This window comes from Bradyrhizobium sp. Ken01, assembly GCF_055807355.1.
Window position 1 is genome coordinate 1 of sequence record NZ_JBVVPC010000016.1, and the last position, 57671, is coordinate 57671.

40 protein-coding genes, 8 pseudogenes and 1 riboswitch (1 of these 49 running past the window's edge) are annotated in these 57671 nt (G+C 59.2%); of the genes and pseudogenes, 16 read left to right on the forward strand and 32 right to left on the reverse strand.

Annotated features, from left to right (window positions below; translation table 11 throughout):
• Positions 1-843: 843 nt before the first annotated feature.
• A complete protein-coding gene (locus AC0L3S_RS17195) occupies positions 844-2004 on the reverse strand; it encodes a TlpA disulfide reductase family protein (RefSeq protein WP_219682838.1) in 1161 nt (386 codons plus the stop codon).
• Between the two features lie 691 nt (positions 2005-2695).
• Positions 2696-3795, reverse strand: a pseudogene (gene istA / locus AC0L3S_RS17200) (IS21 family transposase); the annotation flags it as partial.
• Between the two features lie 375 nt (positions 3796-4170).
• On the opposite strand from istA, the pseudogene AC0L3S_RS17205 reads away from it, so the two are divergent.
• Positions 4171-5173: pseudogene (locus AC0L3S_RS17205) on the forward strand (IS256 family transposase); the annotation flags it as partial.
• A 230-nt stretch (positions 5174-5403) separates the two neighbouring features.
• On the opposite strand, the gene AC0L3S_RS17210 reads toward AC0L3S_RS17205, so the two are convergent.
• Positions 5404-6069, reverse strand: coding sequence for a transposase (locus AC0L3S_RS17210; protein ID WP_473280152.1), 666 nt, complete (start codon positions 6067-6069; stop codon positions 5404-5406).
• A gap of 144 nt (positions 6070-6213) precedes the next feature.
• A complete protein-coding gene (locus AC0L3S_RS17215; RefSeq protein WP_259217579.1) occupies positions 6214-6618 on the reverse strand; it encodes an IS110 family transposase in 405 nt (134 codons plus the stop codon).
• Between the two features lie 210 nt (positions 6619-6828).
• Here AC0L3S_RS17215 and AC0L3S_RS17220 point away from each other — a divergent pair.
• Positions 6829-7048 (forward strand): annotated as a pseudogene (locus tag AC0L3S_RS17220) (transposase); the annotation flags it as partial.
• 1043 nt (positions 7049-8091) lie between these two features.
• Here the strand turns inward: AC0L3S_RS17220 and AC0L3S_RS17225 are convergent.
• The 11 genes and pseudogenes from AC0L3S_RS17225 to nifD form a co-directional block, all read right to left on the reverse strand.
• Positions 8092-8844, reverse strand: a complete 753-nt coding sequence (locus AC0L3S_RS17225; RefSeq protein WP_259217580.1) for a 4Fe4S-binding leucine-rich repeat protein — start codon at positions 8842-8844, stop codon at positions 8092-8094.
• Positions 8837-9106 (reverse strand): type 2 periplasmic-binding domain-containing protein, encoded by a 270-nt coding sequence (locus AC0L3S_RS17230; protein ID WP_374762365.1) that lies wholly within the window; start codon positions 9104-9106, stop codon positions 8837-8839. The genes AC0L3S_RS17225 and AC0L3S_RS17230 overlap by 8 nt, the downstream gene beginning before the upstream one ends.
• A gap of 151 nt (positions 9107-9257) precedes the next feature.
• A pseudogene (locus AC0L3S_RS17235) lies at positions 9258-9724 on the reverse strand (ABC transporter permease); the annotation flags it as partial.
• A 164-nt stretch (positions 9725-9888) separates the two neighbouring features.
• The gene (gene fdxB / locus AC0L3S_RS17240) at positions 9889-10173 is read right to left on the reverse strand and encodes a ferredoxin III, nif-specific (protein ID WP_219682841.1); all 285 of its coding nucleotides are present in this window, start codon (positions 10171-10173) and stop codon (positions 9889-9891) included.
• Positions 10174-10186: 13 nt separating this feature from the next.
• Complete coding sequence (locus AC0L3S_RS17245) at positions 10187-10387, reverse strand: CCE_0567 family metalloprotein (RefSeq protein ID WP_219682842.1); 201 nt, start codon at positions 10385-10387, stop codon at positions 10187-10189.
• Positions 10388-10394: 7 nt separating this feature from the next.
• Positions 10395-10862: a NifX-associated nitrogen fixation protein gene (locus AC0L3S_RS17250; RefSeq protein WP_219682843.1), complete on the reverse strand. Its 468-nt coding sequence runs from the start codon at positions 10860-10862 to the stop codon at positions 10395-10397.
• Positions 10863-10872: 10 nt separating this feature from the next.
• A complete protein-coding gene (gene nifX, locus AC0L3S_RS17255; protein ID WP_259217585.1) occupies positions 10873-11268 on the reverse strand; it encodes a nitrogen fixation protein NifX in 396 nt (131 codons plus the stop codon).
• Between the two features lie 22 nt (positions 11269-11290).
• Positions 11291-12673, reverse strand: coding sequence for a nitrogenase iron-molybdenum cofactor biosynthesis protein NifN (gene nifN / locus AC0L3S_RS17260; protein ID WP_259217586.1), 1383 nt, complete (start codon positions 12671-12673; stop codon positions 11291-11293).
• A gap of 9 nt (positions 12674-12682) precedes the next feature.
• The gene (gene nifE, locus AC0L3S_RS17265) at positions 12683-14326 is read right to left on the reverse strand and encodes a nitrogenase iron-molybdenum cofactor biosynthesis protein NifE (RefSeq protein WP_259217587.1); all 1644 of its coding nucleotides are present in this window, start codon (positions 14324-14326) and stop codon (positions 12683-12685) included.
• A 115-nt stretch (positions 14327-14441) separates the two neighbouring features.
• Positions 14442-16001 carry a nitrogenase molybdenum-iron protein subunit beta gene (gene nifK / locus AC0L3S_RS17270; RefSeq protein ID WP_219682981.1) on the reverse strand — a complete coding sequence of 520 codons (1560 nt, stop codon included), beginning with the start codon at positions 15999-16001 and terminating at the stop codon, positions 14442-14444.
• 81 nt (positions 16002-16082) lie between these two features.
• Complete coding sequence (gene nifD, locus AC0L3S_RS17275; RefSeq protein ID WP_007600010.1) at positions 16083-17585, reverse strand: nitrogenase molybdenum-iron protein alpha chain; 1503 nt, start codon at positions 17583-17585, stop codon at positions 16083-16085.
• A 1311-nt stretch (positions 17586-18896) separates the two neighbouring features.
• On the opposite strand from nifD, the gene AC0L3S_RS17280 reads away from it, so the two are divergent.
• The gene (locus AC0L3S_RS17280) at positions 18897-19208 is read left to right on the forward strand and encodes a hypothetical protein (RefSeq protein ID WP_219682845.1); all 312 of its coding nucleotides are present in this window, start codon (positions 18897-18899) and stop codon (positions 19206-19208) included.
• 14 nt (positions 19209-19222) lie between these two features.
• Here the strand turns inward: AC0L3S_RS17280 and AC0L3S_RS17285 are convergent, their stop codons facing one another.
• The 4 genes from AC0L3S_RS17285 to AC0L3S_RS17300 all read right to left on the reverse strand — a co-directional run bounded on the left by AC0L3S_RS17285 (position 19223) and on the right by AC0L3S_RS17300 (position 21203).
• Positions 19223-19576 carry a hypothetical protein gene (locus AC0L3S_RS17285; RefSeq protein WP_219682846.1) on the reverse strand — a complete coding sequence of 118 codons (354 nt, stop codon included), beginning with the start codon at positions 19574-19576 and terminating at the stop codon, positions 19223-19225.
• Positions 19577-19921: 345 nt separating this feature from the next.
• The gene (locus AC0L3S_RS17290; protein WP_219682847.1) at positions 19922-20059 is read right to left on the reverse strand and encodes a hypothetical protein; all 138 of its coding nucleotides are present in this window, start codon (positions 20057-20059) and stop codon (positions 19922-19924) included.
• Between the two features lie 97 nt (positions 20060-20156).
• Positions 20157-20555, reverse strand: coding sequence for a helix-turn-helix domain-containing protein (locus AC0L3S_RS17295; RefSeq protein ID WP_246648982.1), 399 nt, complete (start codon positions 20553-20555; stop codon positions 20157-20159).
• A 201-nt stretch (positions 20556-20756) separates the two neighbouring features.
• A complete protein-coding gene (locus AC0L3S_RS17300) occupies positions 20757-21203 on the reverse strand; it encodes a hypothetical protein (protein WP_157158625.1) in 447 nt (148 codons plus the stop codon).
• 1786 nt (positions 21204-22989) lie between these two features.
• On the opposite strand from AC0L3S_RS17300, the gene AC0L3S_RS17305 reads away from it, so the two are divergent.
• Positions 22990-24057, forward strand: a complete 1068-nt coding sequence (locus AC0L3S_RS17305; protein ID WP_219682848.1) for a cytochrome-c peroxidase — start codon at positions 22990-22992, stop codon at positions 24055-24057.
• An 820-nt stretch (positions 24058-24877) separates the two neighbouring features.
• Here AC0L3S_RS17305 and metE read toward each other — a convergent pair.
• Positions 24878-27193 carry a 5-methyltetrahydropteroyltriglutamate--homocysteine S-methyltransferase gene (gene metE / locus AC0L3S_RS17310; RefSeq protein ID WP_259217598.1) on the reverse strand — a complete coding sequence of 772 codons (2316 nt, stop codon included), beginning with the start codon at positions 27191-27193 and terminating at the stop codon, positions 24878-24880.
• 99 nt (positions 27194-27292) lie between these two features.
• Positions 27293-27492, reverse strand: a riboswitch (cobalamin riboswitch).
• A gap of 167 nt (positions 27493-27659) precedes the next feature.
• Between metE and AC0L3S_RS17315 the strand changes: the two genes are divergently transcribed.
• The gene (locus AC0L3S_RS17315; RefSeq protein ID WP_259217599.1) at positions 27660-27950 is read left to right on the forward strand and encodes a hypothetical protein; all 291 of its coding nucleotides are present in this window, start codon (positions 27660-27662) and stop codon (positions 27948-27950) included.
• Positions 27951-28277: 327 nt separating this feature from the next.
• On the opposite strand, the gene AC0L3S_RS17320 is transcribed toward AC0L3S_RS17315, so the two are convergent.
• Complete coding sequence (locus AC0L3S_RS17320; RefSeq protein WP_007600001.1) at positions 28278-28481, reverse strand: 4Fe-4S binding protein; 204 nt, start codon at positions 28479-28481, stop codon at positions 28278-28280.
• A gap of 576 nt (positions 28482-29057) precedes the next feature.
• Positions 29058-30272, reverse strand: a complete 1215-nt coding sequence (locus tag AC0L3S_RS17325; RefSeq protein ID WP_259217602.1) for an EAL domain-containing response regulator — start codon at positions 30270-30272, stop codon at positions 29058-29060.
• Positions 30273-30896: 624 nt separating this feature from the next.
• Between AC0L3S_RS17325 and AC0L3S_RS17330 the strand changes: the two genes are divergently transcribed.
• Positions 30897-31355 (forward strand): GNAT family N-acetyltransferase, encoded by a 459-nt coding sequence (locus AC0L3S_RS17330; RefSeq protein WP_259217603.1) that lies wholly within the window; start codon positions 30897-30899, stop codon positions 31353-31355.
• A 920-nt stretch (positions 31356-32275) separates the two neighbouring features.
• Here AC0L3S_RS17330 and AC0L3S_RS17335 read toward each other — a convergent pair.
• The 6 genes from AC0L3S_RS17335 to AC0L3S_RS17360 all read right to left on the reverse strand — a co-directional run bounded on the left by AC0L3S_RS17335 (position 32276) and on the right by AC0L3S_RS17360 (position 37580).
• On the reverse strand, positions 32276-32614 hold the full coding sequence (locus tag AC0L3S_RS17335; protein WP_456652772.1) for an SMP-30/gluconolactonase/LRE family protein: 339 nt from the start codon (positions 32612-32614) through the stop codon (positions 32276-32278).
• A gap of 167 nt (positions 32615-32781) precedes the next feature.
• A complete protein-coding gene (locus AC0L3S_RS17340; protein WP_259217604.1) occupies positions 32782-33609 on the reverse strand; it encodes a citryl-CoA lyase in 828 nt (275 codons plus the stop codon).
• 55 nt (positions 33610-33664) lie between these two features.
• Positions 33665-34930: a CaiB/BaiF CoA transferase family protein gene (locus AC0L3S_RS17345; RefSeq protein WP_259217605.1), complete on the reverse strand. Its 1266-nt coding sequence runs from the start codon at positions 34928-34930 to the stop codon at positions 33665-33667.
• Positions 34931-34980: 50 nt separating this feature from the next.
• Positions 34981-36003, reverse strand: a complete 1023-nt coding sequence (locus AC0L3S_RS17350; RefSeq protein ID WP_259217606.1) for an ABC transporter substrate-binding protein — start codon at positions 36001-36003, stop codon at positions 34981-34983.
• A gap of 31 nt (positions 36004-36034) precedes the next feature.
• Positions 36035-36805 (reverse strand): ABC transporter permease, encoded by a 771-nt coding sequence (locus AC0L3S_RS17355; RefSeq protein WP_259217608.1) that lies wholly within the window; start codon positions 36803-36805, stop codon positions 36035-36037.
• Positions 36792-37580 carry an ABC transporter ATP-binding protein gene (locus AC0L3S_RS17360; protein WP_259217610.1) on the reverse strand — a complete coding sequence of 263 codons (789 nt, stop codon included), beginning with the start codon at positions 37578-37580 and terminating at the stop codon, positions 36792-36794. Before AC0L3S_RS17360 ends, AC0L3S_RS17355 begins: the two co-directional genes overlap by 14 nt.
• A gap of 164 nt (positions 37581-37744) precedes the next feature.
• Here AC0L3S_RS17360 and AC0L3S_RS17365 point away from each other — a divergent pair, with 164 nt between their 5' ends.
• The 3 genes and pseudogenes from AC0L3S_RS17365 to AC0L3S_RS17375 all read left to right on the forward strand — a co-directional run bounded on the left by AC0L3S_RS17365 (position 37745) and on the right by AC0L3S_RS17375 (position 40769).
• Entirely contained in the window at positions 37745-38434 is a 690-nt protein-coding gene (locus tag AC0L3S_RS17365; RefSeq protein ID WP_259217612.1) for an IclR family transcriptional regulator, read from the forward strand.
• Between the two features lie 258 nt (positions 38435-38692).
• Positions 38693-39526, forward strand: a pseudogene (locus tag AC0L3S_RS17370) (tyrosine-type recombinase/integrase).
• Positions 39527-39548: 22 nt separating this feature from the next.
• Positions 39549-40769, forward strand: a pseudogene (locus AC0L3S_RS17375) (IS91 family transposase).
• Positions 40770-41384: 615 nt separating this feature from the next.
• Here AC0L3S_RS17375 and AC0L3S_RS17380 read toward each other — a convergent pair.
• Positions 41385-41690, reverse strand: coding sequence for a hypothetical protein (locus tag AC0L3S_RS17380; protein ID WP_259217614.1), 306 nt, complete (start codon positions 41688-41690; stop codon positions 41385-41387).
• A 414-nt stretch (positions 41691-42104) separates the two neighbouring features.
• Between AC0L3S_RS17380 and AC0L3S_RS17385 the strand changes: the two genes are divergently transcribed.
• From AC0L3S_RS17385 to AC0L3S_RS17405, 5 genes and pseudogenes are all read left to right on the forward strand, one after another.
• Positions 42105-42311, forward strand: coding sequence for a cold-shock protein (locus AC0L3S_RS17385; RefSeq protein ID WP_219682983.1), 207 nt, complete (start codon positions 42105-42107; stop codon positions 42309-42311).
• A gap of 1200 nt (positions 42312-43511) precedes the next feature.
• A pseudogene (locus AC0L3S_RS17390) lies at positions 43512-43821 on the forward strand (transposase); the annotation flags it as partial.
• Between the two features lie 880 nt (positions 43822-44701).
• Positions 44702-45907 (forward strand): MFS transporter, encoded by a 1206-nt coding sequence (locus tag AC0L3S_RS17395; protein WP_259217615.1) that lies wholly within the window; start codon positions 44702-44704, stop codon positions 45905-45907.
• A gap of 1058 nt (positions 45908-46965) precedes the next feature.
• On the forward strand, positions 46966-48021 hold the full coding sequence (locus tag AC0L3S_RS17400) for a LysR family transcriptional regulator (protein ID WP_259217616.1): 1056 nt from the start codon (positions 46966-46968) through the stop codon (positions 48019-48021).
• A 99-nt stretch (positions 48022-48120) separates the two neighbouring features.
• A complete protein-coding gene (locus AC0L3S_RS17405) occupies positions 48121-49521 on the forward strand; it encodes an aspartate ammonia-lyase (RefSeq protein WP_259217617.1) in 1401 nt (466 codons plus the stop codon).
• A gap of 839 nt (positions 49522-50360) precedes the next feature.
• Here the strand turns inward: AC0L3S_RS17405 and AC0L3S_RS17410 are convergent.
• Positions 50361-50630, reverse strand: a complete 270-nt coding sequence (locus AC0L3S_RS17410; protein ID WP_157233980.1) for a hypothetical protein — start codon at positions 50628-50630, stop codon at positions 50361-50363.
• On the opposite strand from AC0L3S_RS17410, the pseudogene AC0L3S_RS17415 reads away from it, so the two are divergent.
• Positions 50595-50998 (forward strand): annotated as a pseudogene (locus tag AC0L3S_RS17415) (IS630 family transposase); the annotation flags it as partial. The gene AC0L3S_RS17410 and the pseudogene AC0L3S_RS17415 overlap by 36 nt on opposite strands.
• An 86-nt stretch (positions 50999-51084) precedes the next feature.
• Here AC0L3S_RS17415 and AC0L3S_RS17420 read toward each other — a convergent pair.
• A complete protein-coding gene (locus AC0L3S_RS17420; protein WP_157234121.1) occupies positions 51085-52503 on the reverse strand; it encodes an MATE family efflux transporter in 1419 nt (472 codons plus the stop codon).
• Between the two features lie 706 nt (positions 52504-53209).
• Between AC0L3S_RS17420 and queD the strand changes: the two genes are divergently transcribed.
• Positions 53210-53572, forward strand: coding sequence for a 6-carboxytetrahydropterin synthase QueD (gene queD, locus AC0L3S_RS17425; RefSeq protein WP_259218648.1), 363 nt, complete (start codon positions 53210-53212; stop codon positions 53570-53572).
• Positions 53573-54944: 1372 nt separating this feature from the next.
• Here queD and AC0L3S_RS17430 read toward each other — a convergent pair.
• Positions 54945-57671: the 3' portion of an efflux RND transporter permease subunit gene (locus tag AC0L3S_RS17430; RefSeq protein WP_259217619.1), read on the reverse strand. 378 nt of this gene lie beyond the right edge of the window; 2727 of the gene's 3105 nt are visible here — the last part of the coding sequence; the start codon falls outside the window, past its right edge; its stop codon occupies positions 54945-54947.

The window sequence follows — 57671 nt, forward strand, 5'->3', positions numbered from 1 at the left end:
TTGTCCATGGTGGCGATGAATTCGGCGCCCACCGCACCGGTGACGCCGACAATCGCGACGACGGGATCGTTACTCACATTCTCCTCCATTCAAGTTGAGCATGATCTTGTCGGAAAACCGGATTCCACTTTTCCGGATCATGCTGTGAGCTGAAGACAACAAAAACGCCCCGGACCAACGAGGGCGGGGCTTCGGTAGAGTGGATTGCGTTCTAGTCGACGACTACACGCGCACGCCTCCCCGGGCCCCGAAGGCCGTGGTGGTTTTGGTCATGCGTTTGGTGGTCGCGAACATGGCGGCGACTTATGCGGGAGAGTTGTCCCAAAACTTGATGTTGAAGAGCCACGGATGGTTTGAAGCATTCGAGATCGGACATTCTCAAGTCGCCTTCAGCATTGTCTGAACCCGGCCACCTTCTTTAAGGGACAACAAGTTCTGTTCAGGTCTATCGTAGCCTAACTGGATCAACATCTGCGGCGGCGCAACCGCAATAAGACTGTCAGATCGAACCTCGATCCTGCTTGCATTTAAGTTCTTCGGGGCTGTTTGTGCTGGCAAGGCGAACATAACTGCGTGAGTAATGCTCGATGTGAGTTGCCGATTGATAGTTTCGAGCCACCAAACCGAGCATGTAAAACGGCCAGCGACACCCCTGAATACAAGCAGTAACCAGACACCCAGCGAAGACGGGCCGCAGGGCGTCGCATCACTCGTTGTGGGCTAGGTTTTCCTTGTGACCTGCGTGTCGCAATCGCCCAAATGATCCTAGACGTTCTGCCGGTCGCGAGCGCTTCGAAGGCGCTTAGATAGCCCCGATCGTGCACCTCCGATTAACGTCTCTCTTCATGTCTCCTCCTGCGGCTGCACTTTGGGAGCTCCAGGAGACTTTTCCTGCGAAATCGAACAAGACCCGCTGCAACAAACCTTCTCGCCCCTGTAGTTGGCCAAGGTCTGGAGCAACTGCGGCATATAATACTTTTTCGCACCTTCCCTCATATCGTCCGGCATTGCTTTCGGATGGTCTAGCCATGTCATTGCCCGCTCGATCAGCTCGATCGCGCGTTGGTTGTCACCACTCTCGTAGTAATACTGAGCGACCACCCTATAAGAAGAGAAGTTGAGGCCGCCGCTGGCTTGCGCTGAATTAAGGATATGTTCCGACACATCCCTGCCGATCGCGAAGCGTTCCGCACGCGGAAGGTGGGCCTTATCGTTCTCCGGATCAAAGAGTTGCGTCATCACGACAATCAGCCCACGCACAGCCTCTGACTGTTTCTCAATCGCATCTCGGACCAGTTGGCGTAAGACCTGGAACCCGGTCGCCGTGTCGCGCATTTTGTGAAGCAACAGATCCGCATGAATCTCGCGGAGATTGAGATTGTCCGGCATCGCGGCAATGCCCTCTTCGATCGCTGATAGCGCTGTCGGCCAATCATTTGCTTCCATCGCCGGTCGAATTGTCCGGCGCATTGACAATTCGCGCGCTAGGCGTTGGTCTTTCGCAATTCGTTTCGCATCAGCGGCTTTAGCTTGATAGCTGCCGCGCCAAGTGCCGTTGATAATTTTCGGCAAGACGTCGTCGATTTGGATCGGATGACCGATAAAGGCAATGTGGCCGTCGCGGTCGACGACGAACGATGTCGGAACCCCAAGAGAAGAGCTGGCATCCATCCAAAGCTTGTTCATTTCGCCTGTACTGTCGAACCCGATTCGATAGTTCAGATTTGAGAATTTTTCAGTCAACCATGCGTCCAACTTGGTGCGAGCCTCATCCGCCGTTGGTGCTTGTTCGCTAGCTGCGACTCCGACGACCTCAAGCCCCTCGTCTTGGTATTTTGCTTGCAGCTCTATCAGATGTGGCATCGCCCTCACACATGGGCCGCACCAACTTGCCCAAAATTCGACAATGTACACTTTCCCTGGCTGGAAGTTCGTGAGGGGCTCGCCACGCAGCCAGTTCTCGACTTTGAGCGAAGGAGCCGGGGACGCCATGCACAGCACCATGATTTTCTCCAAAGTTACTTGCTGCGCGACCTTGTCGCTTCACCTGAGTTAGCAATCACCGTGCCAGGCTGTCCGCGCCCACTGAGTACATGATAAAGCTTTGAAAAACATCCACACGACCAGTAGGGTCCCCTGTATGTAACCTGACATGCTTTGCGTCGGTGTCAGATTTCGGGCACACATCGCGCCCTTCGTGCCGCCAAAACATTGTCATGCGAATGCGCATCCGTGAGCCGCGCTGCGCCAATAGGCGGCGCGTGAGAAACCGGATGATGCCCGCTGACCGACAAATTGCAAGCGTGCGGACGTGGGGTCGCAAAGAACAACAGCGGTCAGCATCGGACACGGCACCAGCTTTCCGAACCGGGCTGCAAAGCTGCCTGTTCGGCGCGGTCCAGATGACCACGGAAGCCGATGACCTCGTGCGCGAGCTGCTCCGTCGGAATCGCAGGCGCGAAAGCCGGTGCGAGCCCTGCTTGAACATAGGAAGCCAAGTCTACCTCGCCAAAGCGGCGCAGTTACTCCCGTCGCCATGTTGATTTCCCCGCATTCCGGTTTCAACCAGTCGCGGGAGATGGTACTGACAGCCTCGGGGCCACCTCCGCACATCCGCTGCACGATTGTGTGGCCAGGACAACTTGCGAGCGACGTCCTTCGCATTGGTGTCGGCAATACCGCTGGGGCAAAGGCGTGGCATCTTGCGATGGCGCGGCGCGATCCGTCGCTGCCTGCGGCCATCAAGGATCGGATGGGTGGCGATCAGGGTGCCGTCTTCGAAGATCTGCATCTCGTTGGCGAGCGTGTGCACCTCGACGATCCGCTTCCGGGTGGCGTCGGGAACGCTATAGAGATTGCCGCCGACGCTCACCATCCCTTCATGGGAGACCCGCCGCTCCAATTTGAGCACCGAGCGGAATGATGCCAGCGGCAAGGGGCCTAGGTGTGGCTTCTCCGTCGCAAAGGCTTCGTTGACTACGCATTGGGTGGTGGCGTGCACGCGCGGATTAGCGACCGTATCGAGCCAATGCCGCAGCTAGGCGTTCAGATCGTCGAGATTGCGGAACGAGCGGGCGAGGAAGAAGTCCTCGCGGATATACCGGAACGGCCGCTCGACCTTGCCTTTGGTCTTGGCCCGGTAAGGGCGGCAGGCCCTGGGCTGGAAGCCGTAATGCCGGGCAAAATCGATGAGCGCGCGATTGTAGACAATGCTGCCACCTCCTTCGCCGATCACCGCCGTCTTCATGCGGTCGTAGAGGATCTCCTTGGGAACGCCGCGCCTCAAAGGCTGCCATGTGACAGCGCAGGACCGTCTGCATGTCCTGGTGGAGGACGAACCGGGCCCAGATCAACCGGCTATGTCCGAGCACGAAGGAGAACAACCACACGATCCGCGTCACCGAGGGCTCGTCGGTAAAGACGACCTGGAAGTGAGCAAAGTCGACCTGAGCCTGGTCTCCTGGCGGCGTCTCGAAGCGAACCTCGAATACCGGCAATGGCGTTGGCTGCAGTTCACGAAGCAAATCCGTGACGGCGGTATAACGCCGGCGTAACCGCGCTCGCGCAGCTCCCGCCACAGTCGCTGGCCGGTCAGGCCGGGGTAGGCCGTGACGCGCTCTCGCAATACGGCACGAACGGTTCAATCAGTCGCGAACGCGGCTTGCGAGGTCCGTACACTGGAGGCTCCAGGCCGCGGGCGATCGTTCGGCGAACCGTCTTCCGGTCGAGGCCCAATTCGCGGGCGATCACCGGTGATCCGGCCATCGACCCCGACGGAGCGGCATCGTCTCGCATAACGACGATGCTCATGCTGCCTTCGTGTTTAGGGAACACACTCGGCCTCCGCGAACATCCACCTTTCGAGGCTCATTCCCGCACCCCGCATGGCTCCTACATTTCAGACCCCGCGTTGCCGCGACGCCCGCAAGACTCGGTCCCGGCCTGCCTGCTTCGGTCTTGGCCGGATGGGACTTCCACCCACAAGCATTCATTAGCTTGGCATGATGTACTCCCCGGTGGTGGTGTAGCTCGGTAGAGCAAAGCCGCCCGGACGCGCGCCCCCAATAGCGCCGTAGCGGGCGGGCGGCTTTGCGGTGGTCACCGGCAGTTCTCCGGTAGGACCGGGTTGCGACACCCCAACCGAGGAACCAGTCCCGGACTTGATCCGGGATGACCGATGATATGATGAACCTGCGCACGCTCGTGGAGAAGACCCCTGATGCCGATCTGTTGCGTGAGATGATCGGCTTTGCGGCCCAGCGCCTGATGGAGCTGGAAGTCGAAAGCCAGACCGGGGCAGCTTACGGCGAGAAGAGCCCCGAGCCCCTGGCCCAGCGCAACGGTTACCGCGACCGGATTTGGGAAACCCGCGCCGGCGCGGTCGAACTGCGCATTCCCAAGCTGCGCAAGGGCTCCTACTTCCCGGGCTTCCTGGAGCCGCGCCGCGTGGCCGAGAAGGCGCTCACCGCCGTGGTGCAGGAGGCTTATGTGCAGGGCGTCTCGACCCGTTCGGTGGACGATTTGGTGCAGGCCATGGGCATGACCGGCATCTCCAAGAGCCAGGTGAGCCCGGCTCTGTGGCGAGATCGACGACAAAGTGAAGGCCTTCCGCGCCCGCCCGATCGAGGGCGACTGGCCGTATCTGTGGATCGACGCCACCTCTGTGAAGGTGCGGCAGAATGGCCGCATTGTGTCTGTCGCGGTGATTGTCGCAGTCGGCGTCAACGGCGACGGCCGGCGCGAGGTGCTCGGCATGGACATCGGGCCGTCCGAGGCCGCGACGTTCTGGACGGCGTTCCTGCGCAAGCTCGGCCGCCGCGGCCTGCGCGGCGTCAAGCTCGTCGTGTCCGATGCCCACGAGGGTATCAAGGCCAGCATGGCCAAGGTGCTCAACGCCAGCTGGCAGCGCTGCCGCGTCCACTTCATGCGCAACGCATTGGCGCATGCCGGCAACGGCGGGCGGCGCGTCGTCTCAGCCTTCATCGCCACTGCGTTTGCCCAGGACGATGCCGAGGCCGCAACTGCGCAATGGCGCAAGCTCGCCGATCAACTCCGCCCCAAGCGGCCAAAGCTTGCCGGCTTCCTCGACGAGGCTGAGACCGATGTGCTTGCCTACATGACGTTCCCGCCGCAGCATCGGACCAAGCTGCACTCCACGGATGAGATGGACAAGCGATTTTTTCCTGCCGAGCCGAGGATTGCGAAAATCCTGCAAGTCCATTCTTTTGTTCGGCCGCGCGGCGGGTCATTCTTCCGTCCCGGCCACCGATCTCGCAGCCGGCGCGCGCAGGGGCGGTCAAGGCTGGCCGCATTTGCGGCCACCGCAAGGCTTGGCCTTGACCGGCCCGAGCACGGTGGCAGGCTGCGTGGAACGGGACTGGCCAGCTCGGCTGGAAGTTGCTGTCAGCCGCGATTATGTTTGTGGGGCGCGGGCGACCTCGTGGCGAAGCGTGACGTGTCGGCTGCAAGCGTCACCGGACTGCCTATTTTGTCTTGCCGAACTGAGGCGCCCGCGCCCCGGCCTTTGGCCGCCCGCGGTTTCCATTGCGACACGAATCGCTCGTAGCTTTGCTCCGCCTGGGCGGCAATCAACATCTCTTGGTCGCGCAGCGCCTTGATGTTGTAGGCATAGGCTGGTCCACGCCGGCTGCCTTTCTGTTGCGGATGTCCGGCCTGAAGTAGCATCGCGCGGGTCTTGTTGGCGACCAGCGCTGGGCGCGCCCACAGGTAATCTTCGCCGAAATGCCAGCAGAGCACAGCGAGTTTGCGAGCCACGGCCACCGCGGCGATCTGATGGCCGCGCCGCGCGCGAATGCGCACGAAAAACGCATGCAGTGGACCGGCCGCCTTGGCCGCTGCCCAGGCCGCCTCGACCAGCATGGCGCGCGCGTGACTGCGGCCGATCTTGCTGATGCGGCCGTGGTGGGCCGCTCCCAGTCCCGACTGCCGCACCCGCGGGTTCAGCCCGAAATAGCTCACCAGCTTCTGCGGGCTGTCGAACCGGCTGATGTCGCCGATCGCCGCCATGATGCCGGCGGCGACCGCCAGATTGACGCCGGTGATCGTCATCAATCGGTTGACCGCGGAATCCTCGATTGCGTCCTGCGCGATCTCGCGGTCGAGCAGGGCCAGGTCTTCCGCCAGCCGGTCGAACTCACGGACGTGCCGATCGATGGCCGCGCGCTCATCGTCCGGCAGCTGTTGAGTAGCCAACTACGCCCGGCCGCGGGCGTTGAAAAGATCGGCATGCGGGCACTTCCGGATCAGGTGTGCGTGCAGGATCGAATGCACCTCGTTCTTGAGCCGCGTACGATGTCGAACGACCTGGTAGCGCCGCGCCACCAGTCTGCGCTTGCGTTCGGTCTCCGCGTCAGGCGTCCAGATCTGCGGCAGGTATCCCGCCGCCTGCAGACTGGCGAGCGTGCCGGCATCGATCTTATCGGTCTTGACGTGAGCCTGGGCGATCGCCTTCACTTGCAATGGATTGGCGATAATCACCCGCGCCGCGAACGGTGCCAGAACCCGCGATACCGCCATGCTGTTGCCGGTCGCTTCGACCACCACCTCATCACTGGCCAGCAGGGTCTTGCTAAATCCCTCCAACGCAGTCCGCGTCATATCAATGCGGCCGACAACTACGGATTCGCGCTCTCAGCGCAACCGGGCGAGTCGCAGAGGCGGCCAGCTACTAACTCGAGCTCGCGGCTCATCGTATGCATCGGCCTGCCCGCACCTTCGTGCTCCCGGTGCCTCTGTCCCGATGGTCGCACCATACGCCACGGTGTAGAATACCGCAGCCGAACGTTGGCACCGAGAGATCTCATACCGGTTACCAATCCCATTGAACGCCTCAACGGCGAGATCAAGCGGCGCACCGAGGTGGTCGGCATCTTCCCCAACGAGGATGCCATCGTCCGCCTCATCGGCGCGATCCTGCTCGAACAGAACGATGAGTGGGCGGTCCAGCGCGCCCCGCTGCATGACACTGGAAACCATCGCGCCGTTGAGCGATGATCCGACCGTCAGCCTTCCGGCTATCGCCAGCTGACCTGCCCGGCTCCGGCCGGTGAACCCGGTGCCCCGCCGCCAGCTACACCACGCCACGGGACACGATCGAACGCACGACTTTCAGGGTCTCGAATCTGCTGTTTCGTGCACTGCGCTCGGGAGCCACAACGTGTCGGATGGAAGCACGTCGACGCCGCTCATTTCCAGACGACTACAACCGGCAAACCGTCGATCTGGTCGCATCGAGCGGCCGCTCGATCGCATCGGAGGAGGGAACTTGGCCTGCGCGATTCCGCGCTACGGCGCTGGGTGGAACGACGTGGGCCGGGCTGGAGCTGACCGCGGCGGCGCGGTGCCCCACAACGCAGGCGACGCTGCCGTCGACAGACCACGCAGCGGAGATTGCTTGTTTGCAGCGAGAGACCGAGCGGTTGCGCATGGAGCGCGACATTTTAACAGGTCAATGTGCTGGGCGCCGAGCGTCGACGGCGATGAAGTTACGATGAGAAGGCTCGCCTTGTCGAAGAGACCTTGCAGGCTGGCCAGACGGTCTGCGGCATCGCGCGCTGGCACGGGTGGCTCACAGCCTGTTGTTCACTTGAAGCCGACAAGCGCGCCAGGGTCGGCTGGACGGCGATTCCGTGCCAGCTCTCGTTCCCTTCGAGATCACGCCGGTGGCGGCTCCGATCTCGATCGACGCGCCACAATCGGCCTCTTCCCTGCCTGCGCAGCGTGCAAGAGCTGGAATCATCGAGATCGAGCTTGGCGGCGGCTGTCGCGTCGCGTTGCCCGTGACGGGGACGTTGAGGCGCTGTAGTGAGTTCTTGAGCTGCTGCGGCGACGATGATCCAGATTCCGAGCCGCGTCAGGGTTTGGATCGCCACTAGCCACACCGACATGCGTCCCAGCATGCGAAGTCTGACTCTTACAGTTCAGGAGAATCTAAGCGCGATCCGCACGCTGGCGATCTCAACATCTTCCGGGAACGCCGCGGCGATCTGGTCAAGATCCTCTAGCATGACGCAATAGGCATATCGCGGCAAGTTCATCTGGCCCTCCGCGTCGGCCGGCGCGGTATCGATCTCAGCGGCGGTCTCCTGTAATCCGCGAGCTCGCGACTTCGCGCACGAGACTATGCGGGTCATCGACGAGGCTAAGGATCTCAGTCACTGGCGCACGGCTTGCGACCTCGTAGCGGATGCGCCAGTCAGGATCGTGCCGCAGCAGCGGCACAAGCTGCACAGATAGTCGTCGGGCGATCTCCAGTCTTACCGACGCCTCACGATCGTCGATCATGCGGAGCAACCATTCATTTGGAATGCGCTGTGCCACAACACGGCGGACCTCGGCTTCCTCGTCGTCCACCATTCGGCGGAGCAGCATAGGCTCGATCCGGCTCGCGACGACAAGGCGAACATAGTAATATTCGTCTGAGGCCATGGGTAGCAATTCTTCACCGTCGAACAGGGTCGCGACCCGCTTCCTCAGCTCGGGATGCGGATGCTTCCGCAATTGCAACGCGTAGCGTCTAGGCAGGCGAACCATCGCATTCCATTGCACTTTTTCATTGGGATCATCGATCAGCCGCAGCAGCAGAAAGACATTGGCAGACTTCGCCGCGATTGCCCTTACCTCAGAATGCGGATGGCTGAGATAGCCGTCGGCGAGATCCGGATTCCATTCGAAGAACCTCTCGATGCTGGGGGGACAACGGTCGTTGACGCAGGCGTGCTTGAGTCGACACCCGCCGGTTTCGCTCAGTGGGAGATGCTCGCACGATGCGCAGTCAAGCCGGTTGCCTTCCCAGTCAAGAGCCTCGTCAATATTATCAACCATAGTCCTGCCCACTTAGGTCAGGCACGCGCAGCAACGACTTGGGTCCAAATTTTGTCGCAGGTAGCGAGCTCCAGAAGTTTTCCGAGCGCCAGCCCCGCGCCTGCATCTGAATGGTCTGATCGTAGAAGCCGACCGTCCCGTCGATAGAGCCGCCGACCAGCCCCCGCAGAGTCTTTGAGCCACCGGCTTGGAAGTTCTCAACGATAACGTTGAGACCATCGTCCCTAAAGGACCCAAGCTTCACGCCAAGCTCGACAGGCATATACTGAGCATCCGGGACTCCACCTCGATCGCTAATTGGGCCACCTCGGGCTCGGCGGCATGCTCCGAAATGACCGGCAAGCGGTAGCGCTATGACCAGCATCAGTCGTGTCAAAACGTGCATCCGAGCTTCCGTGACTGTTCAGAGAGCGTTACGAACAGGCTTCATGGGCAGGCGCGGGCCGCCAGACCAGGAGCCGCTTTCCGCGCGGTCCACGATGGCGTCGAGGACAACAACAAAGGCGGAAAGGACGATGATTCCTGCGAACACTCCGGTCGCATCGAGGATACCCTCGGCCTGCGCAGTCAGATGCCCCAATTCTGCGGACGAGCCGGAGATACTCGGCAACCACCGCTCCATGACGGCCATGCCGACGGACACCCGCAGGCCCGACAGAATCCATGTGGTTGCGGACGGCAGGTGCACGTGGCGCAGCAGGGAGGACTTCGATGCGCGCAGCAGGCGTTCATTCGCTAGCACGACCGGACTAACCTCGCGCACGCCCTGAAACGTGTTGAAGAATGCTACGAAAAGAACCAGCGTCGCGCCGAGCGCGACTTTGGAGGTGAGCCCCAATCCGAACCATATGACGAAAATGCGTCCGAGCACAATCCGCGGATCTCATACGAGGACAGCCTGGCTAAAATGGAGCCGGTGAAAACCCGCCGGCTGGGCTTCGATATTGAAGATCGCGCCGTACAGGTCGTTCGGCTCGATGCCAGATCTCCCGAGCTACCTTTGTCTCTGACAAACCAACCCTGTTCGTAGCGAAGAAAGTCGGTTTAAGCAGCTGGCACGTGGGTCTGACAGTTTGTCGGGCAGACCCGGGCGCAGGCGCTGCAGCCGATGCAGGCCCCCTCGTCCTTCATCACCATGACCTTCTTTTCGATCTCATCGTCATCCTCATCGAGATCGATCATCTCGCCGTCCTCGCTCAGGCCCTTCAGCGTCATGACCTCACGGCCGCAAACCTTATAGCAGCGGCCGCAGCCGATGCACTTCTTGGGATCGATAGAAACCAGGTAGTCCGGCCTCCAATTGCGACCATCGCGGGTTCTGCATGACATGGCTTAAGATCCGTTATGTTTTGTCCAGCGCCTGGAGATATTGGCGCTTGCTTTCGAGCTCGCTGAAGGCAGCGTGGGCTTTCTGGGCTACGTTCAGGATCGAGGACCAGTTGACCGGCAGCTCCTCGGAGAGGTCGTGGAGATCCATCTTGGCTTGGGTCGCCTTGGCCGACAGCTTCTTTATTTCCGCTTTGAGGCTTTCAACATCGCTCATGCTCGCCTCAATAATTCGCCACTTCCGGGAACTTACGGATCATCTCGACGCCACTGTTGACGAATTTGTCGCCTTGATCGGCGAGATCATAGAGATGGTCGAAACCAAAGCGATGCACATCGCGCAGCTGCTTGCTCACGACAACCAGCCGGCCGCCGATCAGCACGATCCGACCGAACCCTTCGTGATGCATCTTCAGCATTGGCGAGATCATTACACCGGTCGCCTTCTCGATCGAGAGCGCAACGGCGTCAAAGAACAGCTCCAGCCGCCATGTCGTGTCGGAGTCGGGATTGCCGACGATCGGCAGCGCACGGCGCTTGCGCTTGTCGAGAACGTAGGGTTCGAGCAGCTCGAGATCCTTCTTGCCCTCCCAGGCGCCGTGGGTGTCCTGGGCGCGCCAGATCTTGATGAGCTCTTTTAGAAATGAACTCTCCGCGGCGGCGGCTGGACTGACTTCAGACGGGTCGGCCATCTTTGTTCCTTCAGGCTTCGAAATCCACCGTACGTTCCGGGTTTTTGCTGAGCAGCTTCCGCAGCCAGGGCGGCGGCGAGCCCTTCAGCACGGTTTCGAGTTTGATGCAAAGGTCGTCGATGGGCTCTGGTTGCAGCACCTTCATCGGATGGACCTTGCTCGCGACGACTCGCGCAGCACCCGAGCCGCCGATCGCCGCAACATAGAGGATTGCGCAGTTCCTGATCGCCTCGATCTTCGGCGCGAGCTTATCCTCATTACCGTCTTCCGTGAGGTCACCGTCGAACTGGATCGCCTCAATAAACTGATGCCCGTCCGGGCCGACCTCGTAGATCGCGATGTTCTTGGCCCAGCCGAAGTGCGCATCGACATGCTTCAAGTCCTGAGTGGCGAATGCAACTTTCATCCGTGTTGTTTTCTCTCCTTGCTCAATGCAACTGTGGCGGATCGACCTGCAGGTCACCGCTGGTGGATCGCCAGGTGTCGGGCGTCGGCCCATGGTTGGTTTCGCGGTCGGTGATGATCAGATTGGCGATGTCAAAGATCAGATCTCGCGTGCCGCGATAGCCAACCGTCGTGAGGTGCGCAGCGCCAAGCCGATCGAACAGCGGAAAGCCCACCCGGAAGAACGGAACATTGAGTCGCGAAGCGGCCTGGCGACCATGTGAATGCGACATCAAGAGGTCGCAGTCACGCGACCTGGCAAGCTCTTCAAGATCCTCCAGATCGCCGATCAGGACGTCCTCGCTCCTGACCCGCTGGAGCACCGGTGAGTTCGTCGTCGTCACCGCAGCCGTTACCTGCGCCCCCATCTCGTGGAGGAAGCTGGAGAGATCGAATAACAAGTCCGGCTCGGCGCCGATCGCGAGCTTGCGGGCGCCGATATGGAAATGGGCATCCAGCATGGCGTCTGCCAGCTGTCCACGCTGCCGGCGATATTTCGAGGGCACCGACCGGCCGCTGATCTGGCTCAGGAACGCGATGAATTCGTCGTTTGGAATAAGACCGCAGAGCCGCTCGAACAGACGGAAAGGCGTGCCTGTCTGCGCCTGCATGGTCTCGGCCGCACGGCGCATTTGCGCGCCGATCGCGATCGTCCAGGCCGCCTGCCCCATGGTCGCGATCTCGTCCACCGCAATGCCGCCGATCGTGGTCGGCGTGAATTCGTCGGGGATGTGGCCGTCCAGCGAACCGGCAAGATCCGGCAGGAAGGAGGGCTTGAGCCCAAAATCCTCAATGATCGTGCGAAGCTCGTCGAGGTCGCCGGGCGTGAGGTGGCAACCAGGTAGCACGTTAACGCGGGAGGCATCGCGCGGTCTCGCTGCGTCGACGGGAGCCACAAGCACCTCGATCATCCGCGCCACTGTCTTGCCCCAGCCATCCTGAAAGGCATCCTTGAAATCCGGGGTCGAGACGTAGACAAGGGGGAGCTTTTCGAGCTGCGGATGCTTCTGTCGGATCAACCGGATGAAGGCTTCGACGTCATCGCCGTTGGTCTCGGTGACGCCAGTCGAATTGATGCCGATGATCTCGGGCTCGACGCGATTGTAGATGTTGAGGATCGCCTGTTCGAGGTTCTCGTGGCCGCCGAGCACGGTGGCAACTTCGCTCATGGCAGTGGTCTGCATCGGCACAGGTTCGTTGAAATGGCGCACGAAGAGTGTCAGCCCGAAGGAGGTGCAACCTTGCGGGCCGTGCAAAAGCGGCATGGCGCCGCGCAGGCCCATGAAGGCAAATGAGCCGCCGATCGGCTGGCTCATCTTGAGCGGATTGACCGAACAGGCTTTCTTCGAGGTAGTGACGATCGCCATGTCGTTCCCCTACTCCGCCGCCTGCAGTGCCGGGGGCTGGAGATCGGAACGAATGTCCTTACAAGCAACGCACAGTCCGCTGGAATTGGTGCACGGCTTGGCGGGCTCGTCGAGGTTCGGGCCATGCGCCGCAATCGCGCTTTCACAATTGCTGGCCTCACTTTGATTGGAGAAACTTATCGCATTGACGCCGTTCTTGCTCACGTCCCGAATTGGATCAGCGGTTTGCGCATGCATCTGCGCAACCGTCCTTGCCTGACGCTTCCGGTCGAACTCATCCCATGGCGCGGCTTGGCGGAGCTGATCCCATATCGGATTGTAGAGCGCTTTCTCGATCTCCTCCATGAGCTTGATAATGCCGACATAGCCCATATAGGCGTGGCAGCGCTCCTGGTTGATATCGAGCCATGGCATCGCCGCCTTTAGTGCGACGAATTGCGACTTGCCGCCGGAGAGCATGATGTCGGCTTTTGCGTCCTTGAGCATCTTATAGATCTCGCGAGGGGACATGTCCTCGATCATATGGGCGTGCTGGCCCATTAATTCCTTGATACGTTCCTTGTCCTTCTTGGTGGATTTCTTCACGGACGTGCCGACCATCTCGAGCCCGGCCTCCTGCAAAGCGGCCACCATCGACCAGGATTTCACACCGCCGGTGATGAGAACAACCCTCTTGCCGGCAAAGCGCGGCTTGAAACGTTCAATCGCAGCCCAGGCCTTGGTCTCTTCGCGTGCGATCAGGGCTTGCGTGCGTTCCATCAGCTCAGCCGGCGCGCCACTTTCGATCAGCATGCGCGCGATCTGGCGGAGTGAATCGCTGGTATCCTCAATACCGTAGAAGGAGCCTTCAAAAAACGGGATGCCGTAGCGCTGCCTCATCTTGCGTGCGACGTTGATCATTGCCCTTGAGCAAACCATCATCGCGGCTTTGGCCCGGTGCGAATAAGCGACCTCGCGATACTTGCCGTCCCCCGAGATGCAGGACAGGATCCGGATTCCGAGCTCATCGAGCAGGGGCTTGATCTGCCAAAGCTCGCCGGACAGATTGTATTCACCGATGATGTTGATATCATACGATGTCGTGTAATCCGGCTCTCCGGTACCGATGACGTGCTCCAGCAGTGCTTCGCCAGCAAGCTTGTTACCAAGGTTCTTCGACCCGACAAATCCCGGTGAATTGATGGGAATGACCGGCTTGCCGAATTTGGCGGAGGCCGCCTTGCAGACCATATCGATGTCGTCACCGATCATTGCGGGCACGCATGTCTGGTAGACGAAGATGGCCTGCGGGTTGTATTTCTCTGTGATCTCCTTCACTGCCCTGTACAGCCGCTTCTCGCCGCCGAAGACGATATCGGTCTCGCTCATATCTGTGGTGAAGCTTCTGCGCCACAGATCGGAGCCGGACGAGACCGAACCACGATTGTCCCAGGAATTGCCCTCACAGGCGATTGGACCATGCACAAGATGGGCGACATCGGTGAAGGGCTGCAGCGCGACTTTGGCGCCATCGAAGGCACATCCGCCGGCGGCGCCGCCCGGCTTGAGCTGCTTGGTGCAACCATTCTTACGCTCGACCTTCGACTTGCTCGCGTTCCTGGCGCAGCCCGGTTCGTTAAAGACGTCCTGTATGGTCGTGAGAAGCGAAGTCATGGTGTCTCTCTCGGGGATGTTAACACACCGCAGACCACAAGGATGACCGGCGGAGAACCTGTGATCCCCGCCGCAGCGCCGCTGTTTCTGCGGACGATGAGGCGGGGAGCTCGCCTTAGCGTATGATGTCGAAGCTGTAGTCTGTCTTGCCAACCGAGCTGGTCTTTCGATCGATCTCATCAAAGATCTTGTCGAGAATCTTGACCAGCACATTCATGCTCCCCTGATAGCCCCACACTGGATAACGATGGTGATGATGGCGATCGAAGATGGGAAAGCCGATGCGGATTAGCGGCGTTCCGGTGTCACGCTCGAGATACTTGCCGTAGGTGTTACCGATCAGGAAATCGACCGGCTCTGTGAACAGGAGCGATCGCATGTGCCAGAGATCCTTGCCTGGGAAGGCGCGGCAGTTTTTACCGAAGGGCGAGCTCGCGAACAGCGCCTGCATCTTCAGCTCCCACGCCTTACTCGCGTTCGTCGACAGCACGTGGGTCGGCTCAGCGCCGAGCTCCAGCAGGAATGCGGCCAAACCATAGCAGAGGTCTGGATCGCCGTAGATCGCGAACTTCTTGCCGTGAACATGCGCGCTGGAATCAGCCATTGCGTCTACCAGACGCCCGCGCTCCTGCTCCAGCGCATTTGGAATTGCCTTGTTGGTGATACGCGACAGTGTCATCAGGAAATCGTCCGTGGCGCTGATGCCCAGCGGGTGATTGAAAGCGACGACCTCCTGATCGTGCCCTTTGATGAAGGACAACGTCTTCTCCGTGCAATATTGCTGCATGGAAATGGTTGCCTTGGCGTGGACGGCGTTCGCGGCATCCTTTAATGTAGTGCCCCCATCATACATGCGGAACTCGCCGTCCGTGGGGGTATCGAAGACGTCACTGTTATCCGCGAGGATGGTGTAGCCGATGCCCATCAGCTCGAAGATACGCTTTATCTCACGGACATTCCCGACAGTGTAGCCGTCGAAGCCACCGATGAAGTTGATCGTGTTGTTCGCTTTGCGCTCGAGTTTTGGGGCCGTGCCGGCTTTGCCATCCCAGAAATGCTCGAGGATGCCCTTGAGCGTGTTGTCGTAGCCAGTAACGTGGCTGCCGACGAACGCAGGAGTGTGAGCGAATGGTACGTCGTAGTCCGCTGGGACTGAACCTTTTTCCTTTGATGTTTTGATGAAGGCATTGAGATCGTCGCCGATGACTTCCGCCATGCAGGTCGTGGCGACCGCGATCATCTTCGGCTTGTACATGTTATAGCTGTTGGCAAGCCCATCGGTAAGATTGTTAAGCCCGCCGAACACGGCCGCGTCTTCCGTCATGGACGAGGAGACGCACGAGGTCGGCTCCTTGAAGTGCCGTGACAGATGGCTGCGATAATACGCGACGCAGCCCTGTGAGCCGTGGACGAACGGCAGTGTGCGCTCGAACCCGAGGGCGGCGAACACCGCACCCAGCGGCTGGCAAGCCTTCGCCGGATTAACGGTTAGCGCCTCGCGGGCGAAGTTCTTCTCGCGGTACTCGGATGTCTTGGACCATTCTTTGATGCGATCGACGTCGGCGGGATCATGCGGATTCTCAAATAGCGCCTTCTTCTTGGCCAGCATCTGCTGGTATTCGTCTCCCCGGAAAAGCTCAGAGTGGTCGAGTATGTGTTCGGCGTTCTGTGTCATCATGGCACTCTTTGGGTTCTTGCGTTCGTTCTCCTGCCCTTCCCCTCCTCTGCGGAAAGAAACGGCCCGGGGTCGGCCTTCCTATTCCGCTGCCATGAGGCTCGGCTGCGGAGCGTCCTTCCAAGGCGCGGTGGTCTTCCCCCAGATCGGGGAGTTAATCGCCATGTCCATGTCGCGGGCGAAGATCGCGAAGCCGTCATAGCCGTGGTAAGGACCCGAGTAGTCCCAGGAATGCATTTGGCGGAACGGCACGCCCATTTTTTGGAAGACGTATTTTTCCTTGATACCGGAGCCGACCAGGTCTGGCCGGATCTTTTCGACGAAGCGCTCGAATTCGTAGCCGGTGACATCGTCGTAGATCAGCGTGCCATCTTTGACGTAGTGCTGGGCGGTGCGTTGGTAGTCATCGTTATGCCCGAACTCATAGCCCGTGCCGACAACATCCATGCCGAGGTCCTCATAGGCGCCGATGACGTGGCGAGGACGTAAGCCGCCGACGAACAGCATTACCGTCTTTCCTTCAAGCCGCGGCCGGTATTTCGCGGTCACAGCATCGACAAGCGGTTGATATTTCGCGATGACGCGTTCGGCGCCTTGCTTGATCTTGTCATCGAAGAAGCTTGCAATTTTTCGCAGCGACTCCGCGATTTTGGAAGGACCGAAGAAGTTGTACTCGCACCAGGGAATCCCGAATTTTTCCTCCATGTGCCGTGAGATGTAGTTCATCGAGCGATAGCAATGCAGTATGTTGAGCTTTGCCTTCGGCGTCGCCTCCAATTCAGCGAGAGATCCATCCCCGGACCACTGGGCGATTACGCGTAGGCCCATTTCTTCCAGCAGGATTCGTGACGACCATGCGTCGCCGCCGATGTTGTAGTCGCCGATGATCGCAACATCATATGGCGTCGGTTCAAATTTAGGGCTGGTCTCTGGGGCGCTCTTGTCAAAGATCCAATCCCGAACGGCGTCGTTCGCGATGTGATGGCCGAGCGATTGCGACACGCCACGGAAGCCCTCGCACCGCACAGGCACAATGGTTTTGCCGCCATATTCCTTCGACTTTTCTCGGGAGACCGCCTCGATATCGTCACCGATCAAGCCAATCGGACATTCGGACTGAATGGTGATGCCCCTGTTGAGAGGAAATAGCTCCTGGAGCTCATCGATGAGTTTCGTGACCTTTTTATCGCCGCCGAACACGATGTCCTTCTCCTGAAAATCGGAGGTGAACTGCAGTGTCACGAACGTGTCGATGCCGGTCGTCCCGACGTAGTAGTTGCGCCGCGAGCCCCACGAGTACTGACCGCAGCCGACCGGACCGTGGCTGATGTGGATCATGTCCTTGATGGGTCCCCAGACCACGCCCTTGGAGCCCGCATAGGCGCAGCCGCGGATGGTCATCACGCCGGGAATGGACTTGATATTCGACTTGACGCCACAATCCGACTTCCCCGCCTCGTGAACACTGAGATGCTTGGCGCGCCTTTTGGCGGTCTTCTCGGGGTAGACCGTCAACACCTCATCGATTAGCTGCTTGTTGCGCGCCTTGATCTCTGCAACGCTTTGGGTAGGTGCTCGGCTCATACAGGTTTCCTTTTCGATTGTGGTCTCAACAAGAAGCGACGCTTTTGCGGTCGACCGACGGATTTCCGATCCGGCGTTCAGGTAAGCGTGCAATCTGCGTGGGCGGTCCTACCGATCGCAACTTCGCGACGTTCATGCCGCAGCGGTCGTTCACGATCATGTAGCTCATCTCGGCTGAGCGGTTAGGAGCGTCATGTGTGACGCTGTCTATCGATGACCAAGACGCTTCTCGGTGAAGTCATGCCTGCTCTCCAGCGGTTGGTCATATCGGCTTCTTTATTCACTCGCGTGCGATCACGGGGCATGTCCCTGTGCATGGGATGCAAAGGACTAACAGCCGCCTCCTGCGCAGGGGTCTGCAACGAGTGTGCCAGCGCCGGTTGAATAAAAAAAGCAACGTTTATAGAGCTAGATAGCTGCCGGATGCGGATTGTTATAAACCTGACCCTGTCTGCCACCAACAAGCGTAGCCGCAACGCCCTGTCTGAAACAAAACAATCGGATACGCTCTGCACCAGCGGCGTGGCTGGAGTCTGGCCGCGCCGACGTCACTCCAATGCGCAGCCTTGCTTCGTACGCGCCGATCCAACGATCGCAAACACCATCCGTTCGAAGCGGATTTCAGCGCGGTTAGATGTGCCCATCGTGCTCGCGATCCCACCCCCAGCAAGAATCGCATCGAGCGCTCCACCACCTGCTGCAGATGTCTCCACAAGAACTCAGTTGCCCAGCAGCAGTCCTCTCCCATTTCCGCATGGTCTCTCGCTCCGACGTTCTTTTATTTGATACTGCGGAGAGGCGCGCTCGGAGGGGCGAACAGCTGACGCCGTGGAGAGCACGTAAGCTGATCAATTCCCAAGCAGCGCGGTAGCTTAAACTCCGCAAACGGTCACCCTGGGCTTGCCCGGATTTGAACTTGCCGGCTACGACACAGGGCGCTTCCGCATCAAACAATCTGCAGCTTTTGCGTTCGGCGTAGTTCGACAAAGGGGAACATCGGATTCTGACGCGTCAGACAGTTTGAGCGAATTCACGGAAAGGCCGGCAGCTTCGCAAGTGTCGGCAGTCGAGATAAGGCAGGTCGAATGCGGACCACTGGTCGATTTATCCTTTCTCGTTCCAGGACAGGATCGAAATTCCTTACGCTTACCTCCGTTGCGTGGTGTATCAATCGCCATTGAAACCAGTTTTGCTAACGCGCTCCGCCAGCCTTTTTGCAGAACAGCGCGCCGATGGTCCACTTGAACGGTATTTTTCTTGCCCAGGTAATTTATGGTAAAAAGGGCCAAGACCTCGGACCGAAGTGCTCAGGTGCGGATTTCACGCATTGCAACGTTCGTAAATTGGTGCATCACCACTGTTCCGGCGGTAACAGCGCTTGGGTTCATGGGACTTGCGCTCAAGGACATACCCATCACGGCGCTGTCGAATGCAAATCCTGAGATTATCCAGGTTGCCATTCTGAGCGTTTATATTTCGTGCTGGGCTTACGGGACCAGCATCGACACGAAAATCCAGGGTGGAATCTATGCGGACGACCCACAGGGAGGACGTGTCCGGACCGGATCAATTGCTGCTGTCGCCTTTCTCGCGGTTGTTTCAGTCATTTTGCGTCCTGAATGAGATGGAGGAGAAGTTCACGTTAGAACCGGCCATCGGGCGTGAGGGATCCCGAAAGCCCAGGGGTCGGCGCCGGCGTTCTTCAAGATGATCAGCTTCGGCTTCCGTGACGGACCCTGTTCGTCGATGCCGCGCTTCGCGAGGAATATGAACGGCTCCACTTCGAAAATCGACGCCGCCACAGATCGGTTACTTGCCGCATTGAAGCTCGAGGGAGGGACGAAGAAAGTATCGCCCAATCGCTCATCTTGAACATCACCGAGCACCGGCAGTTCGGGATCGGACTCATCGCTGCCATCGTCGCGCTTTCCGCTTTGATCCGCATGTCCGTTGGACTGGTTGGAATGATTCCACTTGGTACCTTCTGCCAACCATCATCGCCTTCTAGGTTCGGCATCACTACGCCTGGGGCCATCCTGAACCTCGTCTTTGGCTTGACCGCGCTCAGCTAAATTGATTCTCCGTGTCAGTGCCGATTGTCCTCGAAATCCGCATTGGACGCCATGTCACGGGATTCGGTACTTGGGCTGGCGAAGACTCCAGCCGGGATCCCGCTCTAACGATGTCTGCCCTCTGGATGGAAGATGCCCGTCATGCAAGCGGAGATCATCTCCTCCGAATCGATCGCTCTGCCTCGCGCGCCTTTCGCTTCTGTAGGGACGAGTTGGCTGCTGCACTAAGCCGCCGCGTCGGTTCACGACCTAGCGTTAGACCCGTTAATCTTCCCTTTTGAGCTTCTCGCGCTCCTGCTGAAGCGCTTCGGTCTCTCGGGCGACCTCGCGTCCTTCGCCCAGTTGTTCCTGGAAACGCTGGCGGGCCTCGGCGAGAACAGCGGGGGCGAAGGATTCAGTCAACCGAATCTCGATTGCAGATTGGGCACTGCAGGGTGAGTTCATGGGCCCTTTTGCCGCCGTCGGGTTAGGTGTCATGAACCCTCCATTTCGGCAGCTCTTAGGCCCGAATAAACGTGATCCGGCCCCCTTCGCCACGCTTCCGATGTGGCTTTATCTTTATTTCGACGTCCTGATCGAACGCCGCCAGCATGCGCAGCAGCTTCTCCACGGAAACCAACTTGAACTGCCCTTGAAGCAGCTTGGAGATGTTGGGCTGCTTCACGCCGACGAGCTTCGCGGCTTCGGTCTGAGTGATCTCCCGCTCCGCCATCAACCGCTTCAGTGTACAATGAGGGCTGCCTTGAGTTGGTACTCGTCCGCGTTCGGGAGGCGGTTGGCGGGCAACTTCTTCCTCGTGCTCATGATCGGGCTGCGTTTGTTCCGTGTTGATAGCTTCCGCGTCGCGCAGGCGCTGCCATGCGAGGCCAGATCGTCCCATATGCGGATCGGCGGCCAAAAGAGCTGCTGATCGGACCGCGTGAAGGTCAATTTGAACGCTCTACGCGCTCGAGTGCCTTCGGAGTCTTGGCTTAACCTGTTGCGGGTGTGCTCGTCTTGGGGGACGGCATATATCGGCCGGGGACCACATATGTGTGTGCTTAAGAGTATGGACAGTATTCGTGTGCACGCGCCTGCGGAATTCAGCGTAAGACACGCGTCACTTCCATAGAAGAGATTCTGGCCAGTCTGTGAACTCCAACTCGAAGCTACGTAGGCCGGTGGGTTTTGTCGTGAATTTAAGAGTCTTCCCTGAAAGGTCGGCCAATGAACCAGATGCGAATGTGAAAACTGTCGTGCCGGAAGTTGCGACCCCAATGCCTTGCTCGCCTTCCATGCTAGAGAAGTCGGTCGCCTCGGAGAGTTGCCCAAGTGCAACTCCCTCCAGCGCGTGGTGAAATTCCATGGAGGCCAAGTATGTCCCTTTGTCAGCAGCCCACTCGCTGACCGACACTGCTGTGATCCCCGCGTCGGTCAAGAGACCACCTTCGATCCGGCAGCCATATTGAACGGTGAGAATAATCCGCTCATTCCGAACTCCGGCCGGCTCTCGATCGGCGGCAGTGATCGTGCACGCGTACCGCCTTGTTTCCGCAACCGCCCCCATGCCTAGCCCGATCCACTCGAGAGCGGAACATAGTACAAAAGCGAGAGCGGGTCTTATCATTCGACTGCACCTGATCTGAAAAATCGTTCCCTGCTCTGTACAATCTGACGCTACGGGCGATTCAAGCTCCTTCGATCGCTCTGCCGGATCAACGTTACTCAGGTGACTGCGGTGTCGCAGAAGCGAGGCGACGCAGTGCCCTTGGATGGGGCCGGAACGATTTCAATGTCGGTGCGCAGCGGGCAGCACGTCGGTGAACCAAGGCTATGGGCCGAGCTTTTCAGGTCGGCGGCGGCCATGAGAGGCGCGACGGCCCGCGGCGCCGGGGCGCTACATTCCTGACCCAGGCGCAGGCGCTCTGTGAGCGGACGCTATTTAACGCGGAATGCTCCCGCGGCACAGGTCCCAAAATTTTGCTTCACAATCTCAATGTAAAAGGAAACGTGGCCGAGACGAGCCGTTCAAAGGCAGACTGCCGCTCAAGCAGACGCTCTTCGAGCATCTTACGCTGGAGATCATCTAGCTCGCTTTGAAGCCTTCTGCGACAACGCCAAATGTCATTCCGTACGGATCTGATCTCATTCAAGCGATCGTCAATCGAAGCCATCACGGATACCGTATCCAACTTGAACCAGCCATGGACAAGTGCTCAATCACGTCCTTCCTCGCTAAGCCGCCGATAGATCTCAGGACTTGGGCCATCTGCGGACATGATGTCACGATCTCCTCCCAGCGTGTCCTCTTGTATCGGCGTCTTTCAACGCAAGAGCACGAAGTAGCGGTTGCTCCTGCAGAAGTTCAGCTTATTCTGCCCTCACCGCGCAGGATTTCAAAAGCTAGCAGCAGCCCGTGAGTGGGCCGACTAGGTAATCCAACCAACACCCGCCGGATCACGGGGTCACACTCTGGGCAGCCGCGCCTTTCAGACTTGAGCACGGCAATTGCCATGCCAGCGAACCTCAGGTGGAATTGAAACAAGCCATGTTCGGTTCGGAGGCTCGTCCTTTACGAACGAGCCGGGCTTCGCGGCGGCGGCGCGCCAGAGCGGCCCGGATATGAGTCGGAGAGGCTTCAGTCGGCAGGGCTCGGCGAAATCGTGAACGATGCGCACCGCCGGGCGCCTCGGCTCAGTGTCTCGGCCAGCTGCGTAGGTCTTGTTACCGCCGTTCCCGCGTGCGGCCGGCAAGCTGGCAAGCGAACTTCACCACAAGCATCTGCGATCACCTCTAGCCGGGCCTGGCGCCTTGTAGCATCTGTGACACTGAATGTAGTGATCAAACCAAGACATCCGCCTTTGTTTGTTCCTCCGGACCCGTTCTACAACTAAATCAGCAACTTGCATCTCGGACGCAACTGGCATCGCAGTTGCTAATTGTCCAACCACACCGTGAGCGCTGAGCGCGGCCAGCGGTGCAAGACGGATACATCAACTTTGCGGGAGCGTATTGGCCACCCAATCGCTCGATGGAGCACCGATGCGGCCACCGGACAGCTTACTGCTTGCGGCACACTTGTTGTTGTCAGATCGACCTTCACGCCGAACGTTGAGGCGCTAGTCTGATCGACCAACAGAAAGGCCGCGATCTAAGCTCAAAGCGAACTCGCGAATCACATAAGCCCCTCAAGCCCGTGCGTGAACGCCGGCGGCGAGCTCCTCAGAGTCGTACATTTTTGATGCAGCCTCGCTTCAGAGGATCCGCTGCATGCTGCGCCGGACCCTCGAGGAGCGCGTGGCATCGCTTTCGACTGTTTCCTTTTCTAACAATCAGAACTAATGAGGCGGTGTATGAACATGTCGATCCCGGAGCTTCGGGTTGTCGCTGAAGCATCTATTTTAGCTATTGGGCTGCTGATGTCGTCAGGAGCTAACGCCGACGATGATCTGATGAGAAACGCCAAGCAGATCTTCCATCCAATCCCCTCGGTCATTCCTGCGGTAAAAAACAATCCGGTGACGCATGGAAAGGTGGAGCTTGGCAAGATGCTGTTCTTCGATCCGCGGCTATCGGCGAGCGGGGTCATTAGCTGCAATACGTGCCACAATCTCGGCACCGGCGGAGTCGATGCCGGTCCGACCTCCGTTGGTCACGGCTGGAAGGTCGGCCTGCGCCGGGCCCCAACTGTCTACAACGCAGTGTTCAATGCGGCGCAATTTTGGGACGGACGCGCCGCGGACCTCAAGGCGCAGGCCACCGGCCCGGTGCAGGCGAGTGCCGAAATGAATGCGACTCCAGATCATGTGCTCGGTATCTTGAACTCAATGCCCGGCTATGTCGTCTTGTTCAAGAACGCTTTTCCGAACGAAGCGAGGCCGGTCACCTTTGAAAATTTTGCGAAGGCGATCGAGGCTTTTGAAGCGACTCTCATTACACCTGCGGCTCCATTCGATCAGTATCTGGAGGGCAATACACATGCCCTCGATGATCAGCAGAAGTCAGGGTTGGCACTGTTTATGGCGAAGGGATGTTCCTCTTGCCACAATGGTATCAATCTCGGTGGACAGGCCTACTTCCCGTTCGGCGTGATGAAAAAGCCGGACGCAAGCGTGCTTCCGGACGCCGATAAGGGCCGGTTTGCGGTCACCAGGGCGGTCGGCGACGAATATGTCTTCCGCGCGGCGCCATTGCGAAACGTCGCGTTGCGAGCCCCTTACTTTCATTCGGGACAGGTTTGGAGCCTGAAGCAAGCTGTTGCCCTGATGAGTGAAATCCAGCTCGGCACCAAGCTTAGCGATAGAGAGGAAAACGACATTATCTCATTTCTGAATTCGCTGACCGGTCGGCTGCCTAAGATCGAATATCCGATACTGCCGACGCGCACCAACACGACACCAAAGCCTTCAATAGACAGATAGCCTTAGCAGCACCGGCCTCATGCCCTGCCGAACAGCAACAGATGCGCTCCAAGAACCCGGGGTCCCGCAATGACGCCAAAATGAATGATCCCCTGCTGTCACTGATAAGCAGGCACATAAAAAGCCGCCCGGCCTCAATGCGAGGCCGGGCGAAAGTCACGCGGGAGCGACGCTGCTTTCCGCATCGTTCCAGCTTTCGTCGGTAGGGAGGACTACCGGCGATCGACTTACGACGAGGGCACTCGCCGTCAAACAACAAGAAGCGGATATCGCTCTGCACAAGTTAGCGAGCCGCTTGCCTTCCGCTCCTGTCGTAAACTTCAGGACTTGCTCACCACTTGCCAGCTGTCCGGTTGGCACGGGCAGCGCCTTGACGGAGCTGGGATCCATCGCGCAGGCGGTTTGACTGCCGAGCCCTGAAACTCAACCGTCAGTTTGCCGTCACGCGCCAGTATTTTGGCACCGCCGAATACCAGCAAATCTTCCCGAAGACCGCGCGAAGGCGCAAATTAGGTATGAAATTCCGCAAGGGCGGTAAAATAGATTGTTGTGATGGGACGCATCCATGGGATGGATAAATGAAGCGATAGGATCGTGGTTCGCGTCGAGCGCAAGTGACTGGGAATATGTCACCTAATCGGTATGGCCGGCATGCGGTCGTCCGCCGGATTCGAGCTTGTCGCCGCTGTATGCGATCGCCTCCGCCGGGGCAAACCGGCATTCGTAGGCGCTGGAAACTTTGGAAGCTCGCAAGGTTATCGCGAGCTCCCAAAGCGCGTTCATCTTATTCACAGATAGGTTGGCGACACGCTCCGTACGATCATGCCTCGGCCCGCAACTCGCGTGCGGCGGCCACCATATTGACGAGCGCGGGACGCACCTCCTCCCATCTTCGAGTTTTCAGTCCGCAGTCGGGATTGATCCAGAGCTGCCGATCGGAAACCCGCTGCCGCGCCAACACAATCAGCTGCTTGATCTCGGCTGCTGCGGGAATGCGCGGTGAATGAATGTCATAGACGCCCGGCCCGATTTCATTAGGATATTTGTAGCTCTTGAAAGCGTCGAGCAATTCCATTTTGGAGCGCGACGCCTCGATTGAAATGACGTCGGCATCCATTGCTGCGATCGCATCGATGATTTCGTTGAACTCGGAATAGCACATGTGCGTATGGATCTGAGTTCCGTCAGCGACAGCGGAGGAGCAAACACGGAAACTGTCCACTGCCCAATCTAGATAGTCCTTCCACTGCGATTTGCGCAGTGGCAATCCCTCCCGCAACGCAGCCTCGTCGATCTGGATCATGGTCGCTCCAGCCGCCTCAAGGTCGATGACCTCGTCTCGGATCGCGAGAGCGATCTGTCGGCATGTCTCGCTCCGCGGGATGTCGTCACGGACAAACGACCAGTTCAGGATCGTCACCGGTCCGGTCAGCATAGCCTTGACGGGTTTTTTGGTCAGAGACTGCGCATGTCGCCACCATTTAACGGTCATGGGCTTCGGGCGGGAGACATCTCCAAACAGGATAGGAGGACGAACGCACCGCGAGCCATAAGACTGAACCCAGCCGTGCTTGGTGAATGCGAAACCCAACAGCTGCTCGCCAAAGTATTGAACCATGTCATTGCGCTCGAACTCACCGTGTACGAGCACGTCCAGGCCGATATCTTCCTGCCAATGCACGGTATGGGCTGTCTCCGCTTTCAGAAGCTGCTCGTACTGCGTGTCATTCAGCGCTCCCCGCGCATGAGCTGCACGCGCATTGCGGACGTCCGCCGTTTGCGGAAAGGATCCGATGGTTGTGGTTGGAAACATCGGCAATGCGAAGGCGACGCGCTGGACGTCGGCGCGCTGGGTGAACGCACTGCGACGGCGACGCATGCTATCGTCGATCGCGGCCATTCGTCCGGCGACGTTCGCACTGTGGATCTTCGGCGATGTTTCGCGGGTGACGGATGCATCCTCTGAGAGCGTGAGTTCATCGGTCACGTCGGCAGCATGGCCAGCCAGCGCTTTGCCCAATATCGAAAGTTCCTTGATCTTCTGCACTGAGAACGCCAACCACGTCTTCAGATTGGGATCGAGATCGATCTCTAGTTCAATGTCGGTCGGAACATGAAGCAGCGAGCAGGAGGGGGCAATCTGAACACGGTCCCTGCCCAGTTTTTTGACCATAGGAGCAAGTTGGTCGAGTAGCGCCGGCAGATTAGAGCGCCACACGTTGCGACCATCAACGACACCGAGCGAGACCACGAGATCTCTACCTGCTCTGGCGACAATCGCGTCCAACTGGTCAGGTGCACGAACCAGGTCGACATGAACCCCGGCAACGGGCAAGGCCAAGACTGTTTCAAGATTGTCGCCGACACCCCCGAAGTATGTGGCCACCATGATTTTAAGGGCCGGCACGGCCTTAGCGAAATGAGCATAGGCCCGGCGGACAGCGGCCCGAGATGCTTCGTCGACGTCCATCACTAGGCATGGCTCGTCGAGCTGAACCCATTCAGCGCCGCGCGAGGCTAGTTCGCGGAGAACATCGACATAGACGGGGAGGAGTCGATCAAGCAGCGACAGCGGATTGAATGCGGGATTTACGCTTTTGCCGAGCTTCAGGAAAGTGACTGGGCCCACTAGGACGGGCCGCGTCTGATAACCGAGGCTTCTTGCCTCCTCATATTCCTCGATCGGCTTCCGAGAGGCATACTTAAAGATCTGATCCTGGTGAAATTCCGGCACCATGTAGTGGTAGTTCGTATCGAACCACTTCGTCATCTCCTGTGCGGCTACGCCGGGCCCATGCTGAGCGTGACCACCGTCTTGAGCGCCACGCGCCATGGTGAAGTAGGTTTTAAGCGACACAGGACCTTCGTTCCAGCCGTAAACGTCGGGAATGGCGCCAACCATTAGGCTGGTATCGAGCACATGGTCGTAGAGCGAGAAGTCATTCGAAGGAATGACGGTCGCACCGCGGGATTTCTGCCGTGCCCAATTAGCGGCACGAAGTCCACTCCCCGCCTCGAGGAGCTCGGCTTCGCTGGATTTTCCCGCCCAGTAGCTCTCGAGTGCGAATTTGAGTTCGCGTCGTGGGCCGATGCGTGACGTCCCCAGTGTGGCAACGGGAAGCGAAAGGATTGACATAGCTTAGACCCCATGTTGGGGCAAAGGCCATGGCGGACGCAGACAGCGAACATCGCGTGAGCGACAACTGCTTGGCGCACACCGGGACGCCCCGCCCGTGGACGATATCTTGTCGAGGCAGGTCTCCTGGCTCACGGGTCGTCGCTGCTGTCCGGCCTTCCCGAAGCCGCATGGCTTCAGTGACTTCGTTGGACAGCGGCTCGCCGCTTACAGTTGCGGGGGCAGCGCCGGCATTGCACCGGCTTCCCTCTTAGCTCCGGATCAAACGAAATCCGGAGACCGCGACGGCTTGAAATTATGCGCACGAGGATCGATGCGTCAACCTACCGATTCTCGCTGCGACATTGCCCAAGCGATTACGAGCGCACTAGGCGGGTACGACGGTCTTGCTCGCGGCCTGGTGAACACGCCCTGATCCGTGGAGGCTCCGCTTGTGAAATGCATTCGCTCCCTGCTCGCGTAACGGTTGAGCTCCACCACCGGAACGAACCCGGGCCGCTTTCGGTATCTGTGTGATCGCGAGGAGGCGACCTTCCGTCAGCAGCTTTTCGAACCTGCGCGTCAGGAAGGTGCGATCATCCTCGGCCGGCATCCGTTTGGTCACAGCCCACGAGGCTCCCTAAAAATTTCGAAAGCCGGATTGCTCCAGGACCGCACGGATGATCAGGTCGGCTCCTTGGTGTTCGGCGGGCCCGCGACCAGGCACGAGGTCGACCGCTCCGTGAGGTTGGCCAAGATGATCTTCTCGGTGCACTAGGTGTTCACGTGCTGAGCGACTTTTGCGTCGGCTTCGATGCGTCGGTGGCCGCTCGACGCCGGTCTGCCTCGCCTCGACTCGCGGCGAGCGACGATAGGCCTTAACGCGGCCACTGAGCATCGAGGGCCTTGTCCTTGTTCGTGACAAATTCGACGGTGTCCTCCGACAGAGCCCTTTGAGGGGTTCCTCGGAGTCGCTCAGCGCCTTAAGCTCATAACGATGTTAATCGACCTCGATGCGCCCCATGCGGTCGTGGTCTCCTCAAGGTCCCACATCTACAACTTCGTTCGCGAAATCGAGCGATGAGGCCTTTTGGTCGCGGGCTGCCTATCCTGTCTTGGACGGGACACAGGTGTCAGGGACCGGACAGACCACCGCGCATTGCGGCGTGTCGCAATGGCCCTCGCACTCCGTACATTTTTTGGCATCGATAACGTAAATGTCGCGCTTCAGACTGATCGCCGCGTTGGGACACTCGAACTCACATGCGCCACAAACGGTGCATTGCGAAGCGACGATCTTGTAAGCCATGCCTTCCGACTCCTTAGGCGAGCGATGCCATGGGCGATCCCTTTCAAATGCCGTGCCAAACGCAGACGCGCTCAATGTTGGGCAATTTGCCCAATTCGGCTGTCCCGGGTCTGAGACCATGTTGCATCTGCGACAGCAACAGGTCGCTTCAATTTCAGGCTACGAGCCCTCGGGCCCTCTTGCGAGAGTCAGTCGCGACTTGACGCTGGAAGCGTCCGTCGGTTTGTTTGGCACGTCAGCGCGGGGGCAAGCGAGGCTGACGCTTCCTCAACCGGCGACGGCAAAAACCGCCAACGGACGCAGGTCTACGTTGGATCTCGGCAAACCTCCGGTCACACACCCCGACTGGAGGTTTGTGCAAGCCTCGCTCATGGCTGCAACGCTAGCTGCGCGGAGGACTCGCTGGAGGCTTGCCAAAACGGGCTTGTGGTATAACAAGCTTCGGAGGGAAATGAAGTGGCGGCGGGACGAGCGACACTGGCCTTGCAGACCGAATTGCACTCAGCCTCATGCCTGGTGCCGAGTAGGCATGGCGGTGCTCGTGAGCGTCGCTTGGCCGCACTCAGCCACTCGCAACTATTTTAGACCAGCTGGAGCAGGGTTGAAAGATGACTGTGCAAATTGCTTCAGTGGCATGGCTTTTCCGAACAGATGGCCCTGCGCAAGGTCGAAGCCGAGTTCGGCCACGGCAATTAGGTCAGCCTGGCTCTCCACACCTTCGGCGACGGTGCGCACATTGTACTCTTTGGCTAGATCGACGATATGGCGGCACACCGTTCGCTTGAGGGGCCCATTCGCGCAGCCGCCGACGAACTGACGATCCACTTTCAATTTCATGAACGGGAATTTTGTCCTCCCCATCAGCTGCGGCCAATTGGCACCGACATTGTCGATTGCAAGGCCAATGTTGTGAAAGCGAACCTCACGCGCAACCTCGACCAGGAGATCTAGGTTCTGGATCGCTTCCACGCTCTCGATTTCAATCGTCAAACCGCCGAAAGCGGCGTGCGACGGCATGCGCCGACAGAGATCGCGTACTGCCTGCGGGTCAATCAGGAATGCTGCCGGGAGATTGATGGAGAGATCGATCGAAGTTTGCTGCTCCAGAAGATACTGCCAATCCTTGATCGCGCGGTCGATCACGAACTGCGACAAGTTCCTAAAATGCGGATCGTGAGGTTCCGGGATGAAATAGGCCGGTGGAACAACGCCCCAGGTCGGGTGCCGCATTCGCACATGCGCCTCGGCGCCGCGGCGGCTAAGGGTACACGCGTCAAACTTCGGCTCATACCAGAGCTCAAGCCAGCCAGCGTGTAAGGCTTCTCCGACATGGACCGCGGGACGGGGCGCCGGCTCTCTTGGCAAGAGCATGCCGATCCGATCGCGCAACGTCTCGGCTGCAAACGGCGCCCTGAGCGGCGGCAGCATAGCAAGTCCATATTCACTGCCGACCTGCTGCACTGCCGCCATGATGATCGACTCGCGCGCTCCGAACGCCAGCACTCGGCCTGCAAATTCTTCGCGCACCAGTATCTCGAGCAATCGTCCAGGCTCGATGCGGTCCGAGCCAATGCCGAGCAGGATCAGATCAGGGAACTCCGTGCGGAGTACATGCGGCAACTCATCAGCAGTCCTGCATTCGCTGATAACAAATCCCATATCCTCCAGCACATCCCGTAGAAAGGCGCGCAGATGCCGCTTGCCGACGGCCAGGCATGCCCGCGGCCGCACCTTACGTTGCCCGAAGATTACAGGTTTCCGTCTGACCAGTTCGGCCTGCCCATGTTCCATCGCAACCACTCCCGTTCCGTGACGGTGCCTTAAACGAGGAGCGAAGGTCCAAACAAGCTGTGCTTCCCGATATCTTTCGATTGTTCGAGATAAGCTTAAGATAGTGCATTAGTGTGCAAAATCTTTCGCGATCTTGCTCAGACGATTTTATCGGGCGCACGCGTATGATACCTGTCGCGCTTCGCGCAACTTTGTACGATGTCGTACGCGAGGTGGGAATCTCTCCTTCGGACGGACCGAGCTGACGCTCTATGGCGCTGCGATCATCGTGGCGCACGATTTATTGAATAGAGTAGTTCGTGAGCGACGATCGGCAATCACTCTTACGAACGTTTGATCGACATGACCGGCGTGTGCCGTTTGGTGATTGTTTTCCAATCGAAGGCAGCCCATCATGAGTTCGCAGCTGCTCAAGCCGCAGTCGATTCTGAGAACGGCAATGGCTTGCAATTACCTCAGCTCTGTTGCCTATAGCGAGTGTGGACGTGCTGCTTCCTACCGAGCCAGATAGTTGCTCTCAATTGCGTTTTCTGTATCCTCCTGAGCATGAATTTCCTCTAGAGGGCTCGGTCAGGTGTTCGTGTTGGCGCTGAAGGGCGAGGCACGTCCAGCGCGGGCACGGCTTTGCGCAAGAGCGTGCCAGGAGATGAGAACGCGGTCGCAAAAGCGGTCGAAGAGCTACTTTCCGAGTTAGGTGGCCTCGGACCGGAGTTCAGCCTTCGAGGCGCGAAGCAGGCGGCGTTGCGCCTGATTCAGGATCCCGGGCAGGGCTTCATTTTTGTCGTCGAGGAACAAGGCACCGGGCAGATTGTAGGGGTAGCTAGCATCTCGGCCGTACAGGCCGTGAGAGCAGCCGGAGCGTACGGCGTGCTTCAGGAGCTATGGATTTCTCGTGACTTCCGCAGCTCTGACTGCGGTCGGCATCTGCTCGAGGCGGTAGATTCGGAGGCGAAGCGACGCGGCTGGCAGATGATTGAGGTTGCGTTGCCTCCGGATGGCTATCCGGCCCTAGAACGGGTACGCCACTTCTACGAGGAGAGGGGATATCGGGTTGGAGGATTGCGCGCGCGCAAGAGGCTCTGACAGTGGTACGACCTCTGCGCCACACACTTAAAGCGCTCCTGGGCTAGCGTGCTATCGGTAAAGTCCTTCACGCAGTCAATCCTGGGCTTGTTGCTTCTCAAAACGAACGCTTCACGCGTGCGTCGCGGCCCAGCATGATCGAGAACCTTTGACGCTGATGCGGTGCTGACTCCCACCGCGAGCGGTTACCTCTTCGGCCTTCTTGGCGAGAACGTTCAAAAATATCAGCGATCAATCATTCTGCATTGTGGGAAGCGATACCGCGACCCGCCCGACCAAAAGGCGACAGGTCGGCTGCGGCCCGTCGCGGGCGAAGCCCGACCCAGCCTTACGAATCGTTCGTTTGCGCTTCCCATGCAGTGCGATTTACTGGCTCTGGCTTGAGATCACCCACACAAACGCCATCCATTCGTCACCAATTACATTCTCTCGGCAACTGGCCAGCCAGTCGTCTACCAGTCTCATTTCCTGCATCTTGGTGCGGCGGACCGGCGCGTGAAAGGATTCCGCACCACCTTGCCACTCCTGCTGGCGAATTTCGAGGAAGGTGCGCGAGATCAGCCATCACACTGATCCGGTAGAGGATTCCGTAATGAGCAATGTGCCGAGTGCCGCGTCCAATACGACATTCGTGCAGCTCCCCCATGCGCAGGACTGGATGCAAGCGGACCGCTTCGCCGTTTGGCGCCAATACGAAAACGTGGGCCGAGGGAATCATGCGCGACAAAGAGCCGCCCTTTTTTGATCGACCGTCAGTCCGTCAGGACCGCTCGTCGCGAAGAACCAGCTGAATCGTCCGACTTTCCCCACGCCATCACGCATCAGCGGTACATGCCAGATGCTATTGTCGCGCGTCATTGCAACGAACAATACGGTCTCGTCCGAACTGATCAGGCCATTCGGGCCCGGGCCATTAGAAATCAAGCAATGATCCGGCCGTCAGGGCAAAGTCGAAATACCCGGCCGGTCCGATCGTGCAATCCAGTCTGGCCCTGATCGGTGAAATAGATGTCGCCTTTGGTCGCGATATGCAGGTCGTTGCAGCCTCTGAAGGACTCGGAATTGCGGTGGCCCAGCAACGGTCGGATGGTCCCTCTCTGTGGATCGAGCTCCAGGAGACCGTTGATATAGTCGGACACGAGCAGCCGGCCGTCCGGAGCAACCTTCAGACGTTCGGCCAGCCGTCGTATTCGATGATCAAAGACCAGACGCCCTCCGGTGAAATCCGGAAATGCAGCCGAAGGGGATGTCGACGACATAGAGATTCCCGGACTGGTCGAACGACGGTCCCTCGATGAAACAATCTACTGGATATGCCCCGCGGTTCGCGTCTGCCCATTCCGAAGAAACAGCCGGGCGACGAAACTCCGCCGGCATCGACGAGAACACGCTAACCTCCATCAGCTTGGGCGGGTTTTCGAGATGCTCATGATGCGCCTTCGAGCCTGCGACGCGGCTGGCCCTCGTATTTGTAGCCGAACTGCTTGGGCATCGGGCCCTTGTTGCGATCGTTGCGCCCAGTTTGCTCCCAGGCGTGAGCCAGGATTCCGACCGCGCGCGACAAGCAGAAGACCCCCCGCGCGAGCGGAGAGGCGAAGCCCAGTTCGCCGTAAATGACCGCGGTCGCGCCATCGATGTTCATCGGAATGAGCTTGCTCTTGCGCTGTTGCATCACCCGCTCGATCGCGCGAGCGGCCTTGGCATAATCGCCGCCGACACTGCCCTCGTCAGCTGCGGCATCCACCAGCGCCAATAGCGGGGCCGCGCGCGGGTCGACTGGATGAAACCGATGGCCAAAGCCCGGCAGATATTTGCTGCGGGTTGCGGTGAAATGGTCGATTGCAGCGCCAGCGGCCTGCTCGATCTCTCGCCCTTGGCGCCGTCGCAGCACATCCTCGTAGAGTTCGATAGCCTGCTCCCCTGCTCCGCCATGCACGTCATCGAGCGTGTTGATTGCCGAGGCCATTGCGCCATTCAGGGGCAGGCCGCAGCTCACCGCCATTTGGGCAATTGCAATGGAGGGCGCGTGCGGACCGTGGTCAACGGATCCAACCAGCGCAGCTTGCAGCAGCTGCTCCTGTGCTGGCGTCGGCAGATTGCCACGTAACATCAGCCAAATCATGGCGGGAAAAGAAACGCGGCCTATCAAATCTTCAATTGGATAACCCCGATAGGCGATGCGACCTGGCGCGATATCGCAAATGGAGGTTCGCCACCAACTGGCCGCTTGCTGTCTCAGTTCTTCTTCGCTCATTTCCGCTTCCGTCCTTTCAACCTGCCGATTGCCAACCGACGCAAGCCGTCGGATGTCATGATATCGGTCCGTCCGTGGCTGCGCGGACGGGCAGGAAATCAGCCTCTCCTTGCTTTGGCCTCCCGACGGCTCGGCTTGAGACTAGTTGCTCAACCTCCGCATACGAATAGCCGAGCCGCTGCAGCCATCGCTCAGTGTCTGCTCCGAGCGTCGCAGGTGGTGAAGGCACCGAAAACTCCTCATCCAGCCGGAACCCCGGCCGCGTGATTCGTAACGGCTGCGCATCGTCTTGTTCTGGCGCCAAAGTCTCGATGAATCCGCGCTCAACGACCTGTGGCTGCTGCAACACTTGCGAGACCGTCAGCACACGGCCGGCAGGGACACCAGCCAAGTTCATTTGGGCCTCCCATTCCTCAGCGGGCTTGCAACTCAATGCCTTGTTCAACTCCGCGCTCAGCGTAGCGCGGTTCACCTTGCGCATCTCGCGTCCAGCAAAGCGTGGATCCGTCTTCAGGTCCGGTCGGTCGATCAGGTCGCATAGGGCTTGATACTGCTTCTGCTCGTTGGCGGAAATGTTCAGCGGGCCCGTTGCGGTGCGGAACGTGCCGGAGGGAGCCGCGGTAAAGTTCTCGTTGCCGATGGGCTGCGGCTCGATCCCGGCGTTCAGGTGGTTGGAGACGACCCATCCCATCGCCGCAATGGTGGCCTCGAGCAGGGACACGTCGATGAACCGACCCCGTTGCCTATGCCGCTGGTCGACCAGAGCCGCGGCGATAGCAAACGCAGCAGTCAGTCCCGCAATCGTGTCCGAGATCGGAAAGCCCGTGCGCAGGGGAGCCGAGGCTATATCGCCGGTGACGCTCATGGCTCCGGAGAGACCCTGGACGATCTGGTCATAGGCCGGACGGGCGGACCACGGTCCGCTCTGCCCAAAGCCGGAGATCGCGCAGTAGACCAGACGCGGGTTCAGCCTGACAAGCACATCAAAGCCGAGGCCAAGGCGTTCCATCACCTTCGGCCGGAAGTTTTCGAGCACCACGTCGGCTTCCTTGACCAGTCGCAAGAACACCTCGCGGCCCGCTTCCGATTTCAGGTCCAGTGCAATCGATTGCTTGCCGGCGTTCACAGCGACAAACGAGAGTCCCTGCAGGCGCTCCGCTCTTTGCGGATCCGCGCCGAGGCGCCGCGCCAGGTCGCCGCCGTTCGGATTTTCCACCTTAATGACCTCCGCGCCAAGGCGCGCAAGATGGTAACCGCAGAACGGACCCGCCAACACGTTTGACAGGTCGAGAACGCGGATACCGGTTAGCGGCAGAGACATCTGAAGAGCCTTCTTGTAGGTGATCCGATAGCGAGCGCTTAGTACGCAACTTATTTCAGTTGCTGCGCAGCACGTTCCGCGAATCGATTCGTGAAGGTCTTGATCAGGTCGATCTTTGCGGCTGCGATCTTCGGATCAAAGTCGCCTAGGACAGCCAGCGGGATCTTGGCCGCCTCGATGTCCATCTGACCTGTTGGCGAGAACAGCGCTTTCGACGCGTTCATGATCTCGATGTTCACCTCGCGATTGTCGGTCTTGTATGCAGGAGGCATCGCGTCGACGAGTTGTTCCGTCGACGCCGTGTTGATCCAGCGGTGGGTTTTGAGCAAGGCGTTGACGAGGCGCTGGACCGTTTCTGGATTTTTGTCGATGAAAGTCTGCTGCAGGTAGAGACAGGCGGTCGGATAGATTCCGCCAAAGGCCTGTTTTGAGCCTTCGAGTGTGCGCGCGTCGAACAGCGGCGTCGCACTCTTTTTGCGCGCGAGAAGGGTCGCAATCGGGTCGAAATAGACGAGCGCGTCGATATTCCTGGCCTCGAGTGCCACCATACCGGGTGCCCCGCTGCCGACCGCGATAATGTTCACGTCGCGCGGACCCAACCCAGATTTCTTGATGTAGTAGCGCGCCATGGTGTCGGTCGATGACCCCGGCGCCGTGATCCCGAGCTTGAGGCCCTTCAGGTCGGCACCGGACTTGACCTTGTCAGCGAGGCCGCTGCGGATACCGAGCAACACGCCGGGAATGTCATTGAGCAGGAACACGCAGGAAATCTGTTTGCCCTGCGCCTGCATCTGAATGGTGTGATCGTAAAAGCCGACTGTCCCGTCCACCGAACCGCCGACCAGCGCCTGCAAAGCCTTCGAACCACCGGCCTGGAAGTTTTCGACGGTCACCTCAAGGCCCTGGTCCTTAAACGAACCGAGCTTCACACCAAGCTCGAGAGGCATATAGTTGAGGATCTGTGATCCCACTGCGATCTTCAATTTTGTCTTCTCGGGCTCGGCGGCATGCGCTGAAATGAGCGGCAATACAGCTGCCGCGATAACCACCATCAGTCTCGGAAAAGCGTGCATGGGAACCTCCGTGAGAATGGGAGCGCTACGATCAAACTTCGTGGGCAGGTGCCGGCCGCCAGACCAGCAGCCGCTTTTCCACCCGGTCGACGATGGCATCGAGCGCGATGACGAAGGCGGAGAGGACGATGATCCCTGCGAAGACACCGGTGGCATCAAGGACGCCCTCGGCCTGCGCAATCAGGTGCCCCAATCCTGCGGACGAACCGAGATATTCGGCGACCACCGCTCCCATCACGGCCATGCCGACAGATACCCGCAGACTCGACAGGATCCACGTGGTGGCGGACGGCAGGTAGACGTGGCGCAGCAGCGAGGACTTCGATGCACGCAGCAAGCGGGCATTCGCGAGCACGACCGGATTGACCTCGCGGACCCCCTGAAACGTGTTGAAGAATGCGACAAAGAGGACCAGCGTTACCCCGAGCGCGACCTTGGAGGTGAGCCCCAATCCGAACCAGATGACGAAGATGGGTCCTAGCAAGATGCGGGGGATCGCGTTGAACATCTTGATAAAGGGCTGGACCACCTCGGCCGCAAACGGGCTTAAGCCGAGCCAGATACCAAGCGCGGTGCCGATCCCGATCCCAACCAGGAAAGACAGCACCGTCTCCAGCAGTGTTGTCCCAACATCGGTCCAGAAGTCCGATGTTGACATCCACTCGCCTATTCTTGCGACAAGCGTCGATGGTGCCGGAAAGAAGAAAGGATCGATCAGCCCGACCCTCACACCCAGTTCCCAGATCAGGATCACACCGAGGACGATGGCGAACTGCGTGAGAGCAACCTTACCCCTGCGCATAGCTTTTCTCCACTTCGGCGCCGAGCAGCGACCAGATTTCACGATAGAGCGCGACGAATTCATCCGTGGTCTGGAGTGCCAAGACGTCGCGTGGACGGGACAGCGTGATCCTGACATCGCCAACCATGCAGCTGGCAGGACCGGCAGACATCACAACGACGCGGTCCGCCAGCGTGATCGCCTCATCGAGATCATGGGTGATAAAGACGAGGGAGCGCCGGTCCGCCTGCCATAGCTCGAGCAGGATGCGATGCATGAGGCGGCGCGTGTGAACGTCCAGCGCGGAGAAAGGCTCATCCATCAGGACGATCTTCGGCTCCATGATCAGGGTCTGGGCCATGGCAACGCGCTTGCGCTGGCCTCCGGATAATTGATGCGGATAGCGCTCCTCGAACCCCTTCAAGCCGACCTTGGCGAGCCAGGGCCGCGCCTGCTCGCGCGCCTTTGCGATCGAGCTTCCCTGAAACACCAGCCCGAGGCCGACATTGTCCTGGGCTGTTTTCCAGGGCAGCAGCCCTTCCTGTTGCAGCATGTAGCCGGACTGACCGTTCAGGCCCCTAAGCGATTTGCCGAAAATGCGAACCTCGCCGGCGGCCGGCTTCAGCAGTCCGGTGACAGTATTGAGAATGGTCGATTTTCCGCAGCCGGTCGGCCCGACCACTGCAACGAATTCGGTTTCGCCGACCTGGAGGTTCATGCTTTTCACGGCGGTGAAGTCGCCGAAGCGAATCATCACGTCGCGCAGGTCGACGGCAAGTGCCGGCTGCCCTTCCATTGTTTCGCTCCGCAGAACCTGTTCTAAGCCTCAAAACAGGTAAATGGCGCTACATCCGGAGTCAATTGCATTCTGCAACATAGAACCCAGATGAGCATTGAATACTGGACTTTCTATCCATTCTGGATATCTGTTCTGCACGACAGAACACGAGGACTGTATCAATGGCAAAGACTGGGGTTGATGCGGTCGGGCGCGCCCTGGCGATCCTCAAGGCCTTCGGCGCTGAGCGAGCAGCCATGACGCTGACCGAGATTGCCGAGGCGACCGACTTCTACAAGAGCACGGTCCTTCGCCTTGCCGCATCCCTGGAAGCGGACGGATTCCTGGTGCGGGGGACCGACCGGCTATTTCGACCCGGACCGGAGCTATGGCGCCTTGGGGCGCTCTATCAGCGTGGGCTGGACCTCGGTGACCTGATCAGACCCTCGCTCCATCGTCTGGTCGAAGCAACCGGAGAGACCGCATCCTTCTACATCGCGGAGGGCGACGAGCGCATTTGCCTTTATCGCGTTAATTCTCCGCGTTCCGTCCGGCATCACCTCGAAGAAGGACAACGATTGCCGATTGATCGCGGCGCTGCGGGCCGCGTTCTTACCGCTTACCGCGATTTTGCATTCGCTGATGGAAAGAAGATCAGAGATCGTGGCTTCTACGTCTCGATCGGCGAGCGTGATCCTGAGGTTGCGGCCGCAGCGGTGCCCGTAATCGATGTCTATGGCAAATTGCGGGGCGCGCTCTCAGTCTCCGCCATTCGCACTCGCTTTGATGCAGATGCTCGGAAATCTGCCGTTGAAGTGCTGAAGTCCGAGGCTAAAGCGCTGATTGGTTTGCTGCCTGCAACTGAGCGCTGAGCTACATGGCAGCGTTCTGTTTATAACGCACAGCTCGGCGGGTGCCGCAATGGCCTCTCCTGAGCGTAGCGCGCATTTCTCGCATTGTTGAGGCCTGCAGATCATCCTCGATCTCGACGCCACCCATCCCTACAGAAGCCGCTGTCGCGGCGTGCGTGGCGAGGTGGCGTAGATCGCCTCCTGCTGAGAGGATGTGGGTGTTGGAGCCCCCCTCAGACAGGGTATTGAGATGGCCGATTTGAGCCTCTTCGCCGCCGCATGATCGAGGACATGACAGTCCGCAATCTGTCGCCGGCGACGCAGCGATCCTACATCAGCGCGGTTTCGAAGTTCAGCCGCTATTTCGGCCGATCGCCGGAGCGGTTGGAGCTGGAAGACGTCCGGGCCTTCCAGGTGCATCTGGTCTCGACCGACATCTCATGGCCGGCGCTGAGCCAGATCATCGTCTGTGCGCTACGGTTTTTCTACGGCGTCACGCTCGGCGAGGCGCTCATCCCGGAGCGCATTCCCTATGCGCGAGAGCCCCGCAAGCTGCCGGTCGTTCTCAGCGCCGACGAAGTGGTGCAGTTCCTCGAGGCGGTGTGAAGCCTGAAGAGCCGCGCCGCGCTCACCACCGCCTATGCGGCCGGCCCCAGGGCCTCCGAGGTCGCGGGACAGCGGATCGAAGACATCGACAGCACCCGCGGTGTCATCCAGGTGCGCCACGGCAAAGGCGCGAAGGATCGCAACGTGATGCTGTCGTCCCAACTGCTCGGCATCCTGCGCACCTACTGGCGGCTCGCCCGGCCGCGGCTTTATCTGTTCCCTGGGCGTGACGAAGGTCACCCGATTGATCCGACCGAGTTGCATGCCGCCTGCCGCTCGGCGGTCAAGGCTGCGGGCCTGACCAAGCGCGTCACGCTGCACACGCTGTGCCACAGCTTCGCGACGCATCTTCTGGAGAACGGAATCGACATCCGGATCGGCCAGGTTCTGCTCGGGCACAATAATCCGTCGTCGACCGCGCGCTACACGCAGGTCGCCACCCATACGATCCGGGCGACCCAGAGCCCGCTCGACCGCCTGTCGCTGGAGGTGACGCCACCGGCATGACAACGGCTCCGGGATCCGGCTTATGACCCCCCGACGTCCGCCCGCACCGACCGCCATTGACATTGCCGATATCTTGCGCCGGCATGGCGACGCCTATCGTCGTGACCATGCCGGTCATCACGGTCGCGTCGAGCGGCGGGCGATGAGCGCCATTGTTGGGTGCCGAACCGAGGCGCTCGGCGGCCACGTCGAGGCCCGCAATGACTGCGGCATGACGCGGATCGCCTATAATTCCTGCCGGAGCCGGCATTGTCCGAAGTGTCAGGGGCCAGCCCGAGCCGCGTGCCTTGCCGCGCGAGAAGCCGACCTGCTGCCGGTTCCCTACTTCCACGTCGTCTTTACGCTTCCTGCACCGATCGCCGCGATTGCTTTCCAAAACAAGGCGGTCGTCTAGGCCATCCTGTTTAGGGCCGCCGCCGAGGCGATGACCGCCGCTTGCTGCCAATCCGCGCCGGCTCGGCGCGGAGATCGGCGGCGTCGCGGTCCTGCACACCTGGGGACAATCGCTAACGCATCATCCCCACATTCACTGTGTCGTGCCGGGCGGCGGCCCGTCACCTGATGGAACACGCTGGATCGCCAGCCGACCGAACTTCTTCCTGGCCGTCAAACCGCTGTCCCGGCTCTTTCGCTGTCTTTTTCTCAAACGCCTGATCGGGGCCTTCCACGCCGGCGCCTTGCGCTTCTTCGGCGATCTTGCTTCTCTTGCCGAACTCGACTCTTTCGCTGGTCGCATCAAAGCCATGCAGCGCGTCAACTGGGTTGCTTACGCCAAGCGGCCCTTCGGCGGACCCGCACAGGTGCTGGCCTATCTCGGCCGCTACACCCATCGCGTCGCGATCGCCAACAGCCGGCTCGTCGCACCCGACAACGATCATGTTGCCTTCACATGGAAGGATTACCGCCAGGACGGCGCGACAAAGATCATGAAGCTCAAGCCCGACGAGTTCATTCGCCGCTTCCTGCTTCATACGCTGCCCGATGGTTTCCATCGCATCCGCCACTTCGGCTTCATGGCCAACCGCCATCGCGCTGCCAAGCTCGCCCTTTGCCGCGAACTTCTCGATCATGAGACAGCCCAAACGACAGCCAGCCGCCGCCTGTGGATTCGGAAGCTCAAACCTGGGCCGAAGTTCCTGCCTGTCCGGATTGTGGTGGCGTCATGCGCATCATTGAGCGCTTTCGACACAGCTTCAGAAGCTCCATCCCTCGAACATCACCGTTCCGATGCGACACATCGTGAGCCAAGTCATGCCGTGCACGACGATCATCATTCGTCATTTCGCTCCCAGCGTCTCGATCATCGCGGACGATGTCGACTCCGTGCTTTCACACTGCGCGACAACAACCGTCCGATGCAGCAAAATGCCTATCGCGATCTCCAGTGAAGCGCGTCTGATCTCAACTCTTCCCCGATGCGCACATCTCGTGTCTCTGCCTCACGCGCCGAGCCAGCAGATCGGGCCTTCCGATCTCGAATGTGCTGCATGCTCTGGTCCTCGTCTTCGGCCAGAACGAACTTCAAACTGGATTAAGCCCGAGGGGCAGGGTCAACACCCACGCCTTCCTCGGCGGTGCAAAATCCATGCACCAGATTCGTGTGGGCGTCGGCGGCGCCACTACAACGATCGCGTGGTTGCCCCCCAGCGCATCCAGTACGAGGGCAACCTATGGCGTGAGGACACCACGCGGCAATCCTCAGCGCGCGGCAATCCTCAGATGGGCTGTGACGGGCGTCTCTTGGAGACTCGTACGACTCTCACGGCTACTCGCCGTTCCCAGCCGGTGGTCGGCCACAGTCGTCTCTTCTGGCGCGATTTGGCGGATTGTTAGCAAAGTTGCGCGACTCTCCGACCGCCTACATCTGTTCGTCGGAGCCGTGGCCTCTCGCGAGATCCCGTGTCCGTTGCATCGTGTGGGAAAAATATTCGTCGCGCTCGCGGCGCACGCGCTCTTGATGCGCTCTGAAATTCGCAACTCGTTTGCTGATGTGCTCTCGCTCGGAGGTGTCCCAGCTCAACCGCGGGGGAGAATCGGGTGGGGAAGCTTTTGCGATTGGCGCGATGGGTGCTATCAGCTTTGGAATAGGCGCTACGCTCCGTGCGCGTTCTACGAGTGCCGCGGATTGTTGAACCAGCGCCTCCAGTTCCTTCTTCCAGTTCATCTTCCATGTTCTCCGACCAGTCATGGGAGCATGCTAATTTGGTGCGGTACGCTCGTCCAGCTACCCCTTTTGGTAGTTGCGAGGCCGCTGCTTGTCCGCAAAATAGTGGCCGATGAGCCATTTGGGCCGATGAAATTCGCGGCTTCCCTGCTAGGAGAACCCACCAACGTAACCTTCGTCACCCAAGTGACGCAACAGGATGGAAGATCAGAACGATGCGACCTGGGTCAAACCCGTCGGCTGTGCCTGGTCTCTGGCATGAAAGCATGATCGCCCAGGCTCGCCATGCTCGAACTCCTCAAGCGACTACGCTGACGCCGAAGCAGCGGAGATTGTGCGTCAATGGGCGAATCGGCGCCGCCCGAATGGTCCGACCAGAACTACTCTACAGTATTGCTCAAATGGGAGATGGGAGTGGCGAGGGGTGTTGTGAAATGGTTTAACGCGACGAAGGGTTTCGGCTTCATTCAGCCGGATGGGGGCGGCCAAGATGTTTTTGTACACATAAGCGCCCTGGAGCGCGCTGGCCTCTCTGACCTGCGGGAAGGGCAGGCAGTCTCTTACGAGCTTAAAGTCGACCCGAGGCGCGGTAAAAGCAGTGCGGAAAATCTGCGTGTCTGATTTCATGTCGTAGGCGTCTGGCCTCAGCCCCCCGCCCAAGTCTGGCGCTTACCTCGGAACGACCCCAGCCTCTTTAAGCACTGGGGTCGTTTCATTTCTCGCCAATTTTCGACGTTTCGCGGGTCCGAATACAAAAGAACGTAGCTAGCGATGCTCGCTAGCGCATCGCCTCTTTGTCCCGTTTGGTAGACGGGTAACAGTCAGTCCGCCCGCTCGTCATAGCGCGATTTGAAGGCGCTCGCGAGCGGCTTATTGGTCGGAAGGTCATCCTCCCCGATCATCCTGGACCGGAGGTGGTGGCGCCGGCGCTGATCAAACCCGATACCGTGCTGCGGCGCGAGTTCAACAGTGTGGACCAACGAAGGGATGGGAAACCTAAGCAAGGACTCTCGCGCGTTCGAGAGGGCTACGATATCAGGCTATTGATGCGCGAGCTCCCTTCGCCGGACGTTGGATCCGGTCAAGGTCGCCAGCCTCGAGGGCTCACAAGCAGGCAATTCGTAGATTGTGGGCAGGCTCCTCAACGCCCTCCATCAGGAGCCTTCGGGGATCTCGGGGAGCACGACGCCGCACCTGCGGCCGCGGTTGTGCATGCGGTCGCCGCGTTCTTTGCTCAGCCACACGCCTGGCTCGTACGCTGAAGCTGCAACCGCGTAGTCGCCCTTCAAGTGCTGGATGATCTCGCCGAGAAATGATACGCAGCGGCGATGATCGTTTACCTTCACATCAATAAGTGTCGGGGCAGGGCTGGATTGAATTTACCTTAATTGGGCGGGGCCATCTTTGGTTGAGTGCTCGTCCGGTCGCCACGCCATTATGGGATCGCTCTCCGCCCTAGAGCCTCTCGTCGTGGAGGTTGGCAATCCTCCTGGCGCAGCGAACCGGCTAGAACTGAAAATCGAATTTTGAGATGCACGAAGGCAATGCCGAACTCACCTATCGGAATTCCAAGGGGATTTTGCTGAGCCGGGACATTTCGGGCGTCCACCACCGATCCGCGCCCCTCGTAGTCTAATTTATGTAACCGCGGAACGCTTCCGTCCATCATTAGGGCTTCGCACGGACCAACATACGGCCCGTTGGCATCGCGCGTTGAAGCCCACTTGAGGATTCAAAGCCGGAGCGGCTGCTAGCATCAATGCTAAAGCTCGATCCGTCCTCCTAATGAACCAGCGCATGCGACGGCACCTTGAAACATCGCGCTTCCGATCGGCATCAAGCGTCGGCGCCTATCTGGGTCTTACGCCTCGACGCAACCACTCTGGCGAAACTGGGCAAGATATCACGATGGGGCGACCGTCTTCTCCCAACCTACCTGTACGAGGCGGCGATCGTCCTGCTTCATCGAACGAAGAAATGGTCCTCTCTTAGGGCTTGGGGCATGAAGCTCGCTAAGCGGATTGGCATGCGAAAGGCAAAGGTCGCCATCGCGCGCAAACTCGCCATCCTTCTTCACTGTATCTGGGTCTACGGCACATCGTTCGACTGGGGCCAGAGGAAGGAAGCCTGATCCGATCTTGTAGAGTTCCTGGTCCGGTCTGCCGGACTGGCGATGTCTCGCTGGGACGGTGTTGTGGCGGCCTCGGTCAATCAGGCGGTGGCGGCTCGTCCGCACTCCGCTGCAAACGTTGAGGCGCCCGACCCCGACATCATCATGAGGCGCTGCGCGACTTGGAAAGGACCATGATCCCAGCGAAGACCTCAACCAGCCCCGGCGATCTAATGCACGTATCAGCCGGCCCGCGCCGTCTCCGCAATCCGGACCAGCTCCGACGGCGCGAGCACTACCACCGTGCCGTGGGCGAGTTCAGAAATGTAAGTTTTGACAACAAACCGCAATTAAAGGGCCGATTGACACCCAGCGCGCGCGTACGCAGGCGAGGCAATCGCGGCTCCCCGGAGATCATGATCCGCGAGCGCCCTGCTAAAGCTGCCGAAGCAGTGCCGGGACATCGTGAGTGAGACCTCCTCCTCGGTGTTGGCAGCTCGGCAATCTGCAGGCCGTCCGAACGCACGAAAGGCATCACGATGCTATTGCACCGTTCGTTTGGCGGGGTTGGCGAAGCGCAGCGCCTGGTGGCGAGCGACGCAGCTCTTCGAGTAAGGTCAGGCCCTCTTTCACGACGCCGGCCGGAACGACAGTCCCACTCAGGACGCCAGTCGAGGACACCGAGTGCCGTTTGTCGTGTGTCAACTATCAACTCTCGCAGTTGATGGAGAGAACGACCCATGCAACCGTAACGATCGGATACCACCGATGCAGGTCGATTAACATCCGGAGAGACGCCCGTGCCATGCGGCGCCACGTCCATGGATGAAAAATGCGTACAAGCAGCGGCTGATCATCGACAAATCAAACGGGCGGATCCTTCGTACAGTGATGTTTAATAATGACGAGTGACGGCACAGAATCTTCGCTCCGCATCTGGCTCGCCGTCATCGTGCTAGGCATCGCCTCGTTTCACATCGTCTTGGCAGAGATAGCACCTATCGGGCTGTTGTCTCAGATTGCTCGCGACCTCGGACGAGATCAGGCAGCGGTCGGGCTCACGGTGGCCCTCTATGCCTGGATCGGTGCTGCCAGCGGTCTGTTGTCACCCGTTCTGCTTCAGAAGTTTCCTCGCAAGCCGCTACTCATCGCCTTGACTCTTATCCTTTCCGCAACAACGTTTGCGGCGACGATGTCTCACACTTTCGAAGGGTTGTTGCTGGCACGCACGGTGGGCGCTGTCGTTCACGGTTTCTATTGGGCCATGGCGGCTGCGGTTGCGTCTAAGATTGCGCCGTCCCGCAGTATGGGTGTTGCGATGGCAATCGTATTCGGCGGGATCTCGATGGCGACCGTTGTTGGCGTGCCGCTCGCGAACTTCGTCGGTCAGGTGAGCGGATGGCGTGCAGCGTTCAGATTAATTGGCGCCATCGGACTGATCACCTCAGCCCTGATGGTGGCAGTTCTTCCGAAAATGCAGGCCGGGACGCCAGCGGGATGGAGAGAGCTTGGATCAGTCTGCCGCAGGCATGACCTGTTGGGGATCTATGCCGTAACGACATTCATGGCGGCGGCGCATTTCGGGGCGTACACATTTATAGAACCATTCCTCAGCGAGATTCCAAACGTTGCCCAAGTCATGATCGGCGCGCTGTTGTTCGGCTTTGGCGGAGCAGGATTCCTGGGGAACATCCTGGCGGGCGTCCTCATCGACCGCTTCATGAAGCCCATCATCACTGCGGGGCTGCTTGCTCTGTGTCTGGCGCTCGTTGGCCTTGGATGGTTTGGTCCCCACTTGGGGACAGGCCGGGTCCTTGTCTTGCTGGTCATCTGGGGCGCTGCCGTCGCGGCGCTGTTCGCGGGACTCCAGACCTGGATCCTGCGCGCCGCCGGTTCGACAGTGATGACTGCTGCCGCGATGCACTCGGCGGTCATCAATTCGGCCATCGGCTTCGGAGCCGTCCTTGGCGCCCAGATGTTGACTGTAGCCGGCCCATCAGGAGTGATGCTGGCAGCTGGTATGGTCGTCATCATCCCTCTGCTGATAGTTCTCCCGCAAGCAGCCCCAGAGGGTGATCTAAAAAAGGGGGCGTTGCTTGATGGATAACGCCGCAGCCGTGCGCAACGCGCGGATCGCCGCGTGCCCTACCACGAATGTCGCACGAAACCTTCCGCTGGTACGCGAGCGTTGGACCAAAATGTTCGTGCAGCCAAGCGGACCGGTCGAAGGGGGTGAAACACCACGCCAGGCCTTGCCCGAGAACTCGTTGAGGAACTCGGCATCGAGGTTTCTGGCGATGTACGCGAACATTTCGGGCGATTGCGCCGTTGCGGCATTGCGAGGAGCATTCGGTCGAGCGGTCTACCGCACTGCGGAACACTTTTGCATTCTTTCCACACAACAATGTCTCTGTCCTGAGATTACCCGGCATTCTAGCATCATAATTGGCGCTACCCGACAGACGGGCAAGCTCGCCTTCTTCATCCCGTGAGCGTCCTCACGCTGGCGTGTGACGCGCTTCTCGATGATCGGTCCTATCGCGCTCAACCGAAGGCGCTCTTTGCTGGCTCTTCTGAGGCGCTGCCGAGCAGCTGAGCCATCATCGCCTTCCTGCGCGAAATGAGCAAGCTGATGACCTATTTGCGTGCCTTCCTGATTGAGCGCTCACCAGCATCACAATGGCATTCCAAGCAGCGACTTTGATCAATTGCGTCCTTAGACCCACTGGGATCTCAAAGCCATGGTCTAGAACTGGGCTTACTGTCAATGAACGCGCATGATGGTGCCTTAAGACGAGACGCAAGATCGGCGCGGCCTCTAGATCAAGTTTACGCGCTAGACACGTCCGACCAACGGCCGATGATCCAATGCGACGGCCATCCCGAAACGAGTGAAGCGACCTGCCACAATGCGCTCGGAAATGTTGTCATCTGGCGCGGACTCTCCAGACACACCGGATCGAACTCTGCGCCGAAATTGGAGCGGTTGGAAATGTGGGTAAATGAAGTCTCATCGAACAGTTCCACCGCTGCGGCTTTGGAGCGGCTGTTTCCGCGGTCAGCGTGAGTTTCCGGTGCGCCAACCTGTCGAGCAGATTGACTCGCCGCAACTGCAAAATCGGACTAGTGGCACACCCGATAAAAATCCATTAGCGTAAGCTTCCTATGTTTAGCTTGCCTGATTTGCGTGTACTGGAAGTCGCGGCTGTCGTCATCGAAGAGGGCAGCATGAGCGCGGCCGGCCTCAGACTTGGCATCACTCAATCGGCCGTTTCACAAGCGATGAAGCGCGCGGAGGCGCATATTGGCGCGTCCCTCGTCCGTCGCGATCGTCGTCCTCTTGGGCCCACGGAGGCGGGGCAAGCTCTGCTCACCCACATGCGCGAGATAACCCTGCGCGTCGGACGAGCTGTCGAGGAAATGCGGGCCGCCGCAGCGCGTCCCGAACGCGAGGACCTTCGGCTCGGGATGATCGACACGTTCGCGTCCACAGTTGGACCACTGTTGGTCCGCAGCCTCATGGCGGGTTCAATCGCGCTTCGCGTGAGCGCGTATTCGGGGCTGGTACCCGCGCACGCCGAGGCATTGATGCGCAACGAGATCGATGCAGCTGTCACATCGGATCCAATGGAGGGCGTTGACGAAGTTACCCCATTACCCCTATTGCGCGAGCCATTCCTCCTGGTAGCACCGATTGCCTGGGCGGATACTCTTCGCGATCGTCCACTGGACGACCTACTCCTCGAGCACCGACTTATCCGCTACACTGCGCGTTCGCACATGGGAACGCAAATTGAACGTCATCTCCGGCGTCTAAGGATAGAGCATCCGCAGACGATGTCGTTCGACACGTCGGACTCGCTGCTCTCGATGGTCGCCAATGGCATGGGCGTGGCGATTACAACACCCCTGTGCATATTGCAGGCTGCCGTCCATCGACCGGCGCTCGAAGTCATGCCATTGCCGGCGACCGGCCTCTCGCGCACGATCGCGTTGGTGACTAAGCAAGGCGGATTAGACACGTTGGCTGCGCGAATAGCGGATGATATTCGTGTGCTCCTGCGGAACTGGACCTTGCCCCAGATCGCTGCTCAAATTCCCTGGATGGCTCGTTCCGTCGGCAGCATCGTGTTGGATCCGCTCGCTCACGAGGACGCCGCCTGCCGGTGCGTTGCGGGCGGCTCCACCCGGACGCTCGACGAACAGTATATCCCTAATTAATCATACTTATTAGCCTCCATAACATCTCCGATCTCAGCTTTAACTCTCGCCCGTCTTCGGAGAGAGTTGTTTGCGTAGCGTCCGAACCCGGGATCAGAGATGTCAGCGACTCGCACCGAAATAGACAGTCTAGGAACGCGCGAGCTGCCGCTGCGCGCCCTGTACGGCTTGGCCTCCCTGCGTGGGAGCGAGAATTTCGACATCTCACTCCAGAAGCTCGGTGATCAGCCGGCACTTCTTCGGGCACTAGCGCGCATCAAGCGCGCTGCCGCGGCGGCGAACCGTGAGCTCGGAGCCCTCGACGCCAAAGTAGCAGGAGCACTAATCGCGGCTGCGGACGAGGTCATTGCTGGTAAACACGATCGGCAGTTTATCATCGATTTGCTCGAAGGCTCCGGCGGCACATCGATCAACATGAACATGAATGAGGTTCTGGCGAACCGGGCCCTGCAAATTGTCGGTGAAAAGCCCGGCCGGTACGACGTGATCCACCCAAATGATCACGTGAACCTTTGCCAGTCGACGAACGATGTGCTGCCCTCGGCGCTCAAGTTGGCGGCGCACGAAAAGTCCGGCGATCTGGTGGGTGCGCTGGAACAGGTGGCGGCCGCTCTTTCGGAGCGGGCCATTGTATTCGCTGACGTATTGCGCGTCGGCCGCACATGCATGCAGGCCGCCCAGCCGATGACGCTCGGTCAGGCGTTCGGCGGTTACGCATCAGCGATCAAGCGGCTCTCCTTGAAGCTGTCCGTGGCGCGCCAGGAATTGATGGTGCTTCCCCTCGGAGGCACTGCGATTGGCACCGGGCTCGGAGCAGTGCCGGGCTATCGCCGTGCCGTCTATGGACATCTTGAGGCGATCTTGGGCGCCGCGGTACGCCCAGGCGACGACATGTTCGATGCCATGCAGAACGCCGACGCCTTCGCACGCGTGTCGTCGGAAATCCGCATCGCAGCAGAGGTATTGGCGAAAATTGCCTCTGACCTGATCATCCTTTGCTCTGGGCCAAATACGGGGCTTGGCGAGTTGCGGTTGCCCGCTCTCCAGCCCGGTTCTTCGATCATGCCAGGTAAACTCAATCCAGTTCTGCCGATGATGATCCAGCAAGTTGCGTTCGCTATCGTCGGCAACGACGCCGCAGTATCTCTCTCTGCGTTGAGCGGCCAACTCGAAATCAATCACTTCGAGCCAGTCATCGCCTCGCGCCTGTTCGATTCGATCGAGCTTTTGACGCGATCGGCCAGAATATTTGCCGACCACTGCATCTCGGGGATCCGGGCAAATCGGGAACGGTCGCTCAGCAACTTGATGCAATCTTCGGCTCTTGCGACCGTGTTCGTACCGCGCCTGGGTTATGAACAGGTATCGACACTTGTCCTTGCAGCCGCTGAGCAAATGCGGCCCTTCGTCGAAATCGCGATCGACCGCGGACTTCTGAACCGTAGCGCGGTTTTGCAGATGCTGCACGAGAGCACCCGTTATCGCGAGAATGGCGCATGAGCGCGATTCTGCACCTGCCCTTGTACGGGAAGGGCTCACGAGCATGCCGCGAGTCGATGCACAACACCGGAGGATCAACCTACGAAGGTCATACCACAGCCAACTCGCCATCGCCCTGTCTCAACCCGATGCGGCGGATGAGACGATGCGCCGCGATCGAGAGGCCGCTTGTTCATGGGTCAGTGCTCCGGCCTCTCTTCAAGTCGTGCTTATACGGACGCGCCTGGCCGAAGTGCCAGGGGCAGTGATCGGCAAAATCAGCAAACACGTAAGAAATTGTCGATAACGTATTCTAACCATTCGCGTGGGGCCGTCCTGGCCTCCGCCAATCTTCACATCCTGTTCGGCCGGTAGCCCGATCAAGATGTGCAAGTTCTCCGATAGCTGGTTACGGCCTGATTCACCTGATGATACATTCACGAGGCGTGATCGAGTCCCGCAGGTTCGAACACGGGCCCAACATTTTTTCGTTCGTTCGCTGCCGTATTCAAGACGGCACTGAGGCACGCGAAATCCATCCGATGCCGAGAGGCAGCTGCGCGCGTCAGAATCTCATCCGTCGTCTCGACTGGGGCCCAGCTGAAGTTTCCCCACTCCCAGCCGTTGTTTATGTCGTATGCGACATTCGGTTTGAGTATAAGGTAAGGTCAATCAAGATGCTCTGGCTATAGGCCTTGTCGATGACCGTGCCAGTGTTTACCTGGTTTGTAGCAAAAGTTAGCATCACCTTTTGTATTGGCGTCATTGCATTTAGCTGCTTGCCATAGAGTGGCAAAGCGCAAAGGGGTTCGCATTTCCATTCACCAATTCGGAAACGCCGCATGTTACTGGTGTGACAGTCAGTTCTCGATTGAGATCACCCCCGCTTCACGGCCGACCACATTGCCGCTGCCTTGGGCCGTTTCGACTTCCAGCCTTTGGCCGATATCAATGCCGTAAGAGCTGACGCCCTTAATTTGGCCGGTAGGGCGCGCAATCGGGCCGCCAAGCAGTTTGGAGTGGCGATCAGCACGGCGATCGGCTGGATGAAGCGGGTCGATGAGACCGGCAGCGTTGCTCGGGGCCAGATGGGTTGGAAAACCATTACCTTTCTGGCGGCCCTGCGCCATGACCGGATCGATGCGCCATGGTTCATCGAGGGACCAATCATGGCGTGAGCTTCCGGATCTATGTGGAGAAGGTTCTCCTGCCGACCCTTCGGCCCGGCGACATCGTCGTCCCGGACAATCTCGGCAGCCACAAAAGCAAAGCCGTACGCCAGCTCATCCGCTTCGCCGGAGCAAAGCTCTTCTTCCTGCCAAAATACTCACCCGACCTGAACCCCATCGAACAAGTCTTTGCCAAACTCAAGCATCTGCTCCGCAAGGCAGCCGCACGAACTGTCGATGCGGTCTGCGCCGCCATCAGCGAACTCCTTTATGCATTTACACCCGAAGAATGCGCCAACTACCTCAAAAACTCAGGCTATCGAAGCTAGTCCCATCACGCTTTAAGGGCGAGCCTCCCAGGAGGCTAGCGCCCAATGCTCTGTGCCTCGATCATATCCGTTCTCAGCTCAACCCGCTATCCCGATCGCTCTTGAGGACCGTGCCGGAGCGCTCGTCTGAGCTCGCCGAACTGGTTGAACATGACGATGAGAGCGATTATTCCGGCGCCAAGCTCTGCGAGCGCTTGACTGGCTAACAGTCCGTTAAAACCCGCTACCAGCGGGAATAACAGTACGGCCGGTATGAAGAGATACCCCTGCCTGGCCAAGGACACAATTGCACTGAGGCGCGCTCTCCCAAATGACTGAAGCATTGCCGTCACGAAACTCTGCACCCCAAACAGTCCAAAGAAGAGATGGAACACGATGCAGGTCGAGACGGCAATTTCGGTGACGTACTCGTTATCGCTAAATAGGCTCACCAAAGGCCTCGCAAAAATCACAACGGCCGCAGAATACAGCACCGAGAATGCGATCGTCACGAAGAGCATGAACTTCGCAGCTCTCAATATATGAGCATAGTCGCGTGCGCCCCAACCGAAACCCAGGATAGCTTGAGCGCCAATACAGAACCCGGTGATAGGCAGTGCGCCGACCATCAAGATACGCACAGCTATTCCAACCGCGGCGATGGAATCGTCGCCGAACGGCGCAGCAGCTCCGTACAAGAGCATAACGGCAAGAGCAGATAAGATACTCGTCATTGTCGCCGGCGCGCCTACCAACGCGAGCTGTCTGATGCGATCTGCTCGCAATGATATGTGAGATATCCTGACGAGAACCGTCCCGCCAAGCTTCGTAAAATACACGATATACAGTCCGACAGCAGAGATCTGAGACACCAGCGTTGCGAGGGCTGCGCCTCGCACGCCAAGGTCAAGTGAAAATATGAAGACGGGATCAAGCACAGCGTTCAGGATAAACGCGGTCATCATCACCCACATGCTAAATCGTGTATAGCCTTCGGCTCTTACAATGAACCCGCTGACGGTATTTAGTAGCATCGGGGTGTACCCCAACAAAACCGTTCCCGCGTAGTCGAGCGCCACGGGCATGATGGTTGGGGTTGCTCCGAGCGTTGCAAATATCCCTGGCAGATTTGGAAGCAGAGTGAGGGTGACTATGATACCGATCGGAGCGGCGAGCGCGAGTGCCGTGCTTGCGCCTCGACTCGCTTCTAGGTACTCACGAGCGCCCAGATGACGAGATATGAACGACGCTGCTCCAACACCGATCCCCTGTCCGGCTGCGGCGAGCAGGACCACGATCGGCAAGGTCATGCTAACAGCTGCGATCGCCTGCGCGCCTAGGGCGCCAACAAAGATCGCATTGACGACCTGCTGCAGCGCATGGATCGATAATCCAACAACAGACGGAATGGCGAGCCGCAGGATAAGACTCAAGAGATTCTGGTCCGATAGATCGACGTGCTGTTTTTTCTTCGGCATCACATTGCGCTTGCTGTCGAGGGCGAATTCTGTATTCGGTCCATTCACGGACGAGTGAACTTTTCCAAGTTCGACGATGGCGTACTCAGCGCAATCCTCTCTGGATCTGCTCTGGCACGCCGTGATCGCCTGGATAGGTTGACGTTTTCAAAGCTGATTTTTGCCTGGGCATACGCCTCCCATCAGTTGTAGCGAATACTGACTGAGGTGTTTGAGGGTAGCCCCCAGGTTCTGCTAGTCATATTGTGCCGTTCCGCCCTTTGGTTGAGCATCGTGCCGGTTGCGTTCACTTCTCGGGATGATGATCGGCGGGGAAACGCGGCCAGACCCTAGAGCCTCAAGTTGGTTTTGGCATCTACCGGATCTTGTAGTAGACGCTCCATCATCTGCATGGCACAAGCAATGAACGTGCTCAGAACCACTGTGGTGGTTCGATGATGTCCTGCAATCTTTACAAGATATCGGGTTCCTCAGCGCGATCGAGACGAACGGCAGGCTGCCGGCCCCGGCCAGCGTGGTGACTGGATTTGCGTCAGTAAATCGCGCCGCGCTGGCCGTCACTCGCGGACACGAACTGAAAATTCGTGTGGCCGCAACCGGCAGCCTGCCAGACCGGTTCGATGAACGTGGCTTGGACAATTTCTGCTTCGATCGAAAGACCGCCCTGACGCCGTCGAGCGGCGGGCTATCTCGTACTGCCTGGCTCAGCCGAAATGGCGGCTCAGCGTGCCGTCCCACAAACACTCGGCATCACATGAAGATATCCCAAGCATTTAAGTTCGAGGCAGCGCACCGACTTCCAAACGTCCCGCAGACACATCGCTGTCATCGGGTGCATGGTCATTCCTATCGCGTCGAGGTCGTGCTGAAAGGGGCAGTCGATCCGCACACCGGATTCGTAATGGATTTCTTCAACATGGAGGAAGCGTTTGGCCTTCTTATAAAGAAGCTCGATCACCATTGCCTCAACGACGTCCCGGGACTGGAAAATCCGACGGCGGAAAATATCGCCATCTGGATCTGGGAGCACGCGAAACCGCGCCTCGCCCAACTCTCGAGCGTGAGGGTGTACGAGACGACGGATAGTTGGGCGGAATATGACGGGCCCGATCGCTGAATTCAGCGCTGATTTGGGACTGTGTCGATGCGGCGCGCCTGTCGTTCTTCGGCTCAGAAGCGGACTTGCTCGATCTGCGATTCGGCTCTTCATCCGCCACGCCCGCGGCCAGATTTCTCGCTCACAGAGGAGCCCTTGGATCCGACCGGAGCGCCCGGTTTGGCTATGAGGACACCCATCACGTGACCGCATTCGAAAAGCTTCCGGCCAAACGATTCGGAATCCCGCGTTGTGCTAACCGCGGAACGATCTGAGGGATTCGTCCTCAGGAGCGAATTCGATGCTGATTGTACCGGCGAGACGACCCGCCATCCCGGACGCTGCGGCTCGGCGACTTGGTGCTGCAGCAGGTCGGCGCTAGCCGCCAATGCGAGGAGCACGGGTGGATGCAAGATCGCGCAAGCCCGCATGTGCGCGAGCGTGCCATAGACATCGCCGTCAATATCCCCCGTTCGAACTTCGACGGGCGAAGCCTCAATTGAAGCTGGCGAGGTGCCGGACTCGAGCGTCCGCGCTGACTGGTCAGGGATGCATCCCTTGGCCGACTGGTTATTTCCACCCAACCAATAGCTGCGGACGTAAACCGGGCGAACAGCTGTCCACAGGAACCGATGCCTCGCCCCGCCGCATCCGATAGAGTGCAGTCAGGCCCGCACCGACCACGGGTTCATCCCGGGAACCTCCAATCCCCAAACCTTAGCCGAAATGGCGGCCGCGCTCGAGTAATCGCCGGACTATCGCGTCTTGGCCGGCTCGTTTCGCGCCCAAAATTGGCGGGGATTGAATTTCTTGGCAACTATCTAAGCCTGCAGCAAATCAGCGGTCTCTTTTCAGACAGCAATTGCAGCGCGGTCAGGAAGTGAATAATTCTCCACCAAGAGCAAATTGAAAAATGGGTACGCCACTCATTCGGGGAACATGGATTCTGTCCCTGTCCCGGCCGACGTCAATCTTGCGAGTTATGCTGCCGTGATGTCCGGCAAATCACGTGGCGGTGGCCTGCTCGGTCAGGTAACAAGAGCATCCGCCTGTCGGACCAGAAACGGATCCGCGACGCGCTCTTCGCCGAACACATGATTCCCCCCAAGCTTCGCACCACCGGCTTGAAGGTCCGGACGCGCAAGGGACCGTGAAACCCTCCCAGGCATCCGTCGCTCACCACATCTGCACAATGAAGCGGCCGTATTTGGTCACGATGTAGTCCTTCACCTCGGGCAAGCAGTAGATCGAGACGAAGCGCAGCAGCCGCGGATCATCCTTCCTGTCCGCCGCCATGAACTGCAGGCACCCAGTGCGATCAAGTTACCGCGGTCGGCGAGCAGCGCCGCTACGCTAGCGGCGCGATCGAGCAAACCCGAGTTGATCGTTAGGATCATCGCTTGGCCAAGTGGGCATCGGATGCTCCGACGAAGGCGAGCTCGGCGGCGTTCTGGACGTGATCGGAACTCGCGTCGGCGCGGTGATCCGACGCGATCGCGACATAGAGCGCCGGCAGCACGAAAAGCGTGAACAGCGTGCCGATGGACATGCCCGCGACGACCACGAGCCCGATCGAGAAGCGGCTCGCGGCGCCAGCACCCGTTGCGGTCAACAAAGGTAAGAGGCCCGTGACCATCGCCGCGGTGGTCATCAAGATTGGACGGAGGCGGACGCGCGCCGCCATCTCGATGGCCGAGCGGGAATCGAGTCTCTCCTTGAGCTGCAGCTGATTGGCGAACTGGACCATCAGAATACCGTGCTTGGATATCAGCCCAGCCAATGTCAACAGTCCGATTTGGGTGTAGATGTTCATCGTCGCCAAGCCAAAGAATAGCGGGATTAAGGCGCCGGCGATTGCCATGGGAACGCTGAACATGATGATGAGGGGATCGCGCAGACTTTCGAATTGCGCCGCAAGCACCAAGAAAATGACGATGAGTGCAAACGCAAAGGTGATGACTAGTTTGTTACCCTCCTGCACATATTGACGGGCGTCCCCGAGGAAGTCGTGGCTGAACTCTGCGGGCAGTTTCATTGCCTCGACGTCGAGGAAGTCCACAGCCTGACCGATCGTGACGCCGGGCATCGGTACGGCTTGGAAGGTCGCGGAGTTGAGCTGGTTGTAGTGGGTGAGTGCGTTCGGATTGGTCGCAGTCTCGATGGAGACCACGGTCGATAGCGGCAGCATCGAGCCCGCCGCTGTCTTGACATAATAGCTCCCAAGTGATTCCGGCGTCAGGCGTTTCTCGCGCGGCACCTGCGGGATCACTTCGTAGGAGCGGCCCTGCAGGTTGAAGCGATTGACATAGTTTCCGCCAAGGAGGGTCGCGAGCGCGCTACCGACGTTCTGCATGGTGATGCCAAGGTCGCTCGCCTTGGATCGATCGACCTTGATTCGCACCCCCGGCTGGTTGAACTCAAGGTCAGAGTCGCTGACCATGAACAGACCGCTCTTGCGCGCGGCATCCTTCAGCTCCGACATCTGCTCGTAGATGTACTGGAAACCGAGCGTCGACTTGATCACCATCTGCACTGGTAAGCCGCCCGAACCGCCCGGAAGCGGCGGCAAGCTAAAGGCAAATGCGTTGATGCCTTCCAGTTTGGACAGCTCGACCTGGACCAGCGATTTCAGCGCGATCGATGAGCGCTTGCGCTCGGCCCAAGGCTTAAGCAACATCCCGGCCATGCCGCCCTGCGGACCGCTGATGCCGTTGAGCACGAAGCGAAAATCCGTCTCGGGAAACTTCTGGAGTGCCTTGTCGAGCTTGGCGCCGTAATAATCCAGGTAATCAATATTGGCGTATTTCGGCGCTTTTGTCAGTGCGAATACGATGCCCTGATCCTCCTCGGGTGCGAGTTCCTTGGAAGTATGCATATACAGAAAGGCGACGAGGCCCAGCATGGTCAGCGCAAACAGCCCGGTAATCGGGCGATAGTCGAGCGAGCGGTCGAGCTTGCGGCCGTACCAGCGCGTCATGGCGCTGAACACACGATTCACAAACTTTGCAAACCGCCCCTCTTCAGCGCTCTTCAGGAAGACCGCGCACATCATGGGCGACAGCGTCAACGCGATCACGCCCGACACGATCACCGAACCCGCCAGTGTAAACGCGAATTCGCGGAACAGCGCGCCGGTGAGGCCGCCGAGAAAGCCGATGGGCGCGTACACGGCGGCCAACGTAATCGTCATGGAGAGGACGGGGCCGACGATCTCGCCCGCGCCGTTCGTAGCGGCTTGCGCGGGCGACGCACCTTCTTCCATATGGCGATGAACGTTCTCCACCACGACAATTGCGTCATCAACCACGAGACCGATCGCAAGCACCATCGCAAGGAGGGTCAGCAGATTGAATGAGAACCCCAGCGCCAGCATCATACTGCAGACGCCAATAATGGACAGCGGAATGGTGACGACCGGAATGATGACAGACCGCAGGGAGGCCAGGAACAGGAAGATCACAAACACCACGATCGCGACCGCCTCAAGGAGCGTCTTCTCCACCTCGTCTATCGATGATTGGATGAACTTGGTGGAGTCGTAGGCCACTTCCATCTTCAGCGATGGCGGCAGGCTGCGCTTCATTTCTGGAAGCAGTGCCCGAACGCCTCGCACTATGTTCAGTGGATTACCTTCTGGGCTCGCCTGCACGGCGACGAAGATCGCGTGTTCGCCGTTCATCGCGACGCTGGCGTTTGTGCTCTGCGCCGCAAGCTCGACTGTCGCGATGTCCTCCATGCGCACAAAGCCGCCGTCGTTGGCTTTGACGATCATGCGCTTGAAGTCATCAACACTCCGCAGATCAGTGTTGACCGTGACGTCGGAGAGAGTGAAATAGCCCTTAGTCTGGCCGGCCGCAGCCTGGAAGTTGTTGGCCGCGATTGCAGCCGAAACATCAGCTGGCGACACGCCGTGGCCCGCCATTCTCGCGGGATCGAGCCATAACCGCATCGCAAAACTCTGGCCGCCGAGGATGTCTGCCGCTGCGACGCCGTCTACAGTTGACATAATCGGTTGCACCACGCGCGAGAGATAGTCGGAGATCGCGCTGGCCGTCAGTTCTTCGCTGGAGAAGGCGATATACATGACAGCTGTGGTCTGACCGGCAGATTTGGTGACGAC

Excerpts from the sequence above, each read along its gene's own strand:
- fdxB (WP_219682841.1), bottom strand. The coding sequence starts at position 10,173 with ATGTCATGCAGAACCCGCGATGGTCGCAATTGGAGGCCGGACTACCTG.
- AC0L3S_RS17250 (WP_219682843.1), bottom strand. The coding sequence starts at position 10,862 with ATGGCCGACCCGTCTGAAGTCAGTCCAGCCGCCGCCGCGGAGAGTTCA.
- AC0L3S_RS17410 (WP_157233980.1), bottom strand. The coding sequence starts at position 50,630 with ATGGCGCAGGGCCGCCAGAAAGGTAATGGTTTTCCAACCCATCTGGCC.
- AC0L3S_RS17230 (WP_374762365.1), bottom strand. The coding sequence starts at position 9,106 with ATGCCTGTCGAGCTTGGCGTGAAGCTTGGGTCCTTTAGGGACGATGGT.
- AC0L3S_RS17360 (WP_259217610.1), bottom strand. The coding sequence starts at position 37,580 with ATGGAAGGGCAGCCGGCACTTGCCGTCGACCTGCGCGACGTGATGATT.
- AC0L3S_RS17195 (WP_219682838.1), bottom strand. The coding sequence starts at position 2,004 with ATGGTGCTGTGCATGGCGTCCCCGGCTCCTTCGCTCAAAGTCGAGAAC.
- nifD (WP_007600010.1), bottom strand. The coding sequence starts at position 17,585 with ATGAGCCGAGCACCTACCCAAAGCGTTGCAGAGATCAAGGCGCGCAAC.
- AC0L3S_RS17405 (WP_259217617.1), top strand. The coding sequence starts at position 48,121 with ATGTCAGCGACTCGCACCGAAATAGACAGTCTAGGAACGCGCGAGCTG.
- AC0L3S_RS17400 (WP_259217616.1), top strand. The coding sequence starts at position 46,966 with ATGTTTAGCTTGCCTGATTTGCGTGTACTGGAAGTCGCGGCTGTCGTC.
- AC0L3S_RS17320 (WP_007600001.1), bottom strand. The coding sequence starts at position 28,481 with ATGGCTTACAAGATCGTCGCTTCGCAATGCACCGTTTGTGGCGCATGT.
- nifE (WP_259217587.1), bottom strand. The coding sequence starts at position 14,326 with ATGACTTCGCTTCTCACGACCATACAGGACGTCTTTAACGAACCGGGC.
- AC0L3S_RS17380 (WP_259217614.1), bottom strand. The coding sequence starts at position 41,690 with ATGAACTGGAAGAAGGAACTGGAGGCGCTGGTTCAACAATCCGCGGCA.
- AC0L3S_RS17365 (WP_259217612.1), top strand. The coding sequence starts at position 37,745 with ATGGCAAAGACTGGGGTTGATGCGGTCGGGCGCGCCCTGGCGATCCTC.
- AC0L3S_RS17305 (WP_219682848.1), top strand. The coding sequence starts at position 22,990 with ATGAACATGTCGATCCCGGAGCTTCGGGTTGTCGCTGAAGCATCTATT.
- AC0L3S_RS17350 (WP_259217606.1), bottom strand. The coding sequence starts at position 36,003 with ATGCACGCTTTTCCGAGACTGATGGTGGTTATCGCGGCAGCTGTATTG.
- metE (WP_259217598.1), bottom strand. The coding sequence starts at position 27,193 with ATGTCAATCCTTTCGCTTCCCGTTGCCACACTGGGGACGTCACGCATC.
- AC0L3S_RS17215 (WP_259217579.1), bottom strand. The coding sequence starts at position 6,618 with ATGACGCGGACTGCGTTGGAGGGATTTAGCAAGACCCTGCTGGCCAGT.
- AC0L3S_RS17395 (WP_259217615.1), top strand. The coding sequence starts at position 44,702 with ATGACGAGTGACGGCACAGAATCTTCGCTCCGCATCTGGCTCGCCGTC.
- AC0L3S_RS17345 (WP_259217605.1), bottom strand. The coding sequence starts at position 34,930 with ATGTCTCTGCCGCTAACCGGTATCCGCGTTCTCGACCTGTCAAACGTG.
- AC0L3S_RS17325 (WP_259217602.1), bottom strand. The coding sequence starts at position 30,272 with ATGGAACATGGGCAGGCCGAACTGGTCAGACGGAAACCTGTAATCTTC.
- queD (WP_259218648.1), top strand. The coding sequence starts at position 53,210 with ATGAAGATATCCCAAGCATTTAAGTTCGAGGCAGCGCACCGACTTCCA.
- AC0L3S_RS17225 (WP_259217580.1), bottom strand. The coding sequence starts at position 8,844 with ATGGTTGATAATATTGACGAGGCTCTTGACTGGGAAGGCAACCGGCTT.
- AC0L3S_RS17340 (WP_259217604.1), bottom strand. The coding sequence starts at position 33,609 with ATGAGCGAAGAAGAACTGAGACAGCAAGCGGCCAGTTGGTGGCGAACC.
- AC0L3S_RS17245 (WP_219682842.1), bottom strand. The coding sequence starts at position 10,387 with ATGAGCGATGTTGAAAGCCTCAAAGCGGAAATAAAGAAGCTGTCGGCC.
- nifX (WP_259217585.1), bottom strand. The coding sequence starts at position 11,268 with ATGAAAGTTGCATTCGCCACTCAGGACTTGAAGCATGTCGATGCGCAC.
- AC0L3S_RS17355 (WP_259217608.1), bottom strand. The coding sequence starts at position 36,805 with ATGCGCAGGGGTAAGGTTGCTCTCACGCAGTTCGCCATCGTCCTCGGT.
- AC0L3S_RS17210 (WP_473280152.1), bottom strand. The coding sequence starts at position 6,069 with ATGACGATCACCGGCGTCAATCTGGCGGTCGCCGCCGGCATCATGGCG.
- nifN (WP_259217586.1), bottom strand. The coding sequence starts at position 12,673 with ATGGCGATCGTCACTACCTCGAAGAAAGCCTGTTCGGTCAATCCGCTC.
- AC0L3S_RS17300 (WP_157158625.1), bottom strand. The coding sequence starts at position 21,203 with ATGGGGGCGGTTGCGGAAACAAGGCGGTACGCGTGCACGATCACTGCC.
- AC0L3S_RS17335 (WP_456652772.1), bottom strand. The coding sequence starts at position 32,614 with ATGTCGTCGACATCCCCTTCGGCTGCATTTCCGGATTTCACCGGAGGG.
- nifK (WP_219682981.1), bottom strand. The coding sequence starts at position 16,001 with ATGACACAGAACGCCGAACACATACTCGACCACTCTGAGCTTTTCCGG.